Genomic DNA, 55779 nt, shown 5'->3' on the forward strand with positions numbered 1-55779 from the left:
CAGGTGAGCTGGATCATGGTGTCGAAGGCCTGAGCAAGCCGGGCACCCGGACGCGGGGGGGGGGCCCCCCCCCCCCCCCCCGCGGGGGGGCGGGGCGGGGGGGGGGGGGGGGGGGGGGGCCGCCCCCCCCCCCCCCCCCCCCCCCCCCCCCCCTCCCGGCTGTCATGGGTGTTACTTGCTCCACTTCCACTGGGCGGGGTGGAAGTTCGCGAGGGAGTCCTGGTCGAACCCGGTCAGACCCTTCTTGACGACCGAGATCTGGTAGTCGGGCTCGGGGAGCCAGATGACCGGGAGGTCCTTCGCGACGGCCGCGCTGTAGTCCTGCACGGCGGTCGAGTCGGTCGACGTGGTGGTCGCGTCGATGAGCTGGTCGACCTCCTTGTTCGAGTACGACCCGAAGTTGGCCGAACCATCGGTCTGGAAGAGCGACTCACCGGTCGGGTAGGCCGGGAAGTACCAGCTGCCCGCGGTGCCGAAGAAGGAGAGGTCCCAGTCGCAGCTGGCCTCGTCGCTCGTGCAGGTCGGCGTCTGCGACAGGACGCTCGACACCGGCGCGGTCTTGATCGTGAAGCCGATGCCGGTCTTCGCGAGCGAGGACTGGATCGCGCTCATCATGTTGTCGGTGACGGTGGACCCGGACTGCGAGAGCACGTTCATCGTGAACTTCGTGCCCTTGTCGACGCCCTCGCCGCACTGGCTGTCGGACGTGCCCGGGTCGGTGCAGACCATGGTGCCGCCCTGCTCCTCCCAGCCGTGGCTGGTCAGGAGCGCCTTGGCCTTCGAGGTGCTGAACGGGTACGGGTTGTCCTTCTGCACGGACGAGACGTAGTCGGACTCCTGCGCCTGCGGGATCGGGCCGTAGGTCGAGGTGGCGGTGCCGTTGAACACGACCTTCGACAGCGAGGTCTGGTCGATCGACATCTGCACGGCCTGGCGGGCGTAGAGCTGCTTGAAGACCGCACCCATGGTCGGGTTGTTGAAGTTGTACGGCATGTACGTGATGGCCCAGCCGGTCCAGGGCTTGACCTCGTAGCCCTTGGCCTCGAACGACGCCTTCTGGTCCATGTCGGTGGCGTTGATGTAGCCGTAGTCGACCCCGCCCGAGCGGACGGCGTTGACCTCGGCGTCGGCGGAGGTGAACGGCAGCAGGTTGACCGTCTTGATGGCGGGCTCCTCGCCGCCGTCGTACTCCTTGTTGGCCGTCAGCGTGACCTTGCCGGCGGTGGTGAACGCGCTCACGCCGTACGGGCCGGAGATGGTCTTCCAGAGGTCGTCGCTGGCGTAGTCCGAGATCTTGCCGGCGGCGGTGTTGAGGTACTTCCAGACCTGCTTCGCGCCCGCGGTGGTCTCGTCCGCGTTGCCGACCGAACCGCTCGCGCTCGTCTTGTCCCAGGCGTGCTGCGGCAGCGGGATGATGTGGCTCAGCTGGTTCGCCAGCATCCAGTCGGAGTTGTACGCCTTGTCGAACGTGATCGTGAAGTGGGTGTCGTCGACGGCCTTGAACGAGGTCCAGTTGTCGGGCGCCTTGCCCTTCGAGTACGAGCCCCACTGGTCCTTGTTCGCCGTGATGAGGTTGAACCAGAACTCGACGTCGCGGCTCGTGATCGGCTTGCCGTCGGACCAGTGGCGGTCGCCGAGGGTCATCGTGACGCTCGTGCCGTCCTTCGCGAACGCTGCGTCGGTGGCCACGGAGCCGGCCTTGTTCCACGCGATCTTGCCCGTCGAGCCGTCGTACGCGACGAGGGGCTCGTACAGCGACTGCGCGATCGAGCCGTTGTTCGTGTTGAGGTGCGCTGCCGTGCCGATCGGCAGGATCCAGTTCGGCGTGAAGTTCGCCGGCAGCGCGTAGTTGATCTCGTCGGTGTTGCTGCTGCCGGACGAGGCGTTGCCGCCTCCGGAGCAGCCGGCGAGCAGCGCGCTCACGGCGATCGCGGCTCCGGTGAGGAGCGCCCAGCGACGGGGCTTGGTCATGTGTGTCTCCTGGTGCGTGGGAGGTGTCGGGGTGTGGAGCACGCGTGCCGGTCGGCACGGGGACAGTCAATGACCAAAAGCGTTGGAAAAACAAACAATCGGATGTAAATAGTTCGTTTCTGCGGTTCGGGCGAAAGGGTGGACGGGTCGATCTGCCGCTTAGGCTCGGACTCACGGGCGGTCGCCGATCGCTTTCCACCGGATTGGAGAAAGTCGTGGCCGACCTCAGCGCCCGCGTCCTGGAGCTCGTCGCCTCGGGACAGGCCTCCAGCCGCACCGAGATCGCCACGCTGCTGGGTGCCGCACCGTCGACCGTCTCGCACGTGGTCGCGCAGCTGCTCGCACACGGGCTCCTCGCCGAGGAGGGCACCGACGTCTCGACGGGCGGGCGCCCCCGCAAGGTGCTCCGGATCGGCGGGGCCGACGAGTACGCGGTCGCCGCGGACGTCGGTGGCGGTCACGCCCGCATCGGCGTGGTCCGACCGGGAGGCGCGCTCGAGTCCGTCGCGAACGTCCCGTTCGCGCTCGCCGACGGTCCGACCGCCGGGCTCCAGCGACTCGCCGGGATGCTCGAGCGCCTCGCCGACGAGCAGGGGCGCGCGGGCCTCCGGGGCGTCGGCCTCAGCCTGCCCGGCCCGGTCGACGTCGAGGCCGGCGTGGTCGACCTGCCGAGCCGCATGCCCGGGTGGAACGGCTTCCCGGTGGCGTCATGGCTCACCGAGCGGTTCGGGCTGCCGGCGGTCGTCGACAACGACGCCAACTGCATGGCCGCCGGTGAGCAGAGCGTGCAGGACCCGTCGCGTCGGCAGACCATCACGATCAAGGCCGGCTCGGCCATCGGCGCCGGGATCGTCATCGACGGCCGGCTCTACCGCGGGTCGACCGGGTCCGCCGGCGACATCACGCACGTCCGGATCGACGCGGCCGGGGACACCCCGTGCTCGTGCGGCAACACCGGCTGCCTCGAGACGGTGGCCTCCGGTGCCGCGCTCGTCCGCATCCTCTCGAACGCCGGGGTCGCGGTCGAGTCCACGGCCGACGTCGTCCGGCTCGCCTCGGACGCGCACCCCGAGGCGACCCGGGCCGTGCGGCTCGCCGGCCGGTACCTCGGCGAGGTGCTCGCGGCGAACGTCAACTTCTTCAACCCGGACGCGGTCTACCTCGGCGGCATCCTGTCGACGCTCGACCCGTTCATCGCCGCCGTCCGGAGCCAGCTGTACGAGAGCTGCCACCCGCTCATGACGCAGCACCTCGCGATCGAACCGGTGTCGCTCGGCGCCGACGCCGGGCTCGTCGGCGCCGGCCAGTTCGCGCTGCAGCGGGGCCTGACCGCCTCGCTCGAGGAGCTCTCGGCGCCCATCCCCCAGTCCACCGTCAGGAAGAGGAACGTCCGTGTCTGAGTCCGTCTCTGAATCCGTGCCTGCCGCGCCCGCTGCGTCCGGCGTCCGTCGCCCGGTGATCGCGATCGCGGGGCTCGCCATCGAGACCTCGACGTTCACCCCCACCCGGACGCACGCACCGGCGTTCCACCCGGACCGCGGCGACGAGGTCGTGGCGCGGTACCCGTTCCTCGCGTCGTACGCCGACCGGGCCGACTTCCGCGGCGCGCTCATCGGGCACGCCCTGCCCGGCGGCATGGTCGACCGCGACTCGTACGAGTCGCTCGCGACCGAGATCTGTGACCGGCTGGCGGCGATCGTCGCGGACGGGGCCGTCGACGGCCTCTGGTACGACATCCACGGCGCGATGGTGGTCGAGGGCCTCGACGACGCCGAGACGGACCTGCTCGGACGTATCCGCGCGGTCGTCGGACCGGACGTCGTCGTGTCGGCCTCGATGGACCTGCACGGCAACGTCACCGCGGAGCTCGCACACCAGGTCGACCTCGTCACCTGCTACCGGATGGCCCCGCACGAGGACGCCCTCGAGACGAAGGAGCGCGCCGTCCGCAACCTCGTCGACGTGCTCACCACCCAGCCGGTCGGCGAGCAACGTCCCGTGAAGGCCTGGGTGCCGATCCCCGTGCTGCTCCCCGGCGAGCAGACCTCGACGCGCATCGAACCCGCGGCCTCGCTGTACGCGCAGGTGCCGGAGGTCGAGGCCACCCGAGGTGTCCTCGACGCCGCGATCTGGGTCGGCTACGCCTGGGCGGACCAGCCCCGGGACCGCGCCGTCACGGTCGTCACCGGCTGGGACCGCGAGGCCGTCGCCGCCGGCGCCGAACGGCTCGCCCGCGCGTTCTGGGACGTCCGCGAGGACTTCGTGTTCGTCGCACCGACCGGCTCGTTCGACGAGTGCCTCGCCGCTGCGCTCGCGCCGGGGGCCGCGCGACCGTACTTCGTCTCGGACTCGGGCGACAACCCCACCGCAGGCGGCTCCGGCGACATGACGTGGGGGCTGACGCAGGTGCTCGCGAACCCGGCGTTCTCGTCGCCCGACGGCCCGACCGTCATCTACGCGAGCGTCCCCGGGCCCGAGGCCGTCGCCACCGCCGTCGAGGCCGGGGTCGGTGCGACCGTGACCGTCACCGCCGGGGCTGCGGTCGACGCCGTGCACGCGGGGCCGCTCACCATGACCGGCCGGGTGCACGCCGTCAAGCACGGGGACCGCGACGCCGAGACCGAGGTCGTGCTCCAGGTCGGGTCGGTGTTCGCGATCCTCACGACGCTCCGGAAGCCGTACCACCACGAGCACGACTTCACCGACCTCGACCTCGCCCCACGGGACGCCGACGTCGTCATCGTGAAGATCGGGTACCTCGAACCCGAACTCTTCGACATGGCTGCGGACTGGATGCTCGCGCTCACCCCGGGTGGCGTGGACCAGGACCTCGAGCGGCTCGGGCACCACAGGATCCAGCGGCCGATGTTCCCCTACGATCGGGAGTTCCCGTCGGCGCCCGACCTCGGCGCCCGGATCATCCCGCCGTCGAACGAACCGCTCGGAGCCATCGCGTGACCGTTGCCCCCGTCGCCCTCGAGATCGCGGTGACGTCACCCGCCGGGGCCGTCGTCGCCCGCGACCACGGCGCCGACCGCGTCGAGCTCTGCGTCGGCCTCGAACTCGGTGGCCTCACCCCGTCCCAGGCACTCGTCGAGACCGTGCACGAGACCGGTATCCCGGCGCACGCCCTCGTCCGGTGCCGGCCCGGCGGCTTCGTGCACGACCCTGACGAGGTCGACCTCATGGAGCGCGAGGTGCGCACCGTCATCCGGTCGGGAGCGGCCGGTGTCGTGGTCGGCGCGCTCCGCCCGGACCGGACCCTCGACCTCGACGCCCTCCGCCGGTTCGTCGCCGCGGCCCGCTCGGTGAGCGCCACCGCCGAGGTCACCCTGCACCGCGCGATCGACCACGCGGCGGACCCCGTCGCCGCCGCCGCGACGCTCGCCGACCTCGGCTTCACCCGCGTCCTGACCTCCGGCGGTGCCCTGACGGCTGCCGCGGGGGCCTCGACGATCTCGCAGATGGTCGAGTCCTCGGGGCCCGTGCAGGTCATGGCCGGCGCCGGCGTGACCCCGGCGGACGTGCCGGCGCTCGTCGCGGCGGGGGTCGCCGCCGTGCACCTCTCCGCGAAGCGCCCCGCCGCCGGCAGCGCCCACACCGGCGTGCCGATGGGCGGCTCCGACGACGGCTCGGCGCACTTCGTCACCGACGCCGACGTCGTGCAGGCGGCACGACGCGCGCTGGACACGTCGGCCGCGTGACCGGGTACCCGGACGTCAGCGCCCGGCCGTGGCGTGGTTCGCGACCTGCGTCGCGGAGAGCACGGTGCTGTAGACGGCCGCGTACCGCATCTGGCCGGTGAACCAGAAGTTCGACGGCTGGCCGGGCCAGCCGGAGACGGTGTCGTACCCGATGCGCCAGTAGCCGGTGTAGTTCTCGGGAGCCGTGTACGCCGCGTTGGACGCGACGAGCACGCCGTCCGCGTAGAGCCGCATCCCGGTGGCGGCCGACATCGTCGCCACGACGTGGTGCCACGCGCCGTCCGTGTAGGCCTTGGGCGAGGTGACGACCTGCGTGGTGCCGTTGTACGCGCCGAAGACGAGCTGCCCCGAGGTGTTCAGGTACACCTGTCGGTCGTGCTGCCCCGAGGTCATCACCTGGTTGCTGCCGAACCCGATCAGCATGCCGCCCGCGACGGTGGTCCGGAACCAGACCTCCTCGCTGAAGGTGGTCGGGTTCGCGACCGACTTCGGCGTCGAGACGAAGGTGCTCGAGCCGTTGAGCTGGTACGAGCTCCCGGCGTCACGCGGGCAGGCGTTCGGGTTGGGCGTGACCGCCGTCGCGAGGCCCTGGTAGGTGCCGTTCTGCGCCTTGCCGGACCAGTCGGAGGCGACCATCGACCCGGTGGCCTCACCGAGCCGGTAGGCGAACACGGCGTTCGCGGTGTCGGCGCCGACCGCGGCGGAGCAGGTGAAGTACGGGGCCGTCCCGGCGGAGTTGGTGTCGTCCGTGAGCTTCGCGCCGAAGGCCGAGCGGGTCGGGGCGAAGGCGTTGAACAGGACGACGACGATGATCGCGAGCACGAGCACGAGCGCGACGACGCGGCCGTCCCGGAGTCGGCGGGCGATCGCGTCCGGGACGGACCGGAACGCGCTCACGATGCGCGCACCGCGTCGGTCCGGCCGACGGAGAGGCAGAGCACCAGCGGCACGAGGCACGCGGCGATGAGGAGCCCCCAGCCGACGGGGCCGAGGTCGATGTTCGAGGTCAGCTGGTAGTGGCCGTTCTTCGTGAGCTCGTGGATGACCATGTGCCCGACCTGCCCGTCGACGAGGTGCAGCGGTTCGGCACCGGGTGCCGTGACACGGACCGGGAACATGCCCGAGGACACGATGGTCGCGTCGACACCGGTGTGGTCGGCGGTGTTCGTGATCGTCGTCACGTTGACGAACGGCTTCAGGACGAAGGCGGCGTACGACACGGTGAGTGCCCCGCCCGCGATGCGGAGGCACGTGCGGGTGACCCGGTCGGTGAAGACGCTCGTGAGCGTCCAGATCACCAGCGTGCCGATGAGCAGGAGGGGGGCCGCGCGGAACAGCCAGCCGAGGTGCGGGACGAGGAGCACCGGCGAGCCGATGACGTCGGCCTGCGTGAGCGTCCACGGGTCGGTCGCGCCGTTGATGTCGCCGCGGGTGTGCAGCCCGCCGTCGTGGTCGACGCCGATGATGCGGTGCGTGTAGACGACACCGGGGTTCGCCGCCGTCTCGAACGTGACGACGTCGCCGACCGCGAGGTCCGACGCGCGGGCCGGCAGGTCGAGGACGAGCGTGCCGACCGGTGCGGCCACGCCCATCGACGGGGTCTCGACGACGAACCAGCGCCCGCCGGAGCCGAGGAACAGGACCGCAGCGCCGAGGAGGACCGCGGCGACGACGGCGACCGACCAGGCGAGGACGGTCTCGAAGCGGGTGGCGGTGTGTCCGCCGAGGAGCGGCCGGTCGAGCGTGCCGCTGAGCGGGACGGCTGCGGTCTGGCTCATGTGCTGCTCCGGTCGTCGAGGGTGGTGCGGGGTGGGGACGGGGTGAGGTGGTGGGTGGCGACGCTCGGCCGGAGGGGGGTCGGTCGAGCGTCGCCGGTCTGGGGTGGTCCGGGCCGCTAGGCGGTGAAGGTCCAGGTCATCGGCACCGAGGCGGCGAGGCCCTGGTAGGTGTTGCCTGCCGACGAGTCGAGCGTCACGGCGAAGTTGAACGGGACGCTGGCACCGGCCGCCGGGGCGGGCGGCATCGTGAACGCGGTCGAGGCGGCGCCCTTGAAGCTGGCGAGCGTGCCGCTGAACACGGTGGTCGAGCCGGAGGTGATGACGAGGTTCATCTTCGAGCACAGGTCGGTGGCGCTGCCGTTGACGGTGCCGTTGTTGGACTGGGTGCAGGTCGCGCCCGGGGTCAGCGTGAAGGTGGCGGCGTTGGCGGTACCGGTGTTCTTGATCGAGATCGCGGTGTTCACGGTGTTGCCCGGCGTCATCGTCGTGCTCCCACCGAACTTGTTGATCGTCGAGCAGGTCGCGGCGTTGGTCGAGACCGATCCGCCGTCGGTGCTGGTGCAGGTGACCGTGCCGCCGGCGTTCTGCTCCTGCATGGTGAGGGTGCCGCTGGCGGCGGTGTTGCTGCTGTTGGTGATGCTCGCGGCGAACCCGGACAGCGTGCCGGTGAGCGACAGCGAGAGGAGGACGGCGGCGAAGATGCCCGCGAGCAGGGCGACGGGGGCGAAACGGATCCGCTTCGCTGCGGAGGTGCGGGGCTTCTTGGACACGGGGAACCTCTTCGGTCGGTGTGGTCTGGCTGGTCGATGTGGTCCGGTTCTTCCGGAGGAGCAAGGGGTTCGGGCCGACTTGCTTCACTCATCAAGATACTCAACCATTCACAAACTTGGCTACTCGTGTACTGTCCCCAGTGTGAGGGACGCCACGGACGGCCCCTCCGGACCCGAACTGGAGGACCTGTGACCCGAGCAGGTGCACCCGAACCCACCACCGACCCCGGCGAGCTCATCAGTGCGTTCGACGCCGTCGTGCGCGCGAACGCCGTGCTCGTCCGGCAGCTCAGCGCCCGCGCGGGCGTGCACGAGAACGCCCTCCGCGCGCTCGTGCTCATCGACGACACGGGCTACTCGACCCCGACCGAGGTCGCCGGCTACCTGGGGCTCACCTCCGGTGCCGTCACGAACATGGTCGACCGGATGACCGCGGCCGGCCTCGTGGAGCGCGCGCCGAACCCGAACGACCGGCGGGGGTCACTCCTGCGACTCCGACCGGAGGGCGATGCGGTCGTCCGGGGGTACCGGCAGCGGTACGCCGAGCTGCTCACCGCGGTCGACGCCACGCACGACGGCGACCTCGTCACGCTGCTGAGCGACCTGGCGACGAGCCTCTACGAACAGGCCGGCGCCGCGGAGGGCTGACCGAGCGCGACCACGCCGTCCGCGGCGGCCACGGCGACCGGGTCGTGCGCCGCGTGGACGACGACCGCACCGGCGGCGGCCTCGTCCGCCAGCGCCGCGACGACGAGTGCTGCAGAGGCCGCGTCGACGCCCGCGGTGGGCTCGTCGACAAGCAGCACCGACGCCTCCTGGGTGAACCCGAGCGCGACGAGCACACGCTGCCGCTGCCCGCCGGAGAGCTCGTCGAACGAACGGTGCGCGAGGTCGGCCACGGCCAGGCGCTCGAGCTGGGCCTCGACGACCGAGCGGTCACGCCGCGTGGCCGGACGCCACCACGGCCGGGCCCGCCACCGCCCCATCGACACGGCGTCGCGCACGGTCAGCGGGAGCGCGCCGGGCGGGACGGACTGCGGCACGTACGCGACGTCGGCCGGGAGGCCCGCCACCCGCCCGGCGGACCACGGCACCAGTCCGGCGATCGCGTCGAGCACGGTGGACTTGCCCGACCCGTTGGGTCCGGTGAGCGCCGTGACGGCACCGGCCCGGAAGGTCGCGTGCAGTCCGGCGACGACACAGCGGTCACCTCGGTGCAGGGCGACGTCGTTCAGTTCGATGGCGGCGGCTCGGGACACCTGAGCACGCTATCAGTATTGATAGTCGTTTTCATGTAGCGTCTCCGATCGTGACCTGGCTGACCGACCCCTTCTCCGTCGACTTCATGCTGCGCGCCCTCGTCGGTGGCACGCTGGCCGCGGTGCTGTGCGCGGTCGTCGGCACCTGGGTCCTCGTGCGCGGCATGGCCTTCCTCGGCGAGGCACTCGCGCACGGCATGCTCCCCGGGGTGGCCGTCGCGACCCTGACCGGCGTCCCCGCCGCCCTCGGTGCCGCGGCGAGCGCGGGCGTCATGGTCCTCGGCGTCGGAGCACTGCGCCGGCGCGCCCGCTTGTCCTACGACGCGTCGATCGGCCTGCTGTTCGTCGGCATGCTCGCCCTCGGCGTCATCGTCGTGTCCGCGTCGCGCTCGTTCGCGACGGACGTGACCGCGATCCTGTTCGGGGACGTGCTCGCCGTGACCGCCGCGGACCTCGCCGGCCTCGCCGTGGCCGCCGCCGTGGCGCTCGGCACCGCGATCTGCTTCCACCGACCGTTCGCAGCGACGGCGTTCGACGTCCGGAAGGCCGCGACGCTCGGACTGCGACCGCGCCTGGCGGAGGTGGTCCTCGTCGCCCTGGTCACCCTCGCCGTCGTCGCGTCGTACCGGGCGGTCGGGACGCTCCTCGTGGTCGGACTCCTCCTCGCCCCGGCCGCCGCCGCGCGCGCGTGGACCCGTTCGGCCCGCTCGACGATGCTCCTCGGCGCCGGCATCGGTGCCGCCGCCGTCCTCGCCGGCCTGCTCGTCTCGTGGCACCTCGGCACGGCCGCCGGCGCGAGCATCGCCGTCGTCGCGGTCCTCGGCGTGGCGGTCTCCCGTGGTGCCGCCGCCCTGTTGCACGGCCGCGCTCCGGCGCACCCCCAGCCCACACGGACCACCCGGACCCCCGGATCCACAGCACCTCGAGAGGCCCCATGAACCACCGTTCCACCCCCGCCGTCGGCGCCGCACTCGGGCTCACGCTCCTGCTCGCCGCCTGCTCGACCGACCCGGCCACACCGGGAGCCTCCGCGACGACCGACCGCCCGCACGGGTACGTCGAGGGCGCTCGGGAGGCCCGTGAGCCCCAGCTGCGCCTCCTCGCGGTGGACCCCGACGGCCGGACCACGATCCGCGACCTGCTCACCGGCGACTCCTCCGCGCTGGACACCGTCGATGCCCCGACGCACGCCGCCACGGACGGACGGTTCCTCGTCACGTCCGACGACGACCGGACGACGATCACGGACGGTGGCGCCTGGACTGTCGACCACGGCGACCACACGCACTACTACGCCGCCGAGCCGCGGGTCGTCGGGCACGTCGATCGCGGCGGAGCGATCGACGTGCACTCCTCGGAGACGGCGACGACGCTGACCTGGCCGGACCGCGGCGAGGCCGTCGCACTGGACCGTGCGGCGCTCGGGCAGGGCGAGGTCGAGGAGGTCCTGCGCGTCGAGGCGTCGGTCCTGCTGCCGTTCGGCGACCGCTTCGTCGTCGGGGCCGACGACACGGTGACCGTCCTCGACCGGGGTGGCCGTGAAGTGGGCGATGCGACGTCCTGCTCGGAGCCCGTCGGCGGCATCGTGACCCGGGCGGGCGCCGTGGTCGGGTGCTCCGACGGCGCGGTCGTGGTGGACGAGGACGGTGCGACGACGGTCCCGCTGCCCGACGGGACGACGGACCGGCCGACGTCGTTCGCAGCGCGGGCGGGACGGCCCACCGTCGCCGGCGTCGCGGGGGGCGGCGGGGCCTGGCTGCTCGACGCACGGGAGCACTCGTGGCGGCACGTCGCCTCGGAACGACCGCTCCGTGCGGTCACGGCGGTCGACGACGCCGACGGGCACGTCGTCGCGGTCGACGACACGGGACGGGTGGTCGTCGTCGCGACGGCGGACCCGACGTCCCCGCGTGGCCGTACCGCCACGACCGACCGTCTGGTCACGGCAGACGGACCAGCCCTCCTGCAGGTCGACGCACAGCGGGCCTACGTCGCCGACCCGACCACCGGGTCGGTGCACGAGATCGACTTCGCGGACGACGCCCGGGTGGCCCGCACGATCGAGCTCGGCCACCCCGTCGCCGCCTTCGCCGAGGTCGGCCGGTGACCCCTGCAGCCCGAGCGACCGCCGCCGTGCGCACGGCCACCGTGCGCGCCGCCGCCGTGCGTGCCACCGTCGTGCTCCTCGCCGCCGCACTCGTCGCGACCACCGCCGGCTGCAGCACGACCGAGCGCGACCGCCCCCTCGTGACCGTGACGACGAACATCCTCGGCGACGTCGTCAGCGAGGTCGTGGGGGACGCCGCGGACGTCGAGGTCCTCATGCCCGCGGGTGCGGACCCGCACTCCTTCGAGGTCTCCGCCCAGGAGGCCGCACGTCTCCGTTCCGCCGACCTCGTCGTCGAGAACGGCCTCGGCCTCGAGGAGGGCGTCGCTCGGCACGTCGAGGCGGCAGCGGCCGACGGCGTCCCGGTGTTCACGGCGGGCGACGCGATCGACGTACTCGACTGGCGCTCGGAGGACGACTCCGGCCCGGACCCGCACTTCTGGACCGACCCGCAGCGGATGGCCGAGGTGGTCACGGCACTCGACGACGCCCTCGGCGAGGTCGGCATCGACGCGCCGGGGGCCGACGGCTACCGCGCCCAGCTCGACGCACTCGACGACGAGGTGGCCACGGCGTTCGCGACCGTCCCCGCCGACCGTCGCGCCCTCGTGACGAACCACCACGTGTTCGGCTACCTGGCCGACCGCTACGGCTTCCGGGTCGTCGGTGCCGTGATCCCGAGCGGGACGACCCTGGCCTCCCCGAGCGCCGCGGACCTCCGCGACCTGGCATCGGCGATCGAGGACGCCGGGGTGCCGACGATCTTCGCCGACCTCTCCCAGCCCGCCCGACTCGCCGAGGTCCTCGCCGACGAGGTCGGCGTCGAGGTCACCATCACCCCGCTCGCCACCGAGTCGCTGACCGCCACCGGTCCCGCGAGCACCTACCTCGGCATGACCCGTTCGAACGCCGAGGCGATCGCCGACGGCCTGTCGGCTTCCAGATGAGAATGAGAATCAATACAGTGATCGACATGACGACATCCGTGAAGCGACGCACCGCCGTCGCCCCCGCCCTGCTCCTCGGGGCTGCCACCCTCGCCCTGACCGGGTGCTCCACCGACCCCTCGGACGCGGAGGACCGCGCGGAGCGGACACGCGCTGCGGACGAGACCCGCCTCACCGTGACCTACGACGGCGGGGTGCTCGTCCTCGACGAGGACCTCCACGTGGTGTCGGACGACGCGATCGACGGCTTCACGCGGGTGAACCCCGCGGGCGACGGCCGTCACGTGCTCGTCACCGTCCCCGAGGGCTTCCGCGTCCTCGACACCGCCTCGGACCCGGCGCTCACCGACGCCGTCTTCCCCGCCGACGCCGGCGGCCACGCGGTCGTCCACGGTGACCGGACGACGCTCTTCGCCGACGGCACCGGGGACGTCACCGCGTTCGACCACGACGACCTGACCGACACGGTGGACGACGGCAGCCTGCCCGAGGTCGTCACGACCCGGTCGGAGGCCGCACACCACGGCGTCGCGATCGAGCTCGAGGACGGCACGCTCCTCGCCACCATCGGCACCGAGGAGTCCCGGTCCGGCGTCCGCGCGCTCGACGACGACGGTACCGAGACAACGCGCTCCGAGGACTGCCCCGACGTGCACGGCGAGGGCACCGTCGCGGACGAGGTCGCGGTGTTCGGCTGCACCGACGGCGCGCTCGTCTACCGGGACGGCACCTTCACCAAGATCGACGCCCCGACCGAGTACGGCCGCACCGGCAACCTCTTCACGACCGACACGAGCACCGTGGCCGTGGGTGACTACAACGACGACCCGGACAGTGAGGGCTACCTCCTCGACCAGCTCGCACTGATCGACACCGCACAGGAGTCGTACGCGACCGCGGACCTGCCCGAGGGCGTCGGCTTCACCTTCCGCGACCTCGCGCGCGGACCGGACGACGAGGCGGTCGTCCTCGGGTCCGACGGCGCCCTCCACACCGTCGACGTCACGACGGGCGAGCATCTCGACACGTTCCCGGTCATCGACGCGTGGGAGGGCCCCGTCGAGTGGCAGGACCCGCACCCCGCCCTGAAGGTGGTCGGTGACACCGCCTTCGTGACGGATCCGGCGACGAAGACCGTCCACGCGGTGGACCTCACCAGCGGGGAGGTCGTCGCCTCCAGCGACGAGCTCCCCGGTGTCCCCAACGAGATCGCGGTCGCGTAGCGCCGGGACGGACCCGATGACGGACTGGAGGCGCGGGGCGGGCCCGCACCGCGCCTCCCGTCCGTCCAGTGGGTGCGTCAGCCCCAGACGCGGTCCGCGATCGCGACCACGCTGCGGACCTTCGCCCACTGCTCGTCCTCGGAGAGCACGTTGCCCTCCTCCGTCGACGCGAACCCGCACTGCGGGCTCAGCGCGAGCTGCTCGAGCGGCGCGTACTGCGCCGCGTCACGGATGCGCTGCTCGACGACCGCCGGGTCCTCGAGCTCGCCGGTCTTCGACGTGATGAGTCCCAGCACGACCACCTGGTCGCCGTGCGGCAGGAACCGCAAGGGCTCGAAGCCGCCTGCGCGGTCGCTGTCGTACTCGAGGAAGAAGCCGTCGTAGCCGGTGTTGCCGAGCAGCTCCTCGGCCACGGGCTCGTACCCACCCGACGAGATCCAGGTCGACCGGAAGTTGCCGCGGCAGACGTGCGTCGTCACCACGAGGTCCGACGGCCGACCGTCGAGCACGCGCCGGACGATCGACGAGAACCGGGCGGCGATGCCGTCGGTGTCGATGCCGCGATCACGAGCCTTCTCGAGCTCGACGTCCGAGCAGAGGTAGGCCCACGCGGTGTCGTCGAGCTGCAGGTAGCGCACCCCGACGGCGTGGAACGCGGCGATCGCGTCGCGGTACGCCGTGACGAGGTCCTCGGTGACGGTCGCGCGGTCGGCGTAGTGGTCGGTCCGGAGCTGATCGGCGTCGAGCCGGAAGTCGAACACCGTCGGCGACGGGATGGTGAACTTCGCCGTGACGCCGCGGCGGGCGGCCTCCTGCACCACGAACCGGGCGTGCGCCAGGAAGGGGTGGTCCGCCGGGAACGACACCGGGCCGGTCACGCGGAGCCCCTTCGGCGTCGTGGAGACACCCTGGAACGCGATGCCGTGGTCGAGCTCGACGACCTCGACACCGTCGAGGCCACCCCAGAAGTCGAGGTGCCACCAGCTGCGCCGGGCCTCGCCGTCGGTGACGACCTGGAGCCCGGCAGCCTGCTGCGCGTCGGCGAGCGCCCGCACGGACTCGTCCTCGACAGCGCGGAGGGCGTCGTCGTCGATCGTCCCGGTGGCGTGAGCGGCGCGGGCCTCCTGCACGGCGGCGGGGCGGAGGTAGCTGCCGACGACGTCGGCTCGGAACGGCGGTCGCGATGACATGGGCCGATGGTACCGAGGCGGAACCAGGAGCCGGGAGTCGGCCGCGTCGCACGGCGTAGTGTGCGCCGCATGCCCGCACTGACCGACACCTTCACCATGTCCAACGGCCTGCACATCCCGAAGATCGGCTTCGGGACGTGGCAGATCCCCTCCGGCAGCGATGCCTACGACGCCACGAAGACCGCCATCGAGGCCGGTTACCGCCACATCGACACCGCGCTCGCGTACGGCAACGAGGCCAGCGTCGGCGAGGCCGTCCGCGACAGCGGTGTCCCGCGCGACGAGCTCTTCATCACCACGAAGCTCCCCGCCGAGGTGAAGACCGCCGCCGGCGCCCGCGACGCCTTCGAGGAGTCGACCCGGAACCTCGACCTCGGCCACGTCGACCTCTACCTGATCCACGCACCGTGGCCCTGGAGCGACATGGGGTCCGACCACCGTGACGGCAACGTCGAGGTGTGGAAGGTCTTCGAGGATCTCTACGACGCCGGCCGCACGAAGAGCATCGGCGTCTCGAACTTCGCGGTCGCCGACCTCGAGGACCTGCTCGGCCGCACCGACGTGGTCCCGCACGCGAACCAGATCCGCTGGTTCATCGGGAACACGCAGGACGAGACCACCGCGTTCGACCGCGCGCACGACATCCTCACCGAGGGCTACTCGCCGCTCGCCACCGGCGGCCTCCTCGACAACGCGCAGATCCGCGACATCGCGGCGGAGTACGACAAGTCCGTCGCGCAGGTCGCGATCCGGTACCTGCTCGAGAAGGACGTGCTGCCGCTGCCGAAGTCGACGACGCCGTCGCGGATCGCGGAGAACGCGGACGTGGACTTCGTCCTGTCGGCGGAGCACGTCGCGGCGCTCGACGCGCTGGAGGACACGACGGCGTGAACCGACCACGCGACACGCCGGGAACAGTCGGCGGCCGCCGCCGGTTGCACCCGGTGATGCCGCAGCCAGCGGCAACGACGAAGCCCAGGAGGCCAGCATGACCACCACCGAGACCGCCATCCTCGCCGGCGGGTGCTTCTGGGGAGCGCAGCAGCTCCTCCGTCGCCGCCCGGGCGTCATCAGCACGCGCGTCGGCTACTCCGGCGGCGACACCCCGAATGCCACCTACCGCAACCACGGCGACCACGCCGAGGCCGTCGAGATCGTGTTCGACCCGTCGCAGATCTCGTACCGCGACCTGCTCGAGTTCTTCTTCCAGATCCACGACCCGTCGACGAAGGACCGCCAGGGCAACGACGTCGGCCGCAGCTACCGGTCCGCGATCTTCTTCACGAACGACGAGCAGCGCCAGGTCGCGCTCGACACCATCGCGGACGTCGACGCGTCCGGGATCTGGCCGGGCAAGGTCGTGACCGAGGTCGAGCCCGCCGGTGACTTCTGGGAGGCCGAGGAGGAGCACCAGGACTACCTCGAGAAGCACCCGCACGGGTACACCTGCCACTTCGTGCGCCCGGGCTGGAAGCTCCCGCACCGCGACGAGGCGACCGCGTCGGCGTGAGTGCGCACGCCTGACGGCGTGACCGCATGACGGACTGGCGCGCCCCGCTCAGCGGCAACGCGAAGCGTTGCGCGGGGTGCGCCGACCGAGCCTGCGAGGGAGGACGGTGCCAGCTGGCACCGCGCCTCCAGTCCGTCGCTGGCTGGCGTCAGCCGCGCGGCACCAGCCCGTCGATGGCCGTCAACTCCTCGTCGGTGAGCGGCGCACCGTCGAGCGCCGCGAGCGTGTCGTCCAGCTGCCGGACGCTCGACGCGCCGACCAGCGCGGACGTGACGGCCGGCTGCCGGAGCACCCACGTGATGGCGAGCTGCGCGAGCGACTGCCCTCGTGCCGATGCGATGTCGTCCAGCGCCCGCGCCGTCCGCAGGTAGTCGTCGTCGATGCGGTCGGCGCCGAACCAGCGTCCCTCGGCGGCACGCGACCCGACCGGCACCGACCCGTCGAGGTAGCGGTCCGTCAGGAGCCCGCCGGCGAGCGGCGAGAACACGATCGCCCCCGTGCCGATCCGGGTGAGCTCGTCGAAGAGCCCGCCCTCGGGCGTCCGGTCGAACATGCTGTAGCGCGGCTGGTGGATGAGGAGGTGGATGCCCTCCGCGGCGAGCGCCTCCGACGCGGCACGGGTCTGGGCGGGGTCGTAGTTCGAGATGCCGGCGTAGAGGGCCTTGCCGGAACGGACCGCGGTGACGAGCGCGCTGACGGTCTCCTCGATCGGGGTCGACGGGTCCGGGCGGTGCGAGTAGAAGACGTCGACGTACTCGAGGCCGAGCCGCCCGAGGGACTGGTCGAGCGAGGCGAGCATGTACTTGCGCGAGCCCCCGTTGCCGTACGGGCCCGGCCACATGTCGTACCCGGCCTTGGTCGAGACGACGAGCTCGTCGCGGTACGGCCGGAGGTCGGATGCGAGGACCCGGCCGAACTGCTCCTCGGCGGCGCCGGGCGGCGGACCGTAGTTGTTCGCGAGGTCGAAGTGGGTGATCCCGCGGTCGAACGCGTGCAGCAGGATGTCGCGCTGCGTCGCCAGGGGTCGGTCGGTACCGAAGTTGTTCCAGAGCCCGAGGGAGATGCGCGGCAGGAGGAGACCGCTCCTCCCCACGCGCTCGTACGGGAGCTGCTCGTAGCGGTCGTCGGCGGGACGGTGGACGTCGTGCATCGTTGCTCGATCCGGGTCGGGGTCGGGAAGCGGCCGGCGGGCCGGGATCGACGCTACCGTGCGGGCGGGCCGTCCACGACGCCGGGCCGGTCCGACCACGACGCCGGCCCCGTCCGAGCACGACGCCGGGCCGGGCCGGTCGCGACCTGGCAGCATGCAGGCAACCGCCCGTCACCCGTCCGCACACGAGGAGCCGCCCATGCCGCAGGTCACGACACCCCGAGGAGTCATCGAGTACCGGGAGGACGGCGACCCCGACGGCACGCCCGTCGTCCTCGTGCACGGGTTCCCCGACGGCCCGTCGACGTGGGACGCTGTCGTGGCTGCACTGCCCGCCGGCCTCCGGGTGGTCCGGCCGTCGTTGCGCGGTGTCGGCGGCAGCAGCGTGCACCCGGAGGAACGTTCCGGCCAGGTCGCAGCCCTCGCGACGGACCTGCTCGACCTGTTCGACGCGCTCGACCTGCACGACGCCGTGCTCGTCGGCCACGACTGGGGCTCCCGAGCCGCCCACGCGGTCGCCGCCGTCGCGCCCGAGCGCCTCCGAGGGCTCGTGGGGATCGCCACCGCGTACGGGCCGCGCACGGGGCTGTCCACCCAGCAGACGCTCGACGACGCCGCCGTCGCCTGGTACCGGTGGTGGCTCTGCACCGAGGTCGGCGAGGCCGCGTTCCGACGGACCCCCTCGGAGCTCCTCGTCTGGTCGTGGGACCACTGGTCGTCTCCGGACGTGATCGACCCCGACGACCGGCAGGCGCTGCTGGCGTCCTTCGCGTCCGACGAGTTCACGGACACCGTCGTGCACTACTACCGGCACGGCGCCGGGGAGGCACCGGGCAACCCGCGGTACGCCGACCTGCAGGCGACACTCGACGCGTGGCCGTCGATCCACGTGCCGACGACGTTCCTCGTCGGTGACGCGGACGCGTGCGAGACGGTCGCGGCGGCGCGGGATGCCCGGTCGTCGTTCGACGGCGACTTCCGGCTGGTCGAGCTCGCGGGCGTCGGGCACTTCGTGCAGCGTGAGGTGCCGGCGGAGGTCGTGGCGGCCGTCGCCGAACGGCTCTGACCCGGCGGCGCCGCCTGCCGTCTCCGCCGGTCGCCGGCGGCAGGTGACCGCTCCCGGATCTCATACCCCAGTAGGGGGCGGTCGACCCCGCGGGCGGATGGCAGCGCGCCACCGCGTCCGTAGCGTCGTCCTCGTCGGCGAGCGCCGCCGACGGAGGGAGGCACCCCGTGCTCGACCAGATCACCCCGTTCGTCGTCGACCTGGCGGCGAGTCCGCTCGTGTACGTCGTGCTGTTCGCGCTGTGCCTGCTCGACGGCTTCTTCCCGCCGGTGCCGAGCGAGACGGCCCTCGTCGCCGTCGCCGCGGTCGCCGCCACGTCCGGTCAGCCGGTGCTCGTCGGCGTCCTGGTCGCCGCGGCGGCCGGAGCGGTCGCGGGCGACTCGGTCGCGTACTGGATCGGCCGCCGGATCGGACTGACGCGACTCGCGTCCTCCCGACGCCCGAGGATCGCCGCGGCGTTCGCGTTCGCCGAGCGGCAGATGGAGCGGCGTCCCGCGAGCCTCATCCTCGTCGGCCGCTACATCCCGGTCGGCCGCGTCGCGGTGAACACCACGGCAGGCGCGACGGGACTCCCCTACCGCCGCTTCCTCGGCATCAGCGCGGTGGCGGGCAGCGCTTGGGCGGCGACCTCGGTGGGCATCGCCCTCGCGACGTCGTCGGTGCTGCACGAGCCCGTCGTCGCGGCGCTGGTGTCGATGGTAGTCGCTGTGGTGCTCGGTGTCGTGGTGGACCGCGTGATCGGTAGCATCGGCCGCAGGCGCGAGGCCGCTGCGGCCCGACGACGCGCCACCCCCGAGCGGGCGCCGCGCACGCGCACGCCCGCTCCGACCGGAGAGACCGCCCGCCCGTGACCAGCGACGACCACGAACCGAGCTCGGCAGACGCCCCGGCCGCGCGCGATGTGCGCCGCCGCTGGCCGTGGTCGACCCGCCGCGAGTGGGCCACGTGGCCGGTGGTCGTCGCCCGTCTCGTCCTCGTCGTGATCGCCGCGACGCTCTTCGCCGTCGCGGCGCCCGTCACCGCCGTCGTGTACGGCGTCCCGGTGCCGCTCGCCCTCCTCGTCACCGCCGTGCTGTCGGTGTCCCTCGGCCTCGCCCCCGTGCTCCCCCGCACGGCCTCCGTCGCACACCTCGCCGCGGTCGCGGCCCTCGGCCTGATGACGATCAGCGGCGACGTCGCCCCGTGGCCCCTGCCCGTCACCGCGATCATCGGCGTCGGCGCACTCGTGGTCGTCCTCGGCGTCCGCACCGACTGGCGGCTCACCGCGGCGGTGTGGACCGCCACGACGGTCCTCACACTCGCCCTCGTCGCGGTGGCACCGTCGCGCTGGGAGCCCGCGGACGTCTGGGCCTCCACCTTCGTGGTGTCCGCCGGGTCGACCCTGCTGCTCGCCGGCGCCGCCGTCGCGATCGGACAGCGGCGGGCCGTCCGCGTCGAGCTCGCCGAGGCACGGCGGGACGTCGAACTCGAGCAGGAGCGTCGGCGCACCGTCGAGGAGCGGGCCCGCATCGCCCGCGAACTCCACGACGTCGTCGCCCACAGCATGTCCGTCGTCCACATGCAGGCCGAGTCCGCCCCGTACCGCGTCCAGGACCTCCCGCCGGAGGCCCGTGCCGAGTTCGCCGCCATCGCCGGCACCTCCCGCACCGCCCTGCGCGAGATGCGCCAGCTCCTCGGCACCCTCCGCGGAGGGGCCGACGCCGAGCGCGCACCGCAACCGCAGCTCGCCGACCTCCCCGACCTGGTCGAACGCACCCGGGTCGCCGGCATCCCGGTCACACTGCACCTCGTCGCCGTCGACGGCGACGCGGACCGGCTCGCGCAGCTCACCGCCTACCGGGTCGTGCAGGAGGCGCTCGGCAACGTGGCCCGGCACGCGCCCGGCGCGTCCACCGTCGTGACGGTCGGGAGGCACGGTGCGGCCCTCCGGGTCGAGGTCACCAACTCCGCGCCGCCGGCAGGCACCGTGGCCGCACCGCCGCCCGACGACGGCGGCTTCGGGCTCGCCGGCATGCGGGAGCGGGTCGCCGCGCTCGGCGGGACCGTCGAGCACGGCCCGCGGCCGGACGGCGGCTTCCGCGTCGCGGTGTCCCTGCCGACGACGCCGGTGGCGGCGTCGTCGACGCGAGCCGACGAGGAGCAGCAGTGACGCGGGTGGTGGTGGTCGACGACCAACAGATGTTCCGCATGGGACTGCGGGCGATCCTCCAGGCCCAGGACGACCTCGAGGTGGTGGGCGAGGCGTCGGACGGCGCCGAGGCGGTCGCACTCGTGCTGCGGGAGCAGCCCGACGTGGTGCTCATGGACGTGCGGATGCCGCACCTGGACGGCATCGAGGCGACCCGGCGGATCACCGCAGCACCCTCGGACCGACCCGTCCGGATCGTCATGCTCACCACGTTCGACGTCGACGACTACGTGTTCGACGCCCTCCGCGCCGGAGCGAGCGGGTTCCTCCTCAAGGACGCGTCGGCCGAGGAACTCGTGGCAGCGGTCCGGACCGTCGCGGGCGGCGAAGCCCTGCTCGCGCCGCGGGTGACCCGGCACCTCGTCGAGGCCTTCGTCGCCGCCCCCGCACCGGCCGCACCGCGCACCGAGGTCCTCGACGTGCTCACCGAGCGGGAGCGCGACGTGTTCCTGCTCATCGCCCGTGGTCGGTCGAACGGTGAGATCGCTGCCGAGCTGTTCATCGCCGAGCAGACCGTGAAGACCCACGTCGGACGCATCCTCGCGAAGCTGCAGCTCCGCGACCGGGTGCACGTCGTGGTGCTCGCACACGAGAGCGGGCTCGTCGGGCCGGGGTGACCGTCGCCGGGCTGCGCTCCTGGTCAGGCGCACACGGCGATGAGCGTGCACCCGTCGGGGCCGGCGCGGAACCAGCGCTCGTGCTCGGGCGGGACGCCCGCCGCGTCACCGGCGGAGAGCTCGGTCTCGACGCCGTCGACCACGAGCCGGCCGGAGCCGCGGACCACGACGTACGCATCCTCGTCGCCATCCGCACGGTGGTCGTGCGGCACCGTGGCCGCGCCCGCGGGGAGGGCCACCTCGTACAACCCGAAGCGACCGATGCCCAACGGGCCGTTCAGTCGGCGGTCGTACGGACTCGCGGCCGGGTGCTGCGAGGCGTCGGTCGGGACGGAGGCGATGTGCACCACGGAGGCGGTCATGCCCGTCACCGTACGGGCCTCCCCCTGTCCCACTGCACGGTCGGCCGACCGTCCTCGAAGGCGAGCTCCGTCACGGCGATCATCCACGTGTGGCCGTCGTCCGGGTTGCCCTGGAAGAACAGGTACTCGCGGCCGTCCTCATCACGCAGGTACCCCGGGTGGCCCGACTCCGAGTGGTTCCAGCTCCCCTCGGGCCCTGCGGGGACGAGGGGCTCGTCCGACCCGCGCGTCCACGTCCGGCCGTCCGGGCTCGTCGCCCAGCCGATCTGCTGCGGCGCGTTGTTGTACGCGCCCGCGTAGAACATCGTGAACCGCTGGCCGTCCCACCGCAGCGCCGGGGCCTCGATGCAGTCCTGCTCCCACGGGAGCTCGGGTGCGAGCGCCGGCCCGTCGACGGACAGCTGCTCCCAGTCCCCGGGCCCGTACGCACTGCCGATGCGTGCCCGAGAGGTCCCGAGCAGTTGCGTCGTCATCGTCGGGTCGCGGGTCACCCAGGCCAGCAGCAGCCAGTCCCCCGCCACGACGAGGTCCGCGTCGATCGCCCGGCCGCACGTCCAGTCACCCGACGGCCGGAACACCGGGTTCTCCGGGTTCGGCGTGAACGTCAGGCCGTCGTCGCTGACCGCGTGGCAGATCGAGTCCTCGCGGCCGCGGCCGTAGGTCTGGAAGAACAGGTGCACCCGGCCGTCCACGACCACCGCACCGGGTGCCGCCGCGCCGCTGCGGTCGTAGTCGCCGAACGGCGGCAGCACGGCCACCGTCCGCCACGACACCAGGTCGTCGCTCTCGGCGATGCCGATCGACCAGCCCTCCGGCTCGGCGTCGCTGGCCGACGGCAACGAGCAGTAGAGCAGGAAGCGGCCGCCGAAGCGGATCACCGACGGGTCCTTGGCGTACGGGCGTCCGCGGCGGGAGGTGTCGCCCCACGGTTCGCCGAGGAGTCGGACGGAAGCGTCGTCGCTCATCGGTCCATGGTGCACCCGTGGGCGCCTCCTGGGGCTCCGCACAGTCCCGCATCGGGGCGCAGCGGCACTGTGCCGGGCGTGTACGTCTTGCGGTGCTCGAGCTGTTCATCACCCGATGAACGACAAGAGCCTCGGCTCCCTGCGAGGGAGCCGAGGCTCTTGATCGTGGCGGTACCGGTGGGATTTGAACCCACCCGCGTGGTGGCACGAGTAGTGGTTTGCGGTCAACTTCCCCGGCTTTGAGCTGATCTGCAGCGCGGTTGCTCACACCTCGACACGCCTCGTATCGGGTTCTCCGTTACTGCTCGGTTACCGCTGTAGGCGAAACCACGGCTTGCGAGCAGGTCGGCTGCAGCCGCCAAGCGCCTATCCGTGACACCAGTTCATCGATCCACGGGAGCTGAGCTCGCACGAGGCTCGGTCGTTCCTCTCACCGACGATCGGCCGACTCGGAACCGGCTCGGCCAGCGACTTGCATGCGCGAAAAGCCCCCATCCGCGACGGAAGGCGCAGATGGGGGCTCAAGGCCAACTTCAGGCGCTGGCCAACTGCCAGCGCTCGCCGGCCAAGAAGTCATAGTCGGCAGGAAGGTTCATCTCGAGAAGTGCGAGCACTCGCAAGTGCCATCCCGCCTCAGACGGATTGACTTGATCGACCACGCACCGCAGCACTCCGTCATCGACGACTGAAAGCACCTCCCGTGAAAGCCAGTTTGGAACATAACCGATCGGAGCTTCTCCAGCGGTGAGCACCAGCATTGCGTTGGGCGACTTCGAGTTCGTCGACTCGTGAACAACGGAGAGAGGCTGCCCGTGATGGAGAGAAGAGAGGACCGCCTCGAGCTCCTCATCCGAGTACCCACCCTTGACAGCGCCCTTGACGTCGACCTTCTTCGAAGTCATGTACCGCACGCCGTTTACCAGGAAACGGATCGTCCACACGATGCCGTCGTAGACAGGGGTGGGGTACAGCTGCAGGGTGTCGCCTGCCGATGAGCCACCGGATCTCGTCAACTGCTCCCATGGGGACGCGCTCGACTCGTCCAGCCGCAGATCGGAGACATAGCGCTGGTAGTCAGGACGACGAGGGTCGAGGACTCTCTCCTGGAAGATCGGGAAGAGCACGGCGGACTCGTAGTGCCGAGTCGTGTCTTTCAGACCGAGCAGGGGGCGAAAGTCCTCGACGCCCTCGACTGAAGAGAGGTAGTCGAAGCTGTAGGTCCGCCCATCCCAGGCGAGCACTCCGATCGGGAAGATGTCTCGGCTCTCCGGATGCTGCCAGGTCACGATGAGCTTCTGCGTGTTGCGGTCGGCCACTTCCTCAGCCTCACGCGTGCTCTCGGTCATCGTACGCATCTCGCATCCTCCTCACGTTCTTCCCCAGTACCACCTGAGCGAAGCTAACCGCAACCTCTGACACTCCGTCGGCTGGACGCAGCAGTTCGGCAAAATCTATCGTCTCGGCTTTCGCAAGCACACTACCGAGCCAGACTTGCCCGGCCTCCGAGCACGAGTCCAACGCCGACACCACGAGATCGACGAGAGAGGTGCCCTGGTCTCCGTCGAAACGGTAGGCCGTCCCGCGAGCCAGGAACTTGTCGAGTGCCTCCGGGCGTTCAAGCAGCTCCGCCCGCTTGGGGTCACTGAGCTGGAAGCCGAGCCCGTTCTCCATGTCATACGTCGGTGCCAGCGCTCCGATCCCGCGTAGCGGGAGCATGACCGACCAGTTCTCTTCGTGTCTGTCTCGGTTGCTCGTAAGGGCGTCCAATAAGAGGTACCCAACGAACACGTCCCAGCCAGTCAGCTGGGGAGCCATCCCGGGCGGGGCTTCCAGCCCGTCGAGCGCGACTTTCACGTTCTCTATCGTGTGCCCAGGAGACGCGCCCTCGACCCGCTTAGAGAGGCTTGCGACGACCGAGCTGTACGAGACGTTCGGAAGATCGTCCAGCCACAGCCTCCCGGAGTGAACTTCCCATGTATTGCTCGGTGCGACGTTCAGCGACAGGCATCCGAGCTGGCCCCCACGCTGCCCAAGCCGGACGGTCGCGCTCGGAACGCCAACGAGCGCTGCGACCTTCGAGGAGGCCCACTCGACCCAGTCTCCGATCTGGGCGCTCCCATCGGAGTGCTGACTGCGCGGTTTGAAGAGCCAATCACTTTCGGTCTCTTCGTCCCGCAACCACACCTTCTCATTGGCACCACGGGTTTCGACCCGAACGAACGTCCACGCCGACGCATCGGTGCGGGGTACGGAGGCGTCGGACACCGTTACAACATAGCCGAGTCAATCTCGCACCTAGCGTGGTCCTCACGCCAGGAGTTGACGCGCTGGACACGCGAGAGTTCTGCGCCACTTGACGTGCGACGGCTGACCTCGTGGTGGAGCGAAGCCTGAAGCCTCGGGCCGGACAGCTTTGCGGTATCCGTAGAGCTCCCGGCAAGAAACGAACGCGCGTCAGGCTGCCCGGCTGTCGCTAACGCCCACTCCAGAGGTTCACCTACCTCGCCGTCAGCGATGCAGGGCGCTCAGGGTTCATTCGCATGGCGCGCGCTGCGTTCAAAGCATCCGCGACTGCTTCCAGGTCGTCCTCGAAGAGGTCCGCGTACCGGTCGAGCGTCATCGCCGCAGACGAGTGACCAAGCATGCGCTGTACGGCCTTGACGTTCGCCCCTGCGCTGATTGCAAGCGATGCAGCCGTGTGCCGCAGATCGTGCGGCGTCACGACCGGCATGACCTGCCGCACCTCGTCGCCGCGCATGCGCGCTGCGGCTGCAACTCGTTCATCGCCGGCACGGACGCGGCCCACTGCGCCGACGAACCAGCCCTTCCGCGAGTCACCGGGTCGCAGGTGCTCGAGCCCTCCGCCCCAGAGAAGATCATCCGGCGACTTCCTATCGCACGCGGCCTCGATCGCGTCGTCGAGGAACGCGGGGTAGACGACCGATCGGCGCTCGTGAGTCTTCGGGGTTCCAACGATCACCGTCCCGTTGACATTGACCGCGTTCTCCTCGACGTTCACTCGCCGAGCAGCCCGGTCGACGTGCCGGACGCGGAGCCCGGTCGCCTCGCCCCATCGCAGTCCCGTGTAGGCGAGAAACCGCACGAGGTCCGGATACTTTGATTCGACGGCGAGGCGCTCGACCTGCTCGTGGGTGAGGTACGCGCGCCGGCCCTTCGTCTTGCGTGGGAGCTTGATGTCGCGCGCCGGGTTCGATGTCAGCCGCTTGTCCTTCACCGCCCCGTCGATGATCGCGGCGAGCACGCCATGCGCACGAGCGACAGTCGTCGCGCTGCGCGTCTCCGCGATCTCGCTGATCCACGCTTGGACCTCGGTGTGCCGGATAGACCCAAGCGCTCGAGCACCCCACTTCGGCTCGACGTGTACTCGCCACGCGGACTCGTCCGAGTGGAAGGTCGATGGCTTGACCCACGCTCTATGCGAGGAAATCCAATCAGATCCGAGGACTCCCAAGGTGAGGCGACTGTCGCTGGGAGCGATGTACGACCCATCCAGCTTCGCGGCCTCCACAGTGGTGAGGTAGTTCTCGGCATCGCGTTTGAGTCTGAACCCGCCCTTCCGGGCAGTCTTGCCATCCGGTCGGCGGTAGCGGGCTTCGAAGCGCGAGCCCTGCTTTGTGTCGTACTTGTAGACGCTGCCCATCAGTCCCTTGTCGCTCGTGAAGCTCTGCACCGAGGATCCTGGCGGATCAACAATGCGGCCGCAAGAACGTGCACAAATGTGTAGACTGAAAACCGCGATTGACGAACGCGGCGAAGCAAGCACCGTTACCGATGTAAGTGACAGTCGGGGAAGTGAGCGCCGCAGGGAGAACGATCTTCCACCGACAGATCACCGTCGGACCACCCTCCTCGGGGATAGAGCTAGCGCGATCCGAGGGTCCTCTAGGACCCTTCATGCCCGTCACCTCTGCAGTCAGTACCCCGCTCCTCGATGCCCTGATCACTCCGGCGACCCTGTCTGAGCGTCTTGGCTTGTCGCAGCGCACTCTGAGCGAGAAGCGCATCACCGGCACCGGCCCAGCCTTCATCCGCCTTGGGAAGTCCGTTCGTTATCGCCCTGAGGCGGTCGACGCGTGGCTTCTGTCCCAGGAGTTCGGCAGCACCTCCGAGGAGGGGCGCCGATGAGCGCTGGCGAGACTCCCACTAGTCCTCCCACGATGGGTCGGGGCGGCGGACAGCGCACTCGCCGCTTCCGGGTCGTGTCCCAGACGCTAACGCGTGATGCCGTCGTTCACGGGCTTGATCGGCCGAACGTGGAGCGCTACGCGGGCATCTTGCATGACAAGGATCAGGGTGTCCGCGAGCATGTGCACGTCATCTTCGCGCTCAGGGATGCCCGCAGCAAAGACACCGTCGCCAACATGTTGCAGGTCCCGACCGAGCTCGTCCGCCCGGTAGTTGGCCAACGCGGAGACCCTCACTCCTTCGCCCGCGCTCTTCGCTACCTGACGCACGAGTCTCCGACTGAGCAGGCAAAGGGCAAGCACCTCTACGCCGACAGCGAGGTGTTCGCCTCCCCGGGCTACGACTGGCGAGCGGAAGTCGATGCCCTGCGTGCTCATGAGGGCCACATCCCACCGCTTCTCGATCAACTCCGAGTGGCGGTGCTAAGGGGCGAACGCAGCGCGCGCAGCATCTTCGACGAGTATCCGCAGCTCTTCGTGCGCCACCACCTGGAGTTCGAACGACTCGACGAGTCGGCGCTGCGGGAGTACGCGACACCCGAGCTGCGCGCCGCTCGACTGGCGGAACGCAAGCAGCGGGCGCGAGGCATGCAGTGACGGGCGCCGTCGGGCCACGCGATGTCCCTGCCTCCTCGGCGAATGATTGCGGAAATGATTTCCGGAATGATTCGCCAGCTGGAGGCCCAGCCCTCGAGCCAGCGATCCCCTGTACCGAGCGCGTCGCGGCTCTCGATTGCGGGTGCAACCCATCGGCGTCCCTCGATGCCTCTCCGCGCATCTGGGCCACCGTGCAAGAGCCGCCTTTGGTTGCGAAGTTCCTCTGGAGGGCGAGTTCGCTCGCGTGGATCATCGCTCACATCGACCTCAAGGCGACGCTCATCGAAAGCCTCGGCGCCGCGCGCGGTGCTTGCCGCACGGAACGTGTTTGCAGGAGAAGAGGTTTCAACATCGGTGCCGCGCGGTCTCCTCGCGAGGTCCGGAGCAGCGCGCTCCGCGCTTACGTGTTCCCGGCAAAGGCTGTGCCTTCGCGTGGTCGACAAGTTGCCGCGGAGCGTGACACGGCCACCTGCCCGAGAAGCGACCAGCGACTCGGATCCTTAGAGCAGCCTCATGGCTGCTCTCGACGCGCGCTGCGCGTCGGTGCCCCGCAGGGCCCCAAGGACTTTGGCGAGCGAAGCGACGCCAAAGTGTATGGGGCTACACCTTCTTCTGCCGCGAAGGAGACCGCCACCCTCCCGAAGGTGCCCTGGGGTGGTGGTCGGAGTCGCGGCAGGAGAAGCCCCTCGGGAGAGTCGCCGAAGGCATCGAGGGGTGCGACGACGGAGTCGGTGCACCCCTCGATCAGCGTCGAGGGTGGCGAAGCATGAGCTACACGATGACGTTCGACGCGTCCCACAAGGTGGGACGCGGAGGGCACGCGAAGCGGTTCTTCCGCCACATCGCTCGGGAGGCAGATCAGCAGGCTGGCTTCCACTTCCCGCAGACGAATAAGAACATCGTGCCGGAACGGACGCAGAACAACCGCACGCTCATCAATGACGGGGCGGGCGGATTCCGCCAACTCGTGTCGATCGATGGTCGGCCGCCGTCTCACGAGTTCCACACCTACCTCGGCAAACGTCTCGCAACCGTCAAGCGCTCACTTCGAAAGGACGCCGTTCTCCTCCGAGGGCTCATCCTGCAGCTCGACCCGAAGTGGTTCGACGAGTTCAACCCGACTTGGCGCACGCACGGACCGAACAAGGCGGCCGTCAACTACATGGGTGCCTCGTTCGACTGGGCGATTGAAGAGTTCGGGCTCGAGAACGTGCTGGGGTTCTCGCTGCACCTCGACGAGTACAGCCCGCAGCTGCAGGTACTCGTCACGCCCGTCACGCCTGACGGGCGCCTGTCCCAAAAGGACTTCTTCAGGGGTCCGAACGACCTCCGCCGCCAGCACAAGGTGCTCCGCGAGCACATGTCGGCGGCCGGCTACGACGTGGAGACGCGCGTCACCGAGCGATCCCGCGAACACCTCAGTAGCAGCGAGTTTCAGGCAAAGGCCGACCGGCTGCGCGACGCAGCCGCAGACGCCGAGGCAGAAAAGGCCACCTACGAGACCATGCGTGTCAGCCTCAAGAACCGATCGACGAACCTGGATCGGCGAGAAGCGAGCATCGGTGTCCGTGAGACCGAACTCGCTGCTGCTCTTCAGGAAGCTCACCGCGTGCAGGAGACGGCTACAGCGGCACGCCGCGCCGCTGTAGCGGTTCAGATGGCCGCGCAGCGTGCCCGGCAGGAAGCTGAACAGGAGCGTGACCAGCTGCGCGCCATCAACAAGCGGTTGCTGCACGTGCCGCCAGAGTTCGAGGCCTGGCTTGACAGTCGAAAGAGCAATGGCCAGCCGCTGCGCCACGTGTTCGAGTCAGACATGGCTCGCAGGCGCGCCGCTCGCGCAGAGGTGCAGCGACTGATGGATGGAACTCCTGAGACGTCGGCCGCGGCGCAACCTGAGGCCGAGTTCTGACCAATATTCGGTCACACTCTGGTCAGTAGTAGGCCAGCCGCATACATTCTGGCGATCTGGGCGCCACAGGACCGGTTCTTGACCACGTCATGCCCAGATGAGGACCGAAATTCGGTCGGCTCCGGGACATCCGACCCTTGGGGCGCTCATGACGTCGTTCAGGCCGGAAACTGGCCATTTGTGACCGCTTTGGGACCGATTTCTAGCCCAACTCTGACCACCATCCGGCCAGATATCACTCGAAAGGTTCTGGCACGGCTTCGTGCGCGATCGCTCCAGAGCATGCGGTTCGCCAGGCGTAATTGAGCCCGCAGAGAGGGACCCTCCCCCGCACGCTTGCGATGGCCCCGGGCGTCTGCTGAAGTGCCGCCGCCAATCGAGAGAACATTGACGACGCTGAGCGGGTGGAAGAAGCCCCGTCGGACTCATCGTCCGCCAGGGCCGCCTCAGGGTGCTCGGCGTCGGGCGCGAAATCAGCGCGAGCGGCGGCTGTGAGAGGCGTCCGTGGTGCAGACAAACCGACACGCCCGAAGCCTGTGAAATATTCATACCCAGATTGGCACATAAACGAGCATTACCTGACGGATATCACTTCGGCGCCCGCCGAGCATCGAGCGGTTCTGCTTAACGTGCGGCGATGAGTACCGACAGAGATTCCCTCGCAGCACAGAGGCTACCGCACCAGCCGGCCACCCACAGCGAAGCTGAGAACGAGCTCCTGACCGCGATCCGAGCGCTTCGTGCCGAAGGTGACTACCTCGTCCGCGGCCTCGCAACCGTGATCAGCAGCATGCCGCCAGTCCCGCCCAGATCGGACCAGTCAGCGCACGCCAAGGCGCTTGTCGACACCGGGGCGATGACAGCCGAGGACGTGGCTGCCGCTGAAGACAGGCTTGCGCAGGGTGCGCTCCAGCTCCTGCAAGCAGCCGGCTGGCTCGCAAGCGCTTGGGAGACGGCGTCGCTGGATGCGGCATCCAGGCTCCTACACAGGACTCCGCAGGAGCTCCTCCGGGCCGCGGATCGAAACGAGCTCCTGATGGTCGAGCTCGGCGGCGAACAACGGATCCCGACTTGGCAGTTCACGACTCGGCCCGTCGGGCATCTCCTACCGCACCTAGCCGAACTGATGCCTGCGCTGCTCAACCGATGGCGGCCGCTCGCGATCGGGCGTTTCTTCACGACGCGTCAGGAGGACCTCTTCGACGAGGGCATGAAGACGCCCGCGGCCTGGCTCGAGGACGGTGGCGACCCCTTTGAGGTACTCGATCTCATCGACGCGGGGCTGCACCGATGAAGGCGAGGGTCATCGCAGTGACGGCCGTCCAAACCGCACACGTCTCAGCCCCTCACCGCTCCCACTCGCGGACCGGAGGCGCCTCATGAACGAGCCTGACGCGAGCTCCGACTGGCGAAACCGGGCAGACGCATTCCGGCAGGTCCTAATTCGGGAGACCGCTCGGGTCGCGGTCGCGCGTCTGAGCGAGGTGTCATGGTTCGGTCACAGGACCTGGGAGGATCTGAGCCGACAGGAGCAAGACGACGTCCTTGGGTGGGTGGAACTCGTCTCCACCGCGCAGATCGAGGCGTTCGGTTCCGCGCTGAAGCTTGCAGGTCTCGAGGTCGACGATGCCTGAGCGCCGCGCGACATGGTGGCCGAGCCGACAGACGCCGCCTCCGGCGAGCTGGTCCTACGTGGTCGAGGACCTGCTCGCTCCCGATCGTTCACAGGAGTGGGCACGTGCCGCAGCAGTCTTCATCGAGGAGCACACGAAGCTAGAGGGCCACGGACCGACCTTCAAGGAGCTGTTCGCTCACCTGCTTCCGGACGCCAACGGACTTCCGTCACGGCACCCAGCGGGCATGCGCGGGCGAGAGCAGGCACTGGTAACGAGCTGCTTCCGGATGTACATCATGCGCCAATGGCGCAAGCATGATCTGTTCACCTGGAGAGGAGGAGTGGAGCGAAGCCTCAATGTCGGGCCGAGGTTTGCGAAGAGGCTGCGTCAGCTCGAGCAGGCGGACACGGAGTGATCTTGAGGCGCGCACACATGCACGGCGCGATGAGGATGAGGGGCCAAGGTGCGTGGGGTTTGCGACGTCGTTGCTTGATCGAGCCGCCATGGGGCGTGAGTACACGCCCGCGCACGAACCCGTCGCGAGATTGTGCACGTCAGGGGGCCGGCGCAATGCCTGGTACGCCGCGGCAGCAGCGATCCTCGGCCCGAAACTCGTGCACAACCTCGCGACGACACTCAAGTCCTCAATGGCCGCCCGCGCGACGGATCCGTCTGTATCTCGAGCCGCCGATGCACAAACGTGCACGTTCTTCTGCCCAAGATCTGTGCCGTCAAACAGTGCGACGCAACTGGTACCGGTACAACTGGTACGCCGTCAGCGTGCTGCACCTCGCTCGGGGGCTCGTGGCGCGGGGTGCTCGTCTGACTGGATGGACACCATGGGGACGAACGACACCAGCACCGCCGGCGCATCCGCGAAGCGCGAGTACGACCGCCGGCGGGCACGCGACGAGGCAAAGATCCGCGAGACCTGGGGGGACGGCCGCATCGGCACGATCGCCGTCGCACTCTCCGGCGAACGCCAGAGCACCGTCGCTTGGAAGTCCGGCGCCGCCGGCGAGGCCGAGGTCGGCCGGGCACTGGACGCGATCGCCTCCGAGCACCTCGTCGTGCTCCACGACCGCCGCATCCCCCGCTCCCGCGCGAACATCGACCACATCGTCATCACCCGCGCCGGCGTCTGGGTCATCGACGCGAAGCGCTACCGGAACAAGCGGCCGCGCCTGCACGTCGAGGGCGGCCTGTTCCGGCCGCGCACGGAGAAGCTCGTCGTCGGCGGGGACGGCACGAAGCTCGTCGACGGCACGCTCCGCCAGGTGGCGCTCGTGCAAGATGTCGTTGGCTCGGTCCCCGTGCACGGCGCACTCTGCTTCGTCGACGCGGACTGGCCGCTCTTCGGCGGCTCGTTCACGGTGCGCGGCATAGACGTCTGCTGGCCGAAGCGGCTCGCGAAGCAGCTCGCCCCGCTCAAGGGAACGGTCGACGTCACCGAGTCCGCCGAGGCGATCGCTGCGCACTTCCCGCCCGCCTGACGCGCGTCGCTCCTTGATGGCGACACCGCTGCCGCTGCTGTCACTTGCGGCGGCTAAGTGTCAATTGCGAGCCTGACAGGCGAGACCACGGCGGCTGCGAGACTTCGGGTGATCCCGATCGGGTCGCGATCCAAAGGCTATCGACCACAAGGTGGCGCGCTCGAAGTTGCGCGTGCGCAGACCGCGCAGCGACTTCGAGATCGAAGCGCTGGTAACCACGGACGAGCCCTCTGGAAGATGAGGCACATCGCGCCGCAACGTCTTCAGTCTGACCGCGCGCACGATGATCGTCGGTCCTCTCGTCGTGACTCGGGCGCTCGCTCGTCTGCTCCCCCGACTGCGTCTGCACGGGTGCTGTGCCACGGTCCTCGGCCATCAGCGTCTGGATCGCGGGCATGAGCGCAAGCGTGATGGACTCCCACTGCTCTGGGACACAGCTCTTGGGAAGGAGCGGCAGAGGGCAGCGCTGCAGCGCATGCACTGCCCTGTCGCTGATGGCGAGGGCGACTCCTACCTGGTTGATGACCTCCTGCCGAGGGAGGCGCATGGTCTTGTGGTCGCCTCGGATTAGCATCGCGAGACCGGGCAAGTGGCCGTGAGCGATCGACGACAGGTTCGAGTAAGGGATGCGCGGCTCAAAGTGCCTCCACTGCTGACGAGCAATGTCGTCTATCGCAGTGGATACCGACCAGCTCAGGCCGGACACGTCGAGTGAGTCGATCCGCTCCTTGATAAGCGCTGCGTATTCATTGCGCGTCATCGGGGGCCGATCGGGACGCTTGGCGGTGAAGCGAGTGGTTCGTGCCGAGCTCTGAACGTCCTTGCGCAGCACGTGCAAGGCGCGCGCCTTCACCTCGCTTCCGGTCGTGCCGACGCTGATCCAGTGCACGCGGGCGAGGTTCTCGACAACCCCCCGAGCGACCGTTGCTGCAGACGGTCCCAGCTTCGGATCGGTGATCACGGCAGCGAGGGTTCGAGCATGATCGGCAGCAGCTAAGAGATTTAATCCGATGATGTGGGACGGGAGGAACTCTGGGTCGATCGGTATGGCTGCGACACCTCGTGGGCTACGAACGTGCTGCTCGACCCGGAGCATGCCGCGCTCGATGCCTCGCCACACCCTCCGCGCGAGGCTCCGCAGCTCCTCGTCAGTGACCGATGACATCGTTCAACTGGTGCTGATGGCGCCCGCGCGGCACCGGATCGAGCCGGCCTGCATCCGCGGAGACCATCGCGACTCGGCGGCCGCTGGCGCGCTCAGCGCAACGATGCTCCCGGTCGAACCCGCGCAAAGCCGCCATCGACGCATAGACGGCAACCACGTGCTGCACCTCGCCGTCGTGGTCGTTCACTAGACAGATCGTAGGCTGTCGGGCCGTAAATCCTGGCCAGTCCTTGAGCTCTCTGCGGTCTAAACACAGCCCGGGTCCGTCAAAGGTCGTGCGATAGGCGTGCCCGAGGCAGGAACTAAGGCCCGCGCCGCTTCCTTACGTGCGTCCGTAGGCTGGGGCTGTGACAAGTGAAGGCCTGACCCCACAAGCGTTCTTGGACGGTGCCTCGAAGACATTCCGCCAACTGAACAGACTGCTGCCGGTCGAAGTCAGTGGGACGGCTCGACGACCAGTGCTCGAGATCCAGAGCGCGGCCGGACTTGTGACGCTCACCGTTACGCCGCGCTTATCTGACTGGCGCCTGAAGCGTCACGTGCACACGGGCGTTGTGTCGAAGGCCGACTACCGCTCCGCAGGTTTTGATGGACCATTCGGCAGGACGCGCACCTGGTCGCCAGTCGAGCTGGCCACCTACCTTGCAGCCGAGGCCGCGCGCGACGTTTCCCTGATCGCCCACGCGATGTATCAGCAAGCACCGCTCAACTCCGAGCCGAGTGAGGTCTACGAACGCTTCGGCCTCATCCGCGCCGAGGCGCGAGAGTGGACCGTTCGCCTTCCCCAGGTCACCGCCGCCGCCCCCTCGACGAACAACGAATGGACGCAGGTCGCGCTCGAGACCGCGCTGTCTGTCACCAGCATTGACGCCGACGAAGTGATATCGCCTGAGCTCTTCCGGCGGTTGCCCTAAGCGCGCGGCACGTTCGCGCGCACGTCGTCGGCCTCCGCCTCGTCGAGCATCCAGAGTCCCGTGTGCTCCGGATACCGCTCCCGCAGGTATCTCCGCACGACTTGCCCCGGCCTGGACTCGTTCGTGTAGCCGAGCTCAGCTGCCAGCTCTCGTGGTGTGTACGTCGTCATGAGCGCGGCCGCTTCGAGTGATTGCTGGCGGGGTTCCGCGGCTTGGTGAGCGACTTCGAGTTCGTCCGGCACACCTCGCCGATGTCGGAACCGCACGCAGGACACGGGTGGCTCAGGTCCTCGGTGGCGCGCAGATCGCGTTCCATCCCGGCGTAGAACGCGTCCACTGGAACGCTCGACGAGTCGAGGATCGCCTGTTCGACCAGATCACGGTGCTTCACCAGGGCGTCGTAGAACCGCTTCGGGTCGTCGGCAGCGCGCATCACGGCCGGGGCGACTTCGCGGAGAGCCTGCTGGAAGTTCGGAAACGGTCGCGGACCACCGAAGTCGCCGTTGCCGACACGTACGCCGTCCCGTCGAGCCTCAGCGATGTGCAGCATCTCGAGGTAATGCAGCTCCAGCGGCGATTCAGCCGTCGCGACGATCGTCTTGGTGAGGCCGCTGGCGCCATGGTCCGCGAGCACCTCGGTCATGAAGGCGCCGCTGCCGAAGTAACCGTCGATGTGCTTCGGGTCGAGGCGCGTGCTCTGTCCGATGTAGGCCCACGCCTTGTCGGCGGGTTCGGTCCTGAACACGTACCCGATCGCTGTCGCCGGTACCCTTGCCTGATCGCTCATCGTCACCGCTTCTCCGAGGTTGTTGTCATCGTCATCGTCATCGTCCCATGAGCCTCTCGAGCCAACGCCGACGTCGAGGAGGCGCAGCGGGCGCCTCGGAGGGTTTCGCCGGCACAGGGACGCTGATCATCACGGTCAGCTCGCGCTCCGACGGATCCGGCATCGGCGTCATCGGCCAGTCCGACGGCACGTAGTTGTCGGGCACGACGTAGCCGCCGCAGTTGACCACCTCGCCGGCGGCGCTTACCGTGACGCTCTGCACGTGGAGCATCCCGTCGTTGAAGTCGTACGGGCTGCGGCCGTCAGGGACGTACGCGGTCTCCTCGCGGAGGCTCTTCGACCAGGTGAGTCGCCCCACGGTGCCCGCCGCCGACGATGCCCACCAGTGAGCACCGTCCCACTCGACGCGGAGCTCGTCGCCTACGCGTACCTCGCGCATGTACTCGGTCACCGTCGAGCGGTAGAGGTTCGACGCCTGCGGCGTACCGCGACCGGCGTAGACACTCGCCAGGAGCCCCCTGATCCCGAATCGGCGGTCGCCGTTCTTGTGCACGGAACCGAGCTGCGGATGACCGTCCGCGGCCGCCGGCACGTCCTCTCCGTCGTTCACCTGGCTCCTCCCCAGATCGCCGTCCCCATCGTGCTGCCTTCTCGCGGCGACGACCAGTGTCCGGGACTCACAAGTCCTTGAAGTACCCGAGGTAGACCCACGTGCCCACGTCGCAGCTGCTACCGACGTCCAGTCGTTGAGCACCACCGTCCGGTGCGACCAGCCGCACCTCCTGCGACACCGGGCCCCTGCCCGACCAGTCGTGCCGTTCCGGGTAGTCGGACACCGCCGACTCCACGAACCCAGCATCTTCCGCGTCCTGCAGCAGCCCACTCACGTCCGGAACGCATGCCACGACCCACGCCTCGGACGCTTTGATCAACGACCTTGACCCCGACGCTTCGAGCTGCGCGTCCGGCGGCAGTCTGACGCTGAACCTCGTCTCGATCGACGTCCGCCCGAGGCGACTGCACTCGCCCTTCAGCGGCTCGCAGATGCTGCCGTCGTCAGTCTCTTGCGGCCCCAGCGCCCGGTGCACCGAGACGCCGACGCTGAGCACGACGGCGGCGACCACGCCACCGAGCAGCAGCACGAGCGCGGCGAGCATGCCCACCAACCGGAGCGCACTCGGCGCCTGATCGTCTCGATCCCCCATCCGTCCACGGTAACCGGGCGCGTGGCCGGTCACCGCGTTCAGCCGGCGGACGTGCTGGTGCGCGTCGTGTGCGCCATGAGCGCGGGGATCGCAGCGAGCACCGCGCCGATCACCCACGAGAGCGGCGATACAGAGAGTCCGCCATCGGCTAAAGAACTCGGGCCGTCACGCAGGTAGAGGAAGGCGTCGACGGCGAGGACCGCCGGGACTACGAGGAGCGTCGTGGCCCCTAGCCAAGCGGATCCTCGTCGGCCTGTTCCGAGGACCGCACAGAACGCAGGTTCAGCGGCAGGTTGCCTGGGTGAACTTCGCCTTCGAGACACCGCTCCGAGTAAACGTGAACTCGAGAGCACCCGTCTCACCCTCACCGAGGGCGTAGAGGGTGTCGTTCGACGACGCAACGACTGTGCCAGCACTGTTCAAGCCGTTGACGCCAACGTAGACGCCCGACGGGCAGGCGTCGTACGCGTAGACCTTCGCCTTGAAGCAGGAGCCGAACGAGTACTCGCAGCCACCTTCAAAACCGTCGTCGCCTCGGCTGAGCCACTTCAGCGCGATACCGGAACCTGCATCCTGGAACCCGGCGGGCAGATCCGGGGCGATTTCCACCAGCGCCGTGTCATCCTCTGGGTCGGAGGCGGTACGGGTCTCCGTGCCGGGGGCGCCGACGCTTACGGCGACCATCGTCACGATGAGTGCGAGGGTGGGGATGGCAATGATGGTGAACCACCAGCCCACGGGAAGGACCTGACGGGACTTCCTCACTGGGCGGGGCTGCGCGATGGCGTCGAACCCGGGATCGCCCTCGTTCAACCAGGTGCGGCCGGTCCAATACCGCCACGTGTTTCGCTTCCACCCGTGCTCGTGCCAGCCGACACGGCGAACGTTGTTGTTCGCCCCTGTCTTCGCGCCAGGATCAGGGGATGCCACCGCAGCCGGCTCTGCCTGGGCTGCGGGCACATGCGGTCCGGCCGCCGTTGCTTCTGCGAAGGAGGACGATTCGGCACCGCTCGCCTCGACGTCCTTCCGAACGGCGCGCTCGGCGATCCACTCCGCGCCGTCCCAGTAACGTTCGCGGCCAGCGACCACTGACGGGTACCAGCCAGCAGGCGCAGCAGGTGGGGCGTCGTCGTTGTGCACAGGAGCCTTTCGCGGGGGAAGCCATTCAAGCTTAAAAGACGCGACAGGCGCTCAATACCCCATGTTCGGGGCGTCGGGCGGCCGGAATGCTGAGCGCATGCGAGTTCAGGGCAGCGCCCCGTCCGGCTAACGATCCTCTACCGGCCCCCGATCGGCCACGGGCGTTCGTTTCGATCACTCACGTTTAGGCCGGACGGGCCCATGAAGTGCGAAGCCGATCGCTCCCGCGACCGCGAGCACCAACCCAGAAGGAGCGATCACCAGCCCGGCCGCCACGAGCCCGAGGTAGTCCTCACCGAGGCCGACGCCGAGAAGGGTCATGACGAGGCCTGCTGCCAACGCCCCCGCGCCGATCGCAAGGCCGAATACGCGAGGCGGGAGCCGAGAGAGCATGCTTGCATTCAACTCCTCACAATCGGCGGCCGATCATCGTTCGGCGCCGTCTCGACAGCCGGTCGGCGACCGACCAGCCGGTGCGTGTGTGTGTGAATCAACTCGCGTGCCGCCGCGTCGCAGATACCCCGTCCGACTTGATTCTCACTTGGCTGCGCCACACGGACGCTCTGGCACTGGCGAGATCGCCTTCCGGCCGACCGTGGATGCACACGGATCGGCACTGGTCCGAGAAGTCACATGACGGACGGCCACCACAGCTGCCCGCTGCCCGACCACATGCTCAGCTCCATGTCACTTCAAGGGGCACGATTCACGCCGGTGATAGTGCCCCTTATCCGAAACTTCCGGAGCACCCCCTCGGGCGCTCGAAGACCGCGAAATCCCTCCAGAACGCCGGGCCCCGCCGGTAAACTGGACCCGTACGAAACGGAGCCCTCATGCGCCACGTCACCCACCTGCAGGCCGTCACCGGGTCCGGCACCGCGAAGCAGCGCGAGACCGCGCCGGCACGCACCGACGCCGACATTCAGCGCGCCATCACCCGCGCTGACGCAGCCCTCGGTGCGGCTGGCCACCAGGTCACCGACGAGGAGACTCGTGAGCTCGGCCGGCAGGTCGCCGCCGGCACCGTGACCGGTGACGAGGCAGCCGCTCGCATCATCGAGAAGCTGCGGCGATAAGTCCAAAACGTTCCGACCGCGCCTCATCTGACACCGGCCATAGGTGTTTTGGGGAAAGATCGGGAACTCCACCCCGTTCTCGCGGAACTCTCTGCACTCCGCTGACTCGATGAAAGCGCATCCCCGTGTTCGGCCCGCGAACGGACTCGGCCGCGACGAGGTGTTTGCCAAGCGGTTGGAACGCATCTAACTCCACTTCAGGGAGTGCTACACACCGACGGTGATGGCAGCTATCGCAGGTTTGCTATGTGAGTAGCTAAGCGCAGGTTTGGTTCGCCCATGCCGAAGCGGCACAGACGCGACGACCGCCTCAATGCTCGGGGCGCTTCAGCACCTGGTCATCCTCCGAGGGAGACCTTCTGAGGCTTGGCCAGACCGCACTCGCCGTTTACGGCCCCATCATCCATTGGCGCGCCAGACAGCGTGTTCCTCCTGGTTCGATATCATCTGAATTCACCGATGCCCGTGTCTAGGGCCGAAGCTCGCGGAGGGGGAGCTGTGCCGAAGAGGGTCTCAGGGGAACGAAGTGGCTTCACATGGGGAGTCGCGGCGGTCCTAGCCGCCATCACCTTGGCAGTCTTGACCATACTCATGTGGGGGACCCTCTGGCTTCAGACGGGAAGATGGGATTTCTGGGCAGCGGCACCAAAACCCGCTGCTTACTTCGACGATGCCCGCGCAGTTGTGACTCTGGTCGGGGCGCTCGCATTGGGAACCACCGTCTGGACAGCGATTCGAGCTCAGACGGTGAATGAGCGCAGATTCGAGAGCGAGGAAGACAGTCGCAAGTCGAGTCGCGAGCGTGAACGAGCTCAGGATCGTCGAGCGCGTTTCAGCACCGGCAGCGAGCAACTGAGCAGCGACAGCCCGGCAGCACGCATCGCTGCCGTATATGCACTTGCTACTCTTGCGGACGAGTTTGCGGAAGATTCTGATGCGGACGGTCAACAGAATTGCGTCGACGTACTATGTGCTTACGTCCGGCTCACGCCTTCCGCGTCGCATGTGGTTGCAACCACGCAGCCTGTAGCCGCAACGGCTTCTAGCGGCGATGATCTGAACGCCCGGGCTGAAGTTGAGATCCACCGAGCGATCTTCGGAATGATCCGTCAACGATGCACTGACAAGATTGACGTCGGCATTCGATGGACAAATAAGCGATTCGACTTCCGCGGCGCAAGGTTGACGGATGTCGATCTCTCCGGCTTGCTACTCGAGCATGCGAGTTTGATTGACTTCTCGGATGCAGCGTTCGACGGTCACCTCGATCTGAGCGGAGGGCGATGGGAGGCCGGAGACATTCTTCTCGAGAGAACCGCATTCACGGCAGGTTCACGCCTCGATCTTACTGACACGACTATAGACGGCGGCGCGGTTCGCCTGTACCCGAAATCATTCAAACGCAGCTATGTCAGGGCGCTCCGCCTTCGCGTCATCTCCGGGAGTTTGCGCGTCGTCTGCGATGACGTGCACAGCACGCAGATCTCGATGGAAAATGCCAGGTTCGAGGGGGGAACCTCTGTAGTAGAGCTGCGTTTGCAGGAACGAGCCCACCTGCGGCTCGCGAGGGTTCAGGTGCGAGGCTTGCTTCATCTCAGGCTCAATATGCGGGAACGCACGAGCACGCGCCTGCAGCACCCTTACATCGGAGGTAAGGGGCGCATTCGCTTTGAGTTGACCATCCTGCAAGCTTTTTCGTTTTTGGAGATAACAGCTCCGCGTGGATCGGAAGACGCGACCATTCAGGTTGACAAACCGCAGTTTAACGGGGGTGTTCTGCGTCTTCGAGGCCTTGCAGGTTCAGGTACTCCGGTCGTGCGCCTCGGTTCGGGCAACTCCCCGATCGGCGATGTCGACCTAGTATCTAACAAGTTGTAGCTTTTGCCGGACGCACAGGCGACGTCCGCCCACACGCTGCAGCCAGACACCGGTCTTGCAGGCTCGTCGGTCGCCGGCACGCCCGATGATTGGTGCTAGCGGCATCCTGAACCGCTCGAGGACACGGCCTAAGCTCGAACCGTCGAAGTGCAGATGGATCGCGATGCGGTGCGGACTCCATCGGCGGGCGAAGCGCAGCGCGATAATGCGCCCTTGGTGTGTCGCGACAGACGCGTCCGGCAGGACCTCGGCCGCAACGAGCGGTGGCGCATGGGCAGGCCGGCGCGGTACCTCGTGGCCCATTTCGGCGCGGTGGCGGGCGAGAACTGGAACGGTTCCGTGGCGCGTCGAGCGGGCCAGCCGTTATCGACGATCAGCTTGGCAAGGCGGACCATGCCCTCGGAGGGACGATGTGCGTTAGCGTGAGTCACGAAGACCTCCGGTGAGGACGTAGTGTTTGGTAACCCACATCCTCCCGGAGGTCTTCGTGTTATGTCGCCCGTTCACGACGTCCCGAGGAGCTAGAACTCGTCCAGTCTCTGACATATAGTCATCTCACGCGCGGGAGGTGCGGGCCTCGCTAGAACCTCCGGATGGCGCACGAGGGATTGATACTTCGGAAAAGGTTATCGTGGCTATTCAAGATGAAACCTGCAACGCGCTGTACTTCCCGCATGGGCGACACAAGTACGGCGGGATGTTCTGCCGACTTGAACCGGATCACGCCGGCGACCACTGGTGCCCACATCAAGACGATCCTGAGGACGACGAATGATGGACAGAGCAGAACTGCAAGGGAAAATCGACGAGCTTATGCGCCAATACGACGACGGCGAAATCGACGGGAATACTTATCAGCACAAGATCATGGAACTGACGACGTCCGCCAAGGACTGACTCGGCGGCGATTGCTAGGGCCTGTCAGGAGCAGACCCCCTCCCCGCTCAGGTCCGATCCCGCCTGCGCACGACCGACATATCGCGAAGCACCGGCGCCTCGGGACGGGGGATGAACCCTGATAGGCGCGGGCGGGACAACTCACGTTTCACCGCGGCGTAGAACAAGTGCGACCGACTTGTCGTGTCTGGGCACTATCACCGGCACCCTGATACCGCGGAGCAGCTGCGACCCGACGGCCAGGAGCCCATCAAACTCCGAAGCGTGATCCTCGACCGAAGCCGCACCACGCAAAGCGTTGCGATCCTTCAACTCCAGTCGCTCTCCCTCGACGTGCCGGAAGACCTCGGCCCAAGGCTGCGACGGGAGCGCGACGCGACGATACGGCCGAGCACAAACTCGTCGCGGAAATCGTGCACTGAGCCGAAGCGACGTTTGCCCGAGTTTACAACGACGCGGGCCGACGGCCGCTTCGACCTCGTGCACAACCTCTCGACGTCAACACTAGACTTCGATCTACCCGCGCGCGGCATAATTTCGGGGATCCGGGCAAAGGAGTGCACTATCGTGCACATTCTCTCGAGGGCTCCCGGGGCCGACGAAATTCTCGAGCGTGCGGTACACGGTACAGAGGTACAAATCGCGGCGTTGCTCTCCGACCTAGATCAGCCTTGCGGCCTTGCTCCAAATACCGAGATCTGTGATGCGGTCCTGGATCTGCTGAACACGGCCGACGGCACGACCAATCTTCCGCTGTAGCTCGAGATCGAAGGATCCATCGTCGAGAGTGGGTACGTCGATCACAAGTTGCTTGATCCGACCCGAGTAGAGCTTCGCTTCGTACTGGAAGTCCCCACGTGCGATGACGGACGACAGGGCTGTCGCGAGATACTGAGGATCGATTTGATCTGTCTTCGGCACGACAGCAATTACGTCGTCGGTAATCATCGATCGATTCTCCCGCACAAAAACGATGCCCACTCCGGAGGCACCGGTGGCGTTTACTGTCACGGTAGGACGGTCGATGAGCCAGGCGCCGATACCTCGAGCCCAGGCCTCATCGACTCTTCCCTTCTCCACTTCCGCGCGCGTGAAGCACGAGTACACCGGTAGGTCGCCCGGGTGATCCAGGACATCCTTGTGTCGGACCCTCTTGCCGGGGCGCACGGTGAAAATTGCCTCATCGCCAACAGCCACGGCAACTGTGCTATCCGGGGCGAGAGACTCGAGTTCCGCTTGAGCCTCCTCCAATTCTCCGAGCAGTTCACGAAGGCTCTCGGCCATCTCGTCCACGAACTCGCCTCGCTCGATCGGAGGCACCCGGACACCAAGCTCAACGAGTTCGTCATCGCTCCAGAATCGAGGGACGTCCCAGCGTTTGGCCTCAGAAAACTCACCGGCCGGTTCGACCTTAATGAGGTCGCTAGAGTCGATCAGCGTGTCGTCGCCCTCCGACCACGCAACAAAGGCGTCGGCAATGGTCTGCAGGTCGTTCTCAAGCGGAGTGGGGGTTCTCCGCATGTCCAACGTTTCGCCGGTCGAACGCGCGATTGCACAGAACACATCAGGGCGTGGATCCGACTCCGTGTACCGACGCTCGAGCACCAGAATGTAGGTCGGTTGCGCCGTATTGAAAAACGCCTTTCGCGGCAAGGCAATAGCCGCTACGATATTGCACTCGTCGAGAAGATGCTTCTTCGGTCGCGGCTCCGATCGGTTCAGTAGTCCGAGCGGCACCACAATAAATGCTCGACCACCAGGCTTCAATGCACCGCTGATATACCGCAGAAAGAGGGCCTCGACGCCTAGGCCACCGACGTCGTAGTAGTCGTGCAGATCCACTCCATTGCGGGGCCCGACGATCTCAGCAACGGCATCTTTATAGATCCCCGATCCCTTTGTCACATACGGGGGGTTGGTCAAGATGATGTCTGCGGCATCTCGAACCGGGTTCAGTAAGGTGCCCAGCATCTCATTCTCGTTCATGAGAATCATGGTGTTGGCCATCGCCTTGTTGAGCGCGGCAACCGTGACAGAAGGATCACGCACCGATTCAGCCAAATGGAGGAGCGTATTTGCTTTCGCGAGGATGTGAAGATCTTTGTCCACATCAACTCCGACAGCTCGAACCTTGGCTTTGGCAGAGCCACCCCTGAACGAATAGTTGTCCGGAAGAGAATCCTCGAACAACAGCGGCTCAAGAACAAAGCCGCCGACCCCCGCCGCGGGATCTAGAACAATCCCACCGTCTGGGACCTTGGCTAGTTGAGCCATCTGTACCATAGGGCGAACGATATTTCGAGGAGTGAAAAACTGTCCGAGACGTTGCTGACGTGCGGATCGCCGCAGGAAGGTCTCATATAGCCGCAGCTTGAACTCAGGATCGATAGACGTGAGGGGCCCAAAGTTCTGGAAGGCCTCCAGGATCTCCATGAAACTGCTGTTGAAGGCTGAGACGTTTTGGTCACTCGAACGCAAGAACGCAAACCCGTTGATGATGCTCGTCTTCGAGACGAGCGTCTGGAGCCCAAATACCCGTGGAAGCCCTTCGTCGTCGACAATGACGCTGTCCGGGAACAATGTCTTGATCCTGGGTCGGATGTCGGTGACGTAATAGTCGATCTGCAGGGTGCCATGGGCCTGGCGGAACGAGGCGTCATCCCGCAAGAGTGTTTCAAAACGGAACCGCGTCGGAAGTTCATTCGCGGGTAGGTTATCACTGAGGAACTTCAGCATGAATATCTCGACGAAGGTGAGCAGACATTCCTTTGGCTCAGCCTTCGTCGCGTGCCAAATGATCTGCCAGACAGATTCAGCTAGAGCGGTCGGATCCTTCACTTGGCCCGGCGATGCCGACAAGAGGTCCTCGACGACCGCTGGCCCCCAGGGACGATTGTCATCGATGTACACAAGTTGCTCTGCCTGCGCTGAGGCAACCACGTTGACGTAGAAGGTCTTCGATCCGTTGGAGAACGCGGCTACAGACAGGCCCAACGCCAAGCCATAGAAAAGGGCCTGCTCGGCTGCCCGAGCCATCTTGGCATCGTTGTCGATCTCGTTTGGGGCCTTCATCTCGAGCACCGCAACGGGTCGCAGACCTTCCGCTACTCGCGTACAGATCAGCCGGTCCGGCTTCGCCGAGCCGATGCGGGCTGGCTTCTTGAAGTACTGGAAGGGATAGTCGACGGAAGCCGCCAGGACGTTCACCAGGCCGGCCCGGCCCAAGGCCGCGAGCGTCGTCGCACCAAGATCTAGAGACTCGTAGCTACCGAAGCGCTCGCCCTTGAGCCCGGACTCGTCGAAATTACCTCGTTGAACGAGTTCCTCGTTTGGCACCGCGCGGACATCCCCTGCTCATGGTCTCGAACGTTGTTTCGATCGAGTCTAGAGGCGAGGCGATTGCCGAACCAACGACTCGCGGGAGCCATGCCGAGCCGAGCTCGAGCACTTGCCTATCACCGCCGAACTCACGCTGCCGCAACTAGATGACGCCTAGCCAAGAGCTGCGGATGTCACCGCACGTGGCGACGCGCAGGCCGCAGTTGAACACAGGTCCACGCATCTGCTCCGTTACCGCCTGGTTACCGGAGAGCACACGCAACCACACGAGAAGAGCCCCAAATCCCTGTTCTGACGGGGATCTGGGGCTCTTCGCATTGGCGGTACCGGTGGGATTTGAACCCACGGTGGAGTTGCCCCCACACATGTTTTCGAGACATGATCCTTCGGCCGCTCGGACACGGTACCGGGAAAGAGTTTACACGATCCGGGAGGCCCGTCGCACCACCGGCAGGTCGGCCAGCCCTCCACAGGTGGCTGATCGGGTGCGCTCGTCCACCGTTCAGCCCGCTCACCGAGAAGGCTTGACCGGCCACGCGTACCGTCCACCGCATGAAGTCACGCACCATCATCGCCCTGCTCTCGTCGATCCTCGGCGGACTGACGGTCGTCGGTGCCGGCCTGTTCGGTGCCCGGGCGGGGATCCGCGGGCAACGGGCAGCGTCACAGCGCGTGGTCGACATGCTCCCGGTCAACGCGCAGTGGTGGCGGGAGCACCTGCAGCACGACGGCCAGCTGACGTACCTGGCGATCGGCGACTCGGCGGCCCAGGGCGTCGGCGCAACCGTTCCGAACCGCGGGTACGTCGGCTTGTTGGCACGGCGCATCCGGCACCGTTCGCGGATGACGGTCCGGGTGGTGAACCTCAGCGTGTCCGGGGCGACGACCTGGGCCGCGAAGCAGGACCAGCTGCCGAAGCTCCGCGGGTACACGCCCGACATCTGCACGGTGTCCATCGGGGCGAACGACATCGCCGACTTCGACCCGGACAAGTTCGAGCGCAACATCCGGACGATCTACGCCGCGGTGCCGTCGCACGCGATCGTGGCCGAGCTGCCGTGCATGTTCGTGCCGGACCGGGAGCGCAAGGTCGCGGTGGCGAACGAGATCGTGCACCGCGTCGCCGACGAGCTGGGGCTGACGGTCGCGCCGCTCCACGTCATCACGAAGCGCGTCGGGCTCCGCCGGACGTTCTTCAACAGCTACGGCGACCTCTTCCACCCGAACGACCGCGGGTACGAGATCTGGGCGAGCGCGTTCGAGCCGGCGGTGGACGCGCGGGTCGACACGGTGGCGGCGATCCGTCAGTACCTGTCCGCTCGCGAGGCCGAGGAGCTCGGTTCGGGCGCGGGTGCGGTCGCGGCGGCACGCGCGGAGCGGGACACCGACGACGCCGGCGCACTCGACCACGCCGAGCGCCCGGGTCGTGTCGACCGTCTCCGGCGGCGGATGACGGGATCGATCCCGCTGCCCGAGCACGCCGAGCGTCGCACGGGTGATGTCGGCGGCTCGGCCTAGCCTGACCGTCATGGCACGCCCGCAGTCCCTCTACCGTTGCGCCGAGTGCGGCTGGACCAGCATCAAGTGGGTCGGCCGCTGCGGCGAGTGCCAGTCGTGGGGAACCGTCGAGGACACCTCCGCGGCGTCGGCGAGCACCCGCGGTACCGCGGCCGTCGCGGTGGCGGGAGCGCGGGTCGCTCGTCCCATCACCGAGGCCCGCGGCACGGCGGTCCAGCGCTGGCAGACCGGCATCGGCGAGTTCGATCGTGTCCTCGGCGGCGGCGTCGTCCCCGGAGCCGCGGTCCTGCTGTCCGGAGAGCCTGGTGTCGGCAAGTCGACCCTGCTGCTCGAGGTCGCTTCGCGAGCGGCGGCGACGGGGAAGCGCGTCCTGTACGTCAGCGCCGAGGAATCCGTCGACCAGGTGCGTCTGCGGGCCGAGCGCACCGGGGCGATGCACGACGACCTGTACCTCGCGAGCGAGGTCGACCTCGGCGTCATCCTCGGTCAGATCGACCAGGTGCAGCCCGACCTCCTCATCGCCGACTCCGTGCAGACCATCTCGTCGAGCACGATCGACGGCATCGCAGGCGGGACGTCACAGGTCCGTGAGGTCGCCTCGACCCTGATCCGGGTCGCGAAGGAACGCGCCCTGCCGGTGTTGATCGTCGGCCACGTCACGAAGGACGGCACGATCGCCGGGCCGCGGCTGCTCGAGCACCTCGTGGACGTCGTCTGCCACTTCGAGGGCGACCGTCAGACCGCGCTCCGGTTCGTGCGCGCGCTGAAGAACCGCTTCGGCCCGACGGACGAGGTCGGCTGCTTCGACATGGGCGGCGACGGCATCCACGAGGTCCCCGACCCGAGCGGGCTCTTCATGTCCCGCAACGGTGCGCCCGTCTCGGGTACCTGCGTGACCGTCGCGCTCGAGGGCCGTCGCGCGCTGCCGGTCGAGGTGCAGGCGCTCGTCGTTCCGAGTTCCGCACCGCAGCCGCGTCGGGTGGTGAACGGTGTGGACGCCTCCCGCGTGGCGATGCTGCTCGCGGTGCTCGAACGTCGTGCGGGGCTCAAGCTCTCCGACGCCGACGTCTACGTGTCGACCGTCGGCGGCATGAAGCTGACCGAGCCGGGTGCCGACCTGGCGATCGCGTTGGCCCTCGCGAGCGCGGCACGGGACCGCCCCTACCCGCACACGTTGGCGGCGATCGGGGAGATCAGCCTCGCGGGCGAGATCCGCCCGGCGACCGGCGCGAAGCAGCGCGCGAGCGAGGCCACCCGGCTCGGCTTCACCACCGTGCTCGGCTCGGGCGCGGAGCACCTGCGCGAAGCGCTGCGGGTGGCGTTCTCGATGACGAAGTCGGCGCGCGAGCGCGAACTCGACCGCGCGTTCTGACCGTCGACCGCACATCGTGACCCGCGGCTGCCCGAAAGCGTGATCACGCGGAAGCGCGACCGCGCAGAAGCGACCGCCTCCGGGACGGGACCGCGGCGCCCGAAGCGAGCCGCGCCTCCAGGCCGGGTGGTCCGCTACGCGCGCAACGCGGCGAGCAGGTCCTCCGGGGTCGACTGCATCGTGTTCGGGCCGGCGATGTCGAAGAACACTCCCTCGAGCGAGTCGAGGTGCTCGGCGAGGAACGCCTCGAGCCGCGGCCCGTCGTAGACCATGACCTGCCGGATCTTCTCGTTCGGCACCATCGCGGTGTAGGCGTCGGCGGACGAGAAGAGCAGCAGGATGCGCTTGTCCGAGCCCTCACGGCCGAAGACCCGCACCTGCATGTCCTTCTTGCCGGTGACGAGTCGGGGGACGATCACGATGTCGTTGCGGAGCGCGAACGCCACCGCGGCGACGTCCTGCTTCGCGAGGGCTTCCTCGAGCTGTTCGCTCCGGAAGCGCTGTTCCTTGTCTGCCATCACCCCTAGTCCACCAGATTCATGGGTCCGATTGCGACCTCGACTCTTCCGTTGTCGCCTGAGCACGGTAAGTTGTTCCCAACCGCTTCGGCGGGAGTCCATCGTTCTTCCGGTGCACAGCGCACCTCGAGCGCCATCGGTCACTGACCTTCCCAGGTCGCCTGGCCCCGAACCCGTTCCGCCGGCCCATGCCCGCGGGACGCATCGATCCGACGACGACCGTCGGCGGATCAGCGGCAGAAATTGTCGCCTCGCAAGAAAGTAAGGAAACGCCATCATGGCAACTGGGACCGTCAAGTGGTTCAACAACGAAAAGGGCTTCGGCTTCATCGCGCCGGACGACGGCAGCGCTGACGTCTTCGCCCACTTCTCCGCGATCTCGGGCAACGGCTACAAGTCGCTCGAAGAGAACCAGAAGGTGGAGTTCGAGATCACCGAGGGCCGCAAGGGCCCGCAGGCCGAGAACATCTCGGTCATCGGCTGATCACCGAAACACCCTGAACGGGCTCGTCGTCTCCGGACGACGGGCCCGTTCTGCTTCCTCACCCCCGCTGATACGCTGATGTTTCATGGGGAGCGGGTACATCGTCTACGTCGACGAGAGCGGCGATCACAGCCTGACGAGCATCGACCCGGAGTATCCCGTGTTCGTGCTCGCCTTCTGCGTCTTCCCGATCGACGTGTACGTCGAACGGATCGTCCCGATGGTGCAACGCATCAAGTTCGACTTCTTCAACCACGACATGGTGGTCCTGCACGAGCGCGAGATGCGGAAATCGGCCCCGCCGTTCGAGATCCTGCTCAACGCCACGGTCCGACAAGCCTTCATGAGCCGGGTCGACAGCGTGTTCCGCGAGCGGTTCGGAATCGTCGCCACAGCGATCCAGAAGTACGACTTCCTGAGGCGCGTCGGGCGCGACGTGAGCCCGTACCACGTCGCCCTCGAGTACGGGCTCGAACGAGTCTTCCTCCAACTGCAGGAGCGAGGCGCCGTGCGGAAGGAGACGTTCGTCGTCTTCGAGAGCCGCGGTCACGCCGAGGACCGAGACCTCGAGGCGGAGTTCGACCGCATCATGGCGACCACCCGGCTGCGCGGCATGGCGGCCACCTTCCGGTTCCGGATCGCGAGCAAGCAGGCCAACAGCACAGGCCTCCAACTCGCGGACCTCGTCGCTCGCCCGATCGGCACCCGCATCCTGCGGCCCGACCAGCCGAACCGGGCATGGGAGCGCATCGTCGACCGTATGCCGAAGGATCCGTCCGGATCGGTCAAGGGTTGGGGCCTGAAGATCTACCCCTGAGGGATGAGGCCGACCAACCGAGCCTGGCCCGGACAAAGCGAGAACCCCCGGATCACTCCGAGGGTTCGACGCCGACCGGGCATTCCCAATCCACTTGGGTTCGACCCTACCAGAGCCGATGTCACTGCAGGATGAACTGCACCGACTTCGCCGACTCGATGTTCCCCACCGCGACCGACAGGTGGTAGCTCGCTCCCCCGCCGGTGACCGACGGCCGCGAGGCATCACACGTCGACGCCGACGACCGGGTGCGGTCCCAGGCGATCGACGGGGTGGTGAGCTTCTGCCCCGCCTTGATCGTGACGTCCTGGTCCGTGCCGTTCGTCTGGCAGTCCTTCGACGACCAGTACTGCTCCTCACCAGAGCTGATGGTGAGCACCTGCTGCGCGGATCCGAGGTCCATGTGGCACGAGTTCGACCCGGTGTTCGTGATCGACATCGCGATCTTCGGGTCCTCGGTGGGGCCGTAGGCGGTCTTGTCGACGACGGGCGTCAGCTCGATCTGGTCCTTCGTGCACGCGGCACCGTCGGCCGCGGCGGACGGAGACGGCAACGGAGACGTCGACGCCTTCGATGACGACGACGCCGCAGGTGCCGACGAGGACGACGACGAACCGGACGTCCCCGCGGACGCCGACGGCGCCGCCGCGGGAGTGGCACCGTTGCCCCGGCCGACGACGATCAGCACGACGACGATCACGACGACGAGGACCGCTCCGAGCGCGATGGCTCGACGGCGCCAGTACACGCTGGGACGCTCGGGTCCGACGGGGTGACGGAACGACGACATGCGCACAGGGTAGGGCGGGACCAGCGGCACGCCGGGATGCCGCGCGACGCGTCAGAGGATCTTCAGCATGCGGGTGTTGCCGAGCGTGTTCGGCTTCACCCGGGCGAGGTCGAGGAACTCGGCGACGCCCTCGTCCGAGGACCGCACGAGCTCGGCGTAGACGTCCGGGGACACCACGCTCTCGCCGATCTCGAGGTACCCGTGCTTGGCGAAGAAGTCGACCTCGAACGTCAGGCAGAAGATGCGGGCGATCCCGAGTTCGCGGGCGTCGTGCTCCAGTCCCTCGAGCATGCGGTGCCCGACGCGCTTGTGGATCCAGTCGGCGTCGAGGGCGAGGGTCCGCACCTCGGCGATGTCGTCCCAGAAGACGGCGAGGGCGCCGCAGCCGATCGGGACACCGTCGGGCCCCTCGGCGATGCGGAACTGCTGGATCGAGCCGTAGAGGGCGACGTTCTCCTTGCCGAGCAGGATGCGGCGGTCGACGTACGGCGCGATGAGGCGCTGGATGTGCGGGACGTCGGAGGCGACGGCCGGTCGCACGAGGATCCCGTGCTCGTCGCGTTCGTGGAAGGCGTGCCGGCCGTGTTCGCTCATCGACCTCACGATAGCGCGAGCGCCCGAGCGCGAGCGTGCGACCGGGGGACGCGGACCCCGGACGCGCACCCAGACCGCCACGCCTACCGTCGCACGGGCAATCGAGACCGAGCACCACTCGAGACCGAACACGACGAAGGAGCACCATGCCCCAGATCATCGAGACCGTCGACGTGGACGTCCCCGTCCGCCAGGCGTACGACCAGTGGACCCGCTTCGAGGAGTTCCCGGAGTTCCTCGACGAGGTGAAGAAGATCGTCCAGGTCGACGACACCACCACCGACTGGACCGTGGAGGTCGCCGGTCAAGAGCGCGACTTCCGCGCCGTCATCACCGAGCAGCACCCCGACGAGCGCGTCGCATGGACGGTCAAGGACGGCGACACCGACCACGCCGGCGCGGTGACGTTCCACAAGCTCTCCGACACGACGACCCGTGTCACGGCGCAGATCGACTGGCAGCCGTCGGGCCTCCTCGAGAAGCTCGGCTCGGCGGTCGGCGTCGGTGGCCACGCCGTGAAGAAGGACCTGCAGAACTTCAAGGAGCGCGTCGAGGCGGCTCCGACGGAGCCCGGCTGGCGCGGCGACGTCCCGGCCTGAGCCGGAACGGGAAGAACGGGTCGCAACGCGACCAACGGGTCACAACGCGACCACGATCCGGACGGGAGGCACGGTGCCAGCTGGCACCGTGCCTCCCGTCCGTCATGCGGTCACCTCGGCATCCCCCCACGAAATGCCGACCTGACAGGACCGGCCGGACGTGCCAGGGTAGAACGAACGGTCGATCCCTCGGACACCGTTTTACCATGTCTGAGACAAGCGCGGGAAGGGGAGCCGTGATCGAGTACACGGACGACGACGCACACCGACGCGAGTTGTCGCGGAAGCTGCAGCTCCTGATGGACGTCGTCGAGGCGAACTCGGGGCAGCGTCCGTCGTACAAGGAGATCGCGGCGGAGATCGAGGCGCAAGGCGCGTCGATGAGCCGTCCGCGCTGGGGTTACATGCTCGGCGGGAACGGCCCGGCTGTCCGTGACCAGCGTCTGCTCGAGGCCCTCGCCGCGTTCTTCGGCGTCCCGGCGGCCTACCTCACCGACGCCGCGGGCAGCACCGACGTCCCGGCGCGGGTGCAGGCGCAGCTCGAACTCGTCCTGGAGCTCCGCAAGCGCGAGGTCCTCGCGTTCGCCACGCGCCGGCTCGGGGAGTTCGCCTCGGCCGACGAGATCCGCGAGTTCACCGAACACCTGCGGGCGCTCGACGGTCCGGGGAGCACGTCGTGAGCACCGTCCGCGAGCGCGCTGCAGCCCTGCGGCGGCAGGCGGACGCCCGTCGGCGGGTGCAGCGGCTCGGGCTCCCCCGACGCCTGACCCTGCCGGAGCTCGTCGCACGGGCGGAGGCGACGCTCGGCAAGCCGATCGAGGTGCGCACGTCGGACCTCCCCGGCGACCTGTCCGCACGGCTCATCCAACGTCGCGACCGCGCGCTGCTGGAGACCCGCTCCGGCCTGTCCGAGCGGTCGCGCACGGCATCCGTGCTCCACGAGCTCGCGCACGTGTTCCTCGCCGACCACGGCTGCGACCACGAGGCGTACACGGGACTGCTCACCGGACGGACGGCGTTCACCCGGTCGCTCGACTCCCCGCACGAGCAGACGGTGGAGCTCGTCGCCGACCAGCTGGCCCTCCACATCGGCCTGCTCGACCCCGGCGAGCGCACGCCCGGGATCTTCCGGTGACCCTGCACGTCTGGGGGTCGTTGCCGGTCTGGTGCATCCTCGTGGTGCTCCTCGTGCGGCTGTGGCTCGTCCGCACCCAGTCCGCGAGCGTGACGTGGCTCACGGTGTGCTGCGCGTTCGTCGCGGTCGGCCTCTCGATCAACCAGCCCGACGTGCTCGGGGTGCTCGCGCGGGCCACCGGCGTGCCGAACATCGCCGACGTCGTCGGGCGCTGCCTGATGGTCTGCGGGATGTTCGCGCTCGCGCAGTCGGTCGAGGCCGCGGCACGCACGGCCCGGTTGCTGCGACCGGGCCGGATCGTCGCGTGCGTCGCGGTGCTCGTCACCCTGGTGGTGCTGTTCTCGCTGATCGACGCCCCGCGCCCGACGGCGCAGTTCATGGTCGTGTACGGCGACCAGCTCCCGACCGCCCTCTACTCCGCGGTGGAGATGTCCTTCATCGCGATCGTCATCGCGCGGTCGGCCGTCGCCGTGCTCGGTGCGTTCCGGCGCGGCGAGCAGATGGGCCGGATGTACTGGCTCTTCGTCGTCGGGGCCGCGGCGATGGTGCTGCTCGCCGCGATCGCCGTCGCGATGGACGCCGCGCACGTGCTCGGTGCGTCCACGGTCGTCGGCGCGCTGTCGGTCGTCTACGCGCCGGTCTTCCTGACCTCGATGGTCCTGCTGGCCCTCGGCGCTGCAGGCGGAGTGCTGCCCGACGCGGTGCGTGAGTTCCGCGAGTGGCGCGCTGCCCGTCGAAGCTTCCGCACGCTCGAACCCGAGCTGCACCGACTCGAATCGGCCTCCGGCAACCGGGGCCTGTACTTCACCATCGTGTGGCCGCGCCGACAGTGGCGCAGCCGTCTGCACCGCCTGGCCGTCGAGGTCGAGGACCGCGCCCGCGAGGCCGGCCTCGCCACGCCCGCCACCACCGAACCCGACCCGTCAGGAGCGAGATGACCGCCACAGGACGCACCACCGCGATCGGGACCGCGATCGGCGCCGCGGGGACGTTCGGCCTCGGCGCCCTGGTCGCCCGCCGGCTGCTCTTCCCCACGCCCTACACCGCGACCGCGACGGTCCGGTCCTCGTCGTCGACGGAGGTCGAGTTCGCAGCGACCCGCGACACGCGGCTTCCCGGCACCTACCGGATCACCCGTGGCAGCACCTCGGTCCGCGTCGGCGCGGTCATCGGCGAGCATGAGGGCGACACCGTGCGTCGGCAGCTCCTCGACAACCTCGCGCCCGAGGCCGGCGACTGGACGTGGGACGCGCTCATGCACGACGTCGTCGCCGAGGTCCTCCCCGGCCCGGCCACCGGCCCTGACACCAGCGTCTCGAGCACGCACGTCGTCCATGTGCACGGCCAGTCGCTCGGCCCGCGGCAGGTCCTCCGCGGCATCCCGGTCTGGGACGCCCTCGAGGCATCGTCGGAGATCGTCGACACCACCGACCTGCCGCTCCGCTCCCTCGACCCGGGCGCTGCGGACCGCATCGTCGACCGGGTACGCTCCGCGCGCGCTCACGGTGCCGAGCGCGTCATCCTGCAGGGGTGGTCGGCCGGTGCGCTCGCGTGCTCGATCGCCGCGTCCCGCACGCCCGTCGACGGCCTCGTCGGCGTCGCGCCCCTGCTCGACGTCCGGTCGGCCCTGCGCGGCGCCGTGAGCGCCTTCCGGCTGCCCCGCTTCGTCGGGAGCGTGGCCGCGCGCATCGCGACGACGCCGGTGCTCTCCCGGCTCGCGGGCGCCGCCGAGCCGGTCCGGACGGCGACCTGGCAGGCATCCGGTACGCCGACACTGCTGCTCCGCTCCACCGCGGATCCGTTCGTGGCGGCGACCGACGTGTCCGCCGCTGCCCAGCGGGGCGCGACGGTCGTCAGCTTCGCCACCGCGCCGCACACGCTCGAGTGGAACGAGGACCCCGAGCGCTTCGACGGCGCCGTCCGGACGTTCGCAGCGACGCTGCACGACGCCTGACCCGCCCGCTCGCGCAGGGGTCGGCGACCCCGCACAGAGCAACGGCCCCGGTCCTGGAGGACCGGGGCCGTCGGCGACTCGACACGTTGGGGGGAACAGTCGAGCCGCTCACATCCGAGGAGCTGGGGGGAACGCCTCGGGTGTGGGACCACCGTACCGCGACACGGCAGCGGATGTGGTGCACCATCCGCCCAACGTGACGGGATACGGACTGGTCACGATCCACGACGGACTGGAGGCACGGTGCCAGCTGGCACCGTGCCTCCAGTCAGGAGGTGGTCGCGTCCTAGGACTCGATCTCGCCAGCCGGCTCGGCAGCGCCGGTGAGGACCTCCTCGCGACCCGGCTGACGCCCGGTCTCGAACTGGAACGCACCGTCGTGGAAGTCGACCTTCACGTGGTCGCCGGCGTTCAGCTCACCCTGCAGGATGTGCTCGGACAGCTGGTCCTCGACCTCGTGCTGCATCGCGCGACGCAGGGGGCGAGCACCGAGAGCCGGGTCGAACCCGACCTTGATGAGCTGCTCCTTGGCGGCGAGCGTGAGCTCCACCGTCATGTCGCGGTCGAGCAGGCGGTCCGCCAGACGCTTCACGAAGAGGTCCACGATCTGCAGCAGCTCGGACTGCGAGAGCTGCGGGAACACGATCGTGTCGTCGACGCGGTTGAGGAACTCCGGCTTGAAGTGCTTCTTGAGCTCCTCGTTCACCTTCGAGCGCATGCGGTCGTAGCCGACGCCCGAGTCGCCCTCGATCTGGAAGCCCACCGGACCACCAGCGATGCCCTGTGAACCGAGGTTCGTGGTCATGATGATGACGGTGTTCTTGAAGTCGACGACCCGGCCCTGACCATCGGTCAGACGACCCTCTTCGAGGACCTGCAGCAGCGAGTTGAAGATGTCCGGGTGGGCCTTCTCGATCTCGTCGAAGAGGACCACGGAGAACGGCTTGCGGCGGACCTTCTCGGTGAGCTG

Annotated in this window: 59 protein-coding genes, 1 tRNA gene and 1 pseudogene (1 of these 61 cut by a window edge); 34 read left to right on the forward strand and 27 right to left on the reverse strand. The window is 68.5% G+C overall.

The window, feature by feature from the left end:
* Nucleotides 1-171: 171 nt before the first annotated feature.
* Nucleotides 172-1971, reverse strand: a complete 1800-nt coding sequence (locus tag ACIPYW_RS04505) for a peptide ABC transporter substrate-binding protein (RefSeq protein WP_400411133.1) — start codon at nt 1969-1971, stop codon at nt 172-174.
* Between the two features lie 215 nt (nt 1972-2186).
* Here ACIPYW_RS04505 and ACIPYW_RS04510 point away from each other — a divergent pair, with 215 nt between their 5' ends.
* Genes ACIPYW_RS04510 through ACIPYW_RS04520 form a run of 3 tightly spaced genes read left to right on the forward strand, consistent with a single transcriptional unit; the run spans nt 2187 to nt 5675 of the window.
* Nucleotides 2187-3371 (forward strand): ROK family protein, encoded by a 1185-nt coding sequence (locus ACIPYW_RS04510; RefSeq protein ID WP_400411135.1) that lies wholly within the window; start codon nt 2187-2189, stop codon nt 3369-3371.
* On the forward strand, nt 3364-4929 hold the full coding sequence (locus ACIPYW_RS04515; RefSeq protein WP_400411138.1) for a M81 family metallopeptidase: 1566 nt from the start codon (nt 3364-3366) through the stop codon (nt 4927-4929). Before ACIPYW_RS04510 ends, ACIPYW_RS04515 begins: the two co-directional genes overlap by 8 nt.
* A complete protein-coding gene (locus ACIPYW_RS04520; RefSeq protein ID WP_400411141.1) occupies nt 4926-5675 on the forward strand; it encodes a copper homeostasis protein CutC in 750 nt (249 codons plus the stop codon). The genes ACIPYW_RS04515 and ACIPYW_RS04520 overlap by 4 nt, the downstream gene beginning before the upstream one ends.
* A 15-nt stretch (nt 5676-5690) precedes the next feature.
* Here ACIPYW_RS04520 and ACIPYW_RS04525 read toward each other — a convergent pair whose 3' ends face one another.
* From ACIPYW_RS04525 to ACIPYW_RS04535, 3 genes are all read right to left on the reverse strand, one after another.
* Nucleotides 5691-6572 carry a LamG domain-containing protein gene (locus tag ACIPYW_RS04525; RefSeq protein WP_400411144.1) on the reverse strand — a complete coding sequence of 294 codons (882 nt, stop codon included), beginning with the start codon at nt 6570-6572 and terminating at the stop codon, nt 5691-5693.
* Nucleotides 6569-7453 carry a S26 family signal peptidase gene (locus ACIPYW_RS04530; protein ID WP_400411146.1) on the reverse strand — a complete coding sequence of 295 codons (885 nt, stop codon included), beginning with the start codon at nt 7451-7453 and terminating at the stop codon, nt 6569-6571. The genes ACIPYW_RS04525 and ACIPYW_RS04530 overlap by 4 nt, the downstream gene beginning before the upstream one ends.
* Nucleotides 7454-7569: 116 nt before the next feature.
* Entirely contained in the window at nt 7570-8223 is a 654-nt protein-coding gene (locus tag ACIPYW_RS04535) for a hypothetical protein (protein ID WP_290133130.1), read from the reverse strand.
* Nucleotides 8224-8412: 189 nt separating this feature from the next.
* Here ACIPYW_RS04535 and ACIPYW_RS04540 point away from each other — a divergent pair, with 189 nt between their 5' ends.
* The gene (locus ACIPYW_RS04540; RefSeq protein ID WP_290133131.1) at nt 8413-8871 is read left to right on the forward strand and encodes a MarR family winged helix-turn-helix transcriptional regulator; all 459 of its coding nucleotides are present in this window, start codon (nt 8413-8415) and stop codon (nt 8869-8871) included.
* Here the strand turns inward: ACIPYW_RS04540 and ACIPYW_RS04545 are convergent.
* Nucleotides 8841-9482, reverse strand: coding sequence for a metal ABC transporter ATP-binding protein (locus ACIPYW_RS04545; protein WP_400411148.1), 642 nt, complete (start codon nt 9480-9482; stop codon nt 8841-8843). The genes ACIPYW_RS04540 and ACIPYW_RS04545 overlap by 31 nt on opposite strands.
* A 50-nt stretch (nt 9483-9532) precedes the next feature.
* Here ACIPYW_RS04545 and aztB point away from each other — a divergent pair, with 50 nt between their 5' ends.
* From aztB to ACIPYW_RS04565, 4 genes are read left to right on the forward strand one after another with little or no spacing between them, the layout of a single operon-like run.
* Entirely contained in the window at nt 9533-10420 is an 888-nt protein-coding gene (gene aztB / locus ACIPYW_RS04550) for a zinc ABC transporter permease AztB (RefSeq protein WP_400411149.1), read from the forward strand.
* On the forward strand, nt 10417-11589 hold the full coding sequence (locus tag ACIPYW_RS04555; protein ID WP_400411152.1) for an ABC transporter: 1173 nt from the start codon (nt 10417-10419) through the stop codon (nt 11587-11589). Before aztB ends, ACIPYW_RS04555 begins: the two co-directional genes overlap by 4 nt.
* Nucleotides 11590-11645: 56 nt before the next feature.
* Nucleotides 11646-12536: a metal ABC transporter solute-binding protein, Zn/Mn family gene (locus ACIPYW_RS04560; protein ID WP_400412510.1), complete on the forward strand. Its 891-nt coding sequence runs from the start codon at nt 11646-11648 to the stop codon at nt 12534-12536.
* Between the two features lie 26 nt (nt 12537-12562).
* Nucleotides 12563-13759 carry a hypothetical protein gene (locus tag ACIPYW_RS04565; protein WP_400411153.1) on the forward strand — a complete coding sequence of 399 codons (1197 nt, stop codon included), beginning with the start codon at nt 12563-12565 and terminating at the stop codon, nt 13757-13759.
* 77 nt (nt 13760-13836) lie between these two features.
* On the opposite strand, the gene ACIPYW_RS04570 is transcribed toward ACIPYW_RS04565, so the two are convergent.
* Nucleotides 13837-14949, reverse strand: coding sequence for a 5-methyltetrahydropteroyltriglutamate--homocysteine S-methyltransferase (locus tag ACIPYW_RS04570; protein ID WP_400411155.1), 1113 nt, complete (start codon nt 14947-14949; stop codon nt 13837-13839).
* Nucleotides 14950-15018: 69 nt separating this feature from the next.
* On the opposite strand from ACIPYW_RS04570, the gene ACIPYW_RS04575 reads away from it, so the two are divergent.
* Nucleotides 15019-15840 (forward strand): aldo/keto reductase, encoded by an 822-nt coding sequence (locus ACIPYW_RS04575; protein ID WP_400411157.1) that lies wholly within the window; start codon nt 15019-15021, stop codon nt 15838-15840.
* 97 nt (nt 15841-15937) lie between these two features.
* Nucleotides 15938-16459, forward strand: coding sequence for a peptide-methionine (S)-S-oxide reductase MsrA (gene msrA, locus ACIPYW_RS04580; protein ID WP_400411159.1), 522 nt, complete (start codon nt 15938-15940; stop codon nt 16457-16459).
* Nucleotides 16460-16607: 148 nt separating this feature from the next.
* On the opposite strand, the gene ACIPYW_RS04585 is transcribed toward msrA, so the two are convergent.
* Nucleotides 16608-17609: an aldo/keto reductase gene (locus ACIPYW_RS04585; protein WP_400411162.1), complete on the reverse strand. Its 1002-nt coding sequence runs from the start codon at nt 17607-17609 to the stop codon at nt 16608-16610.
* Between the two features lie 199 nt (nt 17610-17808).
* Between ACIPYW_RS04585 and ACIPYW_RS04590 the strand changes: the two genes are divergently transcribed.
* The 4 genes from ACIPYW_RS04590 to ACIPYW_RS04605 all read left to right on the forward strand — a co-directional run bounded on the left by ACIPYW_RS04590 (nt 17809) and on the right by ACIPYW_RS04605 (nt 21480).
* Nucleotides 17809-18675, forward strand: coding sequence for an alpha/beta fold hydrolase (locus ACIPYW_RS04590; RefSeq protein WP_400411164.1), 867 nt, complete (start codon nt 17809-17811; stop codon nt 18673-18675).
* A 167-nt stretch (nt 18676-18842) separates the two neighbouring features.
* The gene (locus ACIPYW_RS04595; RefSeq protein WP_400411167.1) at nt 18843-19526 is read left to right on the forward strand and encodes a DedA family protein; all 684 of its coding nucleotides are present in this window, start codon (nt 18843-18845) and stop codon (nt 19524-19526) included.
* Nucleotides 19523-20824, forward strand: coding sequence for a sensor histidine kinase (locus ACIPYW_RS04600; protein ID WP_400411169.1), 1302 nt, complete (start codon nt 19523-19525; stop codon nt 20822-20824). Before ACIPYW_RS04595 ends, ACIPYW_RS04600 begins: the two co-directional genes overlap by 4 nt.
* Nucleotides 20821-21480, forward strand: a complete 660-nt coding sequence (locus ACIPYW_RS04605; RefSeq protein ID WP_400411171.1) for a response regulator — start codon at nt 20821-20823, stop codon at nt 21478-21480. The genes ACIPYW_RS04600 and ACIPYW_RS04605 overlap by 4 nt, the downstream gene beginning before the upstream one ends.
* Nucleotides 21481-21503: 23 nt before the next feature.
* Here the strand turns inward: ACIPYW_RS04605 and ACIPYW_RS04610 are convergent, their stop codons facing one another.
* The 5 genes from ACIPYW_RS04610 to ACIPYW_RS04630 all read right to left on the reverse strand — a co-directional run bounded on the left by ACIPYW_RS04610 (nt 21504) and on the right by ACIPYW_RS04630 (nt 26498).
* Entirely contained in the window at nt 21504-21842 is a 339-nt protein-coding gene (locus ACIPYW_RS04610) for a cupin domain-containing protein (protein WP_400411174.1), read from the reverse strand.
* A 5-nt stretch (nt 21843-21847) separates the two neighbouring features.
* The gene (locus ACIPYW_RS04615) at nt 21848-22807 is read right to left on the reverse strand and encodes a glycoside hydrolase (protein ID WP_400411176.1); all 960 of its coding nucleotides are present in this window, start codon (nt 22805-22807) and stop codon (nt 21848-21850) included.
* Nucleotides 22808-23340: 533 nt separating this feature from the next.
* A complete protein-coding gene (locus ACIPYW_RS04620; RefSeq protein WP_400411178.1) occupies nt 23341-24153 on the reverse strand; it encodes an HIRAN domain-containing protein in 813 nt (270 codons plus the stop codon).
* A complete protein-coding gene (locus ACIPYW_RS04625; protein WP_400411181.1) occupies nt 24134-25072 on the reverse strand; it encodes a hypothetical protein in 939 nt (312 codons plus the stop codon). Before ACIPYW_RS04625 ends, ACIPYW_RS04620 begins: the two co-directional genes overlap by 20 nt.
* A 232-nt stretch (nt 25073-25304) precedes the next feature.
* On the reverse strand, nt 25305-26498 hold the full coding sequence (locus ACIPYW_RS04630; protein ID WP_400411183.1) for a tyrosine-type recombinase/integrase: 1194 nt from the start codon (nt 26496-26498) through the stop codon (nt 25305-25307).
* Nucleotides 26499-26722: 224 nt separating this feature from the next.
* Between ACIPYW_RS04630 and ACIPYW_RS04635 the strand changes: the two genes are divergently transcribed.
* The 7 genes from ACIPYW_RS04635 (at nt 26723) to ACIPYW_RS04665 (ending at nt 32627) form a co-directional block, all read left to right on the forward strand.
* Entirely contained in the window at nt 26723-26953 is a 231-nt protein-coding gene (locus ACIPYW_RS04635) for an AlpA family transcriptional regulator (RefSeq protein ID WP_051597137.1), read from the forward strand.
* Nucleotides 26954-26985: 32 nt separating this feature from the next.
* Nucleotides 26986-27609, forward strand: a complete 624-nt coding sequence (locus tag ACIPYW_RS04640) for a Rep family protein (RefSeq protein WP_400412512.1) — start codon at nt 26986-26988, stop codon at nt 27607-27609.
* Nucleotides 27610-28375: 766 nt separating this feature from the next.
* Nucleotides 28376-29518, forward strand: a complete 1143-nt coding sequence (locus ACIPYW_RS04645) for a plasmid recombination protein (protein WP_400411186.1) — start codon at nt 28376-28378, stop codon at nt 29516-29518.
* 637 nt (nt 29519-30155) lie between these two features.
* On the forward strand, nt 30156-30812 hold the full coding sequence (locus ACIPYW_RS04650) for a hypothetical protein (RefSeq protein ID WP_400411188.1): 657 nt from the start codon (nt 30156-30158) through the stop codon (nt 30810-30812).
* 85 nt (nt 30813-30897) lie between these two features.
* Nucleotides 30898-31152, forward strand: a complete 255-nt coding sequence (locus ACIPYW_RS04655; protein WP_400411191.1) for a hypothetical protein — start codon at nt 30898-30900, stop codon at nt 31150-31152.
* A gap of 58 nt (nt 31153-31210) precedes the next feature.
* Nucleotides 31211-31549, forward strand: coding sequence for a hypothetical protein (locus tag ACIPYW_RS04660; RefSeq protein WP_400411194.1), 339 nt, complete (start codon nt 31211-31213; stop codon nt 31547-31549).
* 424 nt (nt 31550-31973) lie between these two features.
* A complete protein-coding gene (locus ACIPYW_RS04665) occupies nt 31974-32627 on the forward strand; it encodes a nuclease-related domain-containing protein (protein WP_400411196.1) in 654 nt (217 codons plus the stop codon).
* A 40-nt stretch (nt 32628-32667) separates the two neighbouring features.
* Here the strand turns inward: ACIPYW_RS04665 and ACIPYW_RS04670 are convergent, their stop codons facing one another.
* Together ACIPYW_RS04670 and ACIPYW_RS04675 are read right to left on the reverse strand one after the other, a co-directional pair.
* Entirely contained in the window at nt 32668-33588 is a 921-nt protein-coding gene (locus ACIPYW_RS04670) for a hypothetical protein (protein ID WP_400411198.1), read from the reverse strand.
* Nucleotides 33589-33775: 187 nt separating this feature from the next.
* Complete coding sequence (locus ACIPYW_RS04675) at nt 33776-33979, reverse strand: hypothetical protein (protein ID WP_400411200.1); 204 nt, start codon at nt 33977-33979, stop codon at nt 33776-33778.
* 160 nt (nt 33980-34139) lie between these two features.
* Between ACIPYW_RS04675 and ACIPYW_RS04680 the strand changes: the two genes are divergently transcribed.
* Complete coding sequence (locus ACIPYW_RS04680) at nt 34140-34706, forward strand: hypothetical protein (RefSeq protein ID WP_400411203.1); 567 nt, start codon at nt 34140-34142, stop codon at nt 34704-34706.
* On the opposite strand, the gene ACIPYW_RS04685 is transcribed toward ACIPYW_RS04680, so the two are convergent.
* From ACIPYW_RS04685 to ACIPYW_RS04710, 6 genes are all read right to left on the reverse strand, one after another.
* Nucleotides 34703-34876, reverse strand: a complete 174-nt coding sequence (locus ACIPYW_RS04685; protein ID WP_400411206.1) for a hypothetical protein — start codon at nt 34874-34876, stop codon at nt 34703-34705. The two genes, ACIPYW_RS04680 and ACIPYW_RS04685, sit on opposite strands and share 4 nt — an antisense overlap.
* Nucleotides 34873-35499 (reverse strand): hypothetical protein, encoded by a 627-nt coding sequence (locus ACIPYW_RS04690; RefSeq protein ID WP_400411207.1) that lies wholly within the window; start codon nt 35497-35499, stop codon nt 34873-34875. The genes ACIPYW_RS04685 and ACIPYW_RS04690 overlap by 4 nt, the downstream gene beginning before the upstream one ends.
* A 31-nt stretch (nt 35500-35530) precedes the next feature.
* Nucleotides 35531-36103: a hypothetical protein gene (locus ACIPYW_RS04695; RefSeq protein ID WP_400411209.1), complete on the reverse strand. Its 573-nt coding sequence runs from the start codon at nt 36101-36103 to the stop codon at nt 35531-35533.
* Nucleotides 36104-36170: 67 nt separating this feature from the next.
* Nucleotides 36171-36656 carry a hypothetical protein gene (locus ACIPYW_RS04700; RefSeq protein WP_400411211.1) on the reverse strand — a complete coding sequence of 162 codons (486 nt, stop codon included), beginning with the start codon at nt 36654-36656 and terminating at the stop codon, nt 36171-36173.
* A gap of 324 nt (nt 36657-36980) precedes the next feature.
* The gene (locus tag ACIPYW_RS04705; protein ID WP_400411213.1) at nt 36981-37838 is read right to left on the reverse strand and encodes a hypothetical protein; all 858 of its coding nucleotides are present in this window, start codon (nt 37836-37838) and stop codon (nt 36981-36983) included.
* A 174-nt stretch (nt 37839-38012) separates the two neighbouring features.
* Nucleotides 38013-38159, reverse strand: coding sequence for a hypothetical protein (locus tag ACIPYW_RS04710; RefSeq protein ID WP_400411215.1), 147 nt, complete (start codon nt 38157-38159; stop codon nt 38013-38015).
* Between the two features lie 512 nt (nt 38160-38671).
* Between ACIPYW_RS04710 and ACIPYW_RS04715 the strand changes: the two genes are divergently transcribed.
* The gene (locus tag ACIPYW_RS04715; RefSeq protein WP_400411218.1) at nt 38672-38914 is read left to right on the forward strand and encodes a hypothetical protein; all 243 of its coding nucleotides are present in this window, start codon (nt 38672-38674) and stop codon (nt 38912-38914) included.
* Between the two features lie 579 nt (nt 38915-39493).
* Complete coding sequence (locus ACIPYW_RS04720; protein ID WP_400411219.1) at nt 39494-40792, forward strand: hypothetical protein; 1299 nt, start codon at nt 39494-39496, stop codon at nt 40790-40792.
* Nucleotides 40793-40888: 96 nt separating this feature from the next.
* On the opposite strand, the pseudogene ACIPYW_RS04725 reads toward ACIPYW_RS04720, so the two are convergent.
* Nucleotides 40889-41223: pseudogene (locus ACIPYW_RS04725) on the reverse strand (IS481 family transposase); the annotation flags it as partial.
* A gap of 340 nt (nt 41224-41563) precedes the next feature.
* Here ACIPYW_RS04725 and ACIPYW_RS04730 point away from each other — a divergent pair.
* Nucleotides 41564-41689, forward strand: coding sequence for a hypothetical protein (locus tag ACIPYW_RS04730; protein WP_400411222.1), 126 nt, complete (start codon nt 41564-41566; stop codon nt 41687-41689).
* Between the two features lie 660 nt (nt 41690-42349).
* Here ACIPYW_RS04730 and ACIPYW_RS04735 read toward each other — a convergent pair.
* Together ACIPYW_RS04735 and ACIPYW_RS04740 are read right to left on the reverse strand one after the other, a co-directional pair.
* Entirely contained in the window at nt 42350-45025 is a 2676-nt protein-coding gene (locus ACIPYW_RS04735; protein ID WP_400411224.1) for an N-6 DNA methylase, read from the reverse strand.
* 321 nt (nt 45026-45346) lie between these two features.
* A tRNA-Ser gene (locus tag ACIPYW_RS04740) sits at nt 45347-45436 on the reverse strand.
* A gap of 144 nt (nt 45437-45580) precedes the next feature.
* Between ACIPYW_RS04740 and ACIPYW_RS04745 the strand changes: the two genes are divergently transcribed.
* On the forward strand, nt 45581-46546 hold the full coding sequence (locus ACIPYW_RS04745; protein WP_400411227.1) for an SGNH/GDSL hydrolase family protein: 966 nt from the start codon (nt 45581-45583) through the stop codon (nt 46544-46546).
* 10 nt (nt 46547-46556) lie between these two features.
* Complete coding sequence (gene radA / locus ACIPYW_RS04750; protein ID WP_400411228.1) at nt 46557-47918, forward strand: DNA repair protein RadA; 1362 nt, start codon at nt 46557-46559, stop codon at nt 47916-47918.
* Nucleotides 47919-48052: 134 nt separating this feature from the next.
* Here the strand turns inward: radA and ACIPYW_RS04755 are convergent, their stop codons facing one another.
* Nucleotides 48053-48436: an SseB family protein gene (locus ACIPYW_RS04755; protein ID WP_058724124.1), complete on the reverse strand. Its 384-nt coding sequence runs from the start codon at nt 48434-48436 to the stop codon at nt 48053-48055.
* A 277-nt stretch (nt 48437-48713) separates the two neighbouring features.
* Between ACIPYW_RS04755 and ACIPYW_RS04760 the strand changes: the two genes are divergently transcribed.
* Together ACIPYW_RS04760 and ACIPYW_RS04765 are read left to right on the forward strand one after the other, a co-directional pair.
* The gene (locus ACIPYW_RS04760; protein WP_058724123.1) at nt 48714-48920 is read left to right on the forward strand and encodes a cold-shock protein; all 207 of its coding nucleotides are present in this window, start codon (nt 48714-48716) and stop codon (nt 48918-48920) included.
* Between the two features lie 85 nt (nt 48921-49005).
* Entirely contained in the window at nt 49006-49737 is a 732-nt protein-coding gene (locus tag ACIPYW_RS04765) for a DUF3800 domain-containing protein (RefSeq protein ID WP_400411232.1), read from the forward strand.
* 121 nt (nt 49738-49858) lie between these two features.
* On the opposite strand, the gene ACIPYW_RS04770 is transcribed toward ACIPYW_RS04765, so the two are convergent.
* Entirely contained in the window at nt 49859-50527 is a 669-nt protein-coding gene (locus tag ACIPYW_RS04770; RefSeq protein ID WP_400411234.1) for a hypothetical protein, read from the reverse strand.
* 51 nt (nt 50528-50578) lie between these two features.
* Complete coding sequence (locus ACIPYW_RS04775; RefSeq protein ID WP_290133212.1) at nt 50579-51121, reverse strand: amino-acid N-acetyltransferase; 543 nt, start codon at nt 51119-51121, stop codon at nt 50579-50581.
* A 146-nt stretch (nt 51122-51267) separates the two neighbouring features.
* On the opposite strand from ACIPYW_RS04775, the gene ACIPYW_RS04780 reads away from it, so the two are divergent.
* The 5 genes from ACIPYW_RS04780 (at nt 51268) to ACIPYW_RS04800 (ending at nt 54809) form a co-directional block, all read left to right on the forward strand.
* Nucleotides 51268-51720 (forward strand): SRPBCC family protein, encoded by a 453-nt coding sequence (locus ACIPYW_RS04780; RefSeq protein ID WP_290133213.1) that lies wholly within the window; start codon nt 51268-51270, stop codon nt 51718-51720.
* Nucleotides 51721-51926: 206 nt separating this feature from the next.
* Nucleotides 51927-52400 (forward strand): hypothetical protein, encoded by a 474-nt coding sequence (locus ACIPYW_RS04785; protein WP_290133214.1) that lies wholly within the window; start codon nt 51927-51929, stop codon nt 52398-52400.
* Nucleotides 52397-52855: a hypothetical protein gene (locus ACIPYW_RS04790; RefSeq protein ID WP_400411239.1), complete on the forward strand. Its 459-nt coding sequence runs from the start codon at nt 52397-52399 to the stop codon at nt 52853-52855. The genes ACIPYW_RS04785 and ACIPYW_RS04790 overlap by 4 nt, the downstream gene beginning before the upstream one ends.
* Nucleotides 52852-53793, forward strand: a complete 942-nt coding sequence (locus tag ACIPYW_RS04795) for a hypothetical protein (protein WP_400411241.1) — start codon at nt 52852-52854, stop codon at nt 53791-53793. Before ACIPYW_RS04790 ends, ACIPYW_RS04795 begins: the two co-directional genes overlap by 4 nt.
* A complete protein-coding gene (locus ACIPYW_RS04800; RefSeq protein ID WP_400411244.1) occupies nt 53790-54809 on the forward strand; it encodes an alpha/beta fold hydrolase in 1020 nt (339 codons plus the stop codon). The genes ACIPYW_RS04795 and ACIPYW_RS04800 overlap by 4 nt, the downstream gene beginning before the upstream one ends.
* Before the next feature lie 286 nt (nt 54810-55095).
* Here ACIPYW_RS04800 and ACIPYW_RS04805 read toward each other — a convergent pair whose 3' ends face one another.
* Nucleotides 55096-55779 carry the 3' end of an ATP-dependent Clp protease ATP-binding subunit gene (locus tag ACIPYW_RS04805; protein WP_290133218.1) on the reverse strand. Its footprint extends 1815 nt past the window's final position, so 684 of the gene's 2499 nt are visible here — the last part of the coding sequence; its start codon lies off the right edge, out of view — the gene reads right to left on this strand; the stop codon is at nt 55096-55098.

This window comes from Curtobacterium sp. NPDC089689 (assembly GCF_044749145.1).
In the GTDB taxonomy this organism is placed as follows: Bacteria; Actinomycetota; Actinomycetes; order Actinomycetales; family Microbacteriaceae; genus Curtobacterium.

Bases quoted from the DNA above. Each gene is read 5' to 3' on its own strand.
- ACIPYW_RS04505 (WP_400411133.1), bottom strand. From the start codon at position 1,971: ATGACCAAGCCCCGTCGCTGGGCGCTCCTCACCGGAGCCGCGATCGCC.
- ACIPYW_RS04530 (WP_400411146.1), bottom strand. From the start codon at position 7,453: ATGAGCCAGACCGCAGCCGTCCCGCTCAGCGGCACGCTCGACCGGCCG.
- ACIPYW_RS04555 (WP_400411152.1), top strand. From the start codon at position 10,417: ATGAACCACCGTTCCACCCCCGCCGTCGGCGCCGCACTCGGGCTCACG.
- ACIPYW_RS04565 (WP_400411153.1), top strand. From the start codon at position 12,563: ATGACGACATCCGTGAAGCGACGCACCGCCGTCGCCCCCGCCCTGCTC.
- ACIPYW_RS04570 (WP_400411155.1), bottom strand. From the start codon at position 14,949: ATGTCATCGCGACCGCCGTTCCGAGCCGACGTCGTCGGCAGCTACCTC.
- ACIPYW_RS04575 (WP_400411157.1), top strand. From the start codon at position 15,019: ATGCCCGCACTGACCGACACCTTCACCATGTCCAACGGCCTGCACATC.
- msrA (WP_400411159.1), top strand. From the start codon at position 15,938: ATGACCACCACCGAGACCGCCATCCTCGCCGGCGGGTGCTTCTGGGGA.
- ACIPYW_RS04585 (WP_400411162.1), bottom strand. From the start codon at position 17,609: ATGCACGACGTCCACCGTCCCGCCGACGACCGCTACGAGCAGCTCCCG.
- ACIPYW_RS04590 (WP_400411164.1), top strand. From the start codon at position 17,809: ATGCCGCAGGTCACGACACCCCGAGGAGTCATCGAGTACCGGGAGGAC.
- ACIPYW_RS04610 (WP_400411174.1), bottom strand. From the start codon at position 21,842: ATGACCGCCTCCGTGGTGCACATCGCCTCCGTCCCGACCGACGCCTCG.
- ACIPYW_RS04615 (WP_400411176.1), bottom strand. From the start codon at position 22,807: ATGAGCGACGACGCTTCCGTCCGACTCCTCGGCGAACCGTGGGGCGAC.
- ACIPYW_RS04620 (WP_400411178.1), bottom strand. From the start codon at position 24,153: ATGACCGAGAGCACGCGTGAGGCTGAGGAAGTGGCCGACCGCAACACG.
- ACIPYW_RS04635 (WP_051597137.1), top strand. From the start codon at position 26,723: ATGCCCGTCACCTCTGCAGTCAGTACCCCGCTCCTCGATGCCCTGATC.
- ACIPYW_RS04640 (WP_400412512.1), top strand. From the start codon at position 26,986: ATGGGTCGGGGCGGCGGACAGCGCACTCGCCGCTTCCGGGTCGTGTCC.
- ACIPYW_RS04645 (WP_400411186.1), top strand. From the start codon at position 28,376: ATGAGCTACACGATGACGTTCGACGCGTCCCACAAGGTGGGACGCGGA.
- ACIPYW_RS04650 (WP_400411188.1), top strand. From the start codon at position 30,156: ATGAGTACCGACAGAGATTCCCTCGCAGCACAGAGGCTACCGCACCAG.
- ACIPYW_RS04655 (WP_400411191.1), top strand. From the start codon at position 30,898: ATGAACGAGCCTGACGCGAGCTCCGACTGGCGAAACCGGGCAGACGCA.
- ACIPYW_RS04665 (WP_400411196.1), top strand. From the start codon at position 31,974: ATGGGGACGAACGACACCAGCACCGCCGGCGCATCCGCGAAGCGCGAG.
- ACIPYW_RS04685 (WP_400411206.1), bottom strand. From the start codon at position 34,876: ATGACGACGTACACACCACGAGAGCTGGCAGCTGAGCTCGGCTACACG.
- ACIPYW_RS04710 (WP_400411215.1), bottom strand. From the start codon at position 38,159: ATGACCCTTCTCGGCGTCGGCCTCGGTGAGGACTACCTCGGGCTCGTG.
- ACIPYW_RS04715 (WP_400411218.1), top strand. From the start codon at position 38,672: ATGCGCCACGTCACCCACCTGCAGGCCGTCACCGGGTCCGGCACCGCG.
- ACIPYW_RS04730 (WP_400411222.1), top strand. From the start codon at position 41,564: ATGATGGACAGAGCAGAACTGCAAGGGAAAATCGACGAGCTTATGCGC.
- ACIPYW_RS04745 (WP_400411227.1), top strand. From the start codon at position 45,581: ATGAAGTCACGCACCATCATCGCCCTGCTCTCGTCGATCCTCGGCGGA.
- radA (WP_400411228.1), top strand. From the start codon at position 46,557: ATGGCACGCCCGCAGTCCCTCTACCGTTGCGCCGAGTGCGGCTGGACC.
- ACIPYW_RS04755 (WP_058724124.1), bottom strand. From the start codon at position 48,436: ATGGCAGACAAGGAACAGCGCTTCCGGAGCGAACAGCTCGAGGAAGCC.
- ACIPYW_RS04760 (WP_058724123.1), top strand. From the start codon at position 48,714: ATGGCAACTGGGACCGTCAAGTGGTTCAACAACGAAAAGGGCTTCGGC.
- ACIPYW_RS04765 (WP_400411232.1), top strand. From the start codon at position 49,006: ATGGGGAGCGGGTACATCGTCTACGTCGACGAGAGCGGCGATCACAGC.
- ACIPYW_RS04770 (WP_400411234.1), bottom strand. From the start codon at position 50,527: ATGTCGTCGTTCCGTCACCCCGTCGGACCCGAGCGTCCCAGCGTGTAC.
- ACIPYW_RS04775 (WP_290133212.1), bottom strand. From the start codon at position 51,121: ATGAGCGAACACGGCCGGCACGCCTTCCACGAACGCGACGAGCACGGG.
- ACIPYW_RS04780 (WP_290133213.1), top strand. From the start codon at position 51,268: ATGCCCCAGATCATCGAGACCGTCGACGTGGACGTCCCCGTCCGCCAG.
- ACIPYW_RS04785 (WP_290133214.1), top strand. From the start codon at position 51,927: ATGTCTGAGACAAGCGCGGGAAGGGGAGCCGTGATCGAGTACACGGAC.
- ACIPYW_RS04800 (WP_400411244.1), top strand. From the start codon at position 53,790: ATGACCGCCACAGGACGCACCACCGCGATCGGGACCGCGATCGGCGCC.